The sequence below is a fragment of the Rhodococcus sp. RCBS9 genome (assembly GCF_029457415.1).
Classification (GTDB): Bacteria; Actinomycetota; Actinomycetes; order Mycobacteriales; family Mycobacteriaceae; genus Rhodococcus_F; species Rhodococcus_F qingshengii.
The window spans coordinates 1770143-1827813 of sequence record NZ_CP120422.1 but is presented as its reverse complement, the minus strand read 5'-3'; the positions used below and the strand labels follow the sequence as shown (position 1 = coordinate 1827813).

Below are 57671 nucleotides of genomic sequence, written 5' to 3'. Positions count from 1 at the left end.
CACCACGGCCTCGGTGTGTTTGCGCAGTGCATGAGCGATCTCGTCGGTCCGTTGGCTCGGGAGGAACCGGTGCCATCTGGTTGCCGGGTCGATGGTGGCGACGACAACAAAGGTCTCTCGGTGGGGGAAGTGTGTGCGGATGTATCGGGCGAGGGTGTTCCCCACGGAATTCTCGGTGTCCTCGATGACGATCAAACGCGAATTCGGGTGTCGGGCTTGCCATCGGCGTGTGAAGTCCGTCGTCGATTCGCGGGCCAGGCAGACTCGAATTGCGATGGGCTGTGACGACATCGCCGTTGCCGCGGCCATCGCGCGGGTGGAGAGCGACGTAATTTCGGACACGGGTACTAGGACGGCTGGTTTGTATCCGATAGACAGAGAATCGTTCTCACCCTGAACGGTTAACCGCGTACCGATATGTGTGTACGCACCGCGGATGCGTTCCATGCCGAGGACGAGCGCAGGGAGCGCGAGAGCGATCAGCCAGGCGCCCTCGGTGAACTTCATGGCGGTCGTCACCACTGCTGCGATCGAAGTCAACGCAGCCCCGAAACCGTTGAGCGCTAGGCGCCACTTCCAGCCCGGCGTCTGTTCGGCGAGCCAGTGGCGCACCATGCCGAACTGCGCGAGCGTGAATCCGATGAACACACCGATGGCGAACAGCGGCACCAAGGTGTTCATGTTTCCGCCGGATCCGATGAGCAGGAGTGCACCGACGCCTCCGAGCGACAAGACGCCGTACGTGAAGACGTCGCGCGTCGACTTCCGGCTGAAGCGGTGCGGGAGCACGTTGTCGTCGGCGAGGATCCGCATCAGGTTGGGAAGTCCGCCGTACGAGGTATTCGCGGCCAACGCCAACAGAATCACGGTGGAGAATTGGACGACGTAGTAGCCCACACCATTTCCGAGGGCAGCGGAAGTGAGTTGCGACAGGACCGTTGTTCCGGGGACTGGGGCCAGTGAGAACTTTTCGATCAACACCGCAAGGCCGATCAGCATGGTGCCCAACAGGATTCCCAGAGCTACTTCGGCACGCTGAGCGCTACGCACGCGAGGCTTCTTGAAACTGGGTACCGCATTGGCGATGGCTTCGACTCCGGTCAATGCGGCGCAACCACTCGAAAATGCCTTGAGCAGAAGGAGAATGCCGATCGTGTGTGCGTTGTCGGCGAGGAAGGGAGCCGTGGCGGCGGCAGGGTTTTCCCGAAGTAGTCCGGCACCGATCACCGTGAAGATGCTGACGACAAAAACCACGGTGGGCAACATGAATACCCGCGCGGAATCTGCGATGCCCCGCAGATTCAGTGCCGTGATGCCGCCGAGTATCGCCAGTGCGATCCAGACCGTGTAGGGAAGAAGCGCAGGGAAGGCGGAGGTCAGAGCCGCGACACCGGCTGCGATCGACACCGCGACGTTGAGGGTGTAGTCGACGATCAACGACGCGGCGGCGGTCAAACTTGCCCGCGGGCTCAGATGCTTCTTTGCGACGGCGTAGGCGCCACCGCCTTCGGGAAATGCGGCGATCACTTGGCGGTACGACGCCACCAGGACCACAAGCAGCACTGCGATGGCGATTGTCACCGGCACGGTGAACCCGATCCCCGCGCCGCCGGCGAGGGCCAACACCAACACGATGGCTTCTGGCCCGTACGACACCGAGGCCATCGCGTCGAGCGAAAGCCCTGCCAGTCCGGTTGCGACGGAGAGCTTCTGATTCTCTGGCCCACGGGCCGGGCGGGTCGTCGACGATATGACTCCACGGTGTCCGAGTATCACTGCATGTCTCACCGAGTCAGTATCGTCATTTCCCGTAGCTCTGAGACTGATCTTGACGATGCTTTGACGCGATGGCCCGCAAATCTGTACGGGTTCACAACGGGGGTTCGAGTCGCGGGAAGCCTTGTGACAGCTGATCAATCCAGCGAGCGCGTTTGGCGAGAATATCGCGGTTCCGAGACTCCGATTGGGCGGCGACGTGCGAAAGTAGGTCGCGAAGTCGGCCCAGAACGAGTGGCGAGTTCGATGCCGAGGCTATGACGTCGTCCAGTCCGGTTCTGACGAAGCTCGTGAAGTCGGGCAGTGGAATCACCACACGCAGATCACCATGCTCGTCGACGGCCCGGATCGAATCTGCGCGTACGGAGGTCACCAGAGAGAGGAGGTCCTCGATCTCGTCCAGAGCCTGCACGGCCGTCGCAGGATCGTTGATAGCGGGTGAGAGCGCTCTGAGCGCGATGTCAGCCAACAACCGAATCGCGAGTAGGGGGTCCTGGGTGAAGGTCCGCTCACTCCCACTGACCAAGGCGTCAAGGATCGTGTTGGCGGGCATGGGTCCGCCGTAGACGTCGGCGAGCGGCAATCCGTCTCGCAGCGTGCTACCCGGCGACACTCGGAGGACCACCATGGATCGGCAGTTCCGAGCGCTCTGCAGGAGATCTTCGACGAGGATCTGTTGCAGAACGGCCGGCGGTCGATGCCACTCGATTGTCGTGATCACCGGAAGTGTTGGTAGAGGAGGCAACTCCAGATCGGTGGTGGGGTACACGGCGGCGAAGACTGCTCGGCCACGACTCGAGATCGTGGTTAGTACAGGAGCCAACTGGATGGCCGAGAATGCGCGCAGCTGGAGCAGTCTGATCAGCGTCAGCGTGGCCAAGAGTGCCAGCACTGCGAGGCTGGGCACGATCACCGACACGTCCGTTTCGTTGCTGATGGCGAGCGCTGCCGTGATGTCGAAAACGGACTGGCCTATCGCGAAGGCAAACGTCCGCCACACGATGGGGTCGTCGCGGAACAACAACAAGCGAGGAGTGAAGGTGGTCGCGGCCCATTGGACGACGAGGAACAGCAGCGAGAAGATCACTGCCACTACACCTAATAGCCCCAGTCCGAGGGCAACGAGCATCTCGCTGACCTGACGGGAAGGAATCATCGGGCCGCTCCGGACGTACGGCATCCCCAGTCCGGCAGCCAGTCCCACGACGACGCACAGGATCTGGGTCAGGCCGGCACGTACACGGCGCCGGGGGACGAGGAAGGCATGCCCGATCGGGGTGGGAGCGAAACGTCCGGGCTGATCCACACTTCAAGCCTCCACGCTGCGACAATGGTGCGCCTTCACCCGAAACGGATGATGTCGACGTCGTCGTGATCCTGAAACGCTTGAAAGAGCCATGTGAGAGACAGAAGGCGAGACGTCATGACGGATCCGACAGACCAGAGCCGCGCCGTACTACCGATTCCGGATCGACAACATCTTGGTCTGGTGACGTACGACGCGAAGGATCCGGACACCGAGTTTCCGCCGATCACTCCGCTACTACCGCCGGCCGGCGCACCCAACGTTCTGGTGGTCCTGTTGGACGACGTGGGATATGGCGCGAGCAGTGCCTTCGGCGGACCAGCGGACACACCGACTGCTGAGCGATTGCAAAGTAATGGGCTCACGTACACGCGGTTTCACACGACGGCACTGTGTGCTCCGACCCGCGCCGCTCTTCTGAGCGGGCGCAACCATCATTCGGTCGGCATGGGATCGATCACCGAAACCGCTACCTCGGCTCCTGGTCTTTCCGGCCTGCGGCCGAATACCAAAGCCGCACTGCCGATGACGTTGAAACTCAACGGATACTCGACGGCGCAGTTCGGCAAGTGTCACGAGGTTCCGCCGTGGCAAACATCCCCGGTGGGACCGTTCACGTCGTGGCCGACGGGAGAAGGCGGATTCGAGCACTTCTACGGATTCATCGGCGGGGAGAACAACCAGTATTACCCGGCGCTGTACGAGGGCGTCGCGCCTGTCGAGCCGGACAAGACACCGGAGGAGGGTTACCACCTCACTGAGGACCTTGCCGATCACGCGATCGACTGGGTTCGGATGCAGAAGTCATTGGCTCCGGACAAGCCGTTCTTCGTCTACTTTGCACCCGGCGCCACACATGCACCGCACCATGTTCCGAAGGAGTGGGCCGACAAGTACGAGGGCCGGTTCGCAGGAGGTTGGGACGCTCAACGCGAATCGATTCTCGAGCAGCAGAAGCAGCGGGGGGTCGTTCCCGCGGATGCGGTCCTCACCCCGCGTCCCGAGGCCATCCCGGCGTGGGAGGACATGAGTGAGGAGATGAAGCCCGTCCTCGAACGCCAAATGGAAGTCTATGCAGGATTTCTCGAACACACCGATTTCCATGTCGGCCGGCTTGTCGATGCGATCGAAGAACTCGGAGCTCTCGACAACACTCTCGTGTACTACATCATCGGAGACAACGGAGCATCCGCAGAGGGGACGATCAACGGCGCTTTCAACGAGATGGCCAACTTCAACGGACTCGCCGCCATCGAAACACCCGAGTTCATGGCGGAAGTGAAAGACAAATTCGGTACCAAGGACGCATACAACCACTATTCCGTGGGGTGGGCGTGGGCAATGTGTACGCCGTATCAGTGGACGAAACAGGTTGCGTCGCATTGGGGTGGCACTCGCAACGGGACGATCGTGCACTGGCCTGCAGGGATTCGGACCAAGGGGGAGACGCGGTCGCAGTTCACCCACGTCATCGACGTTGCACCGACGATCCTCGAGGTCGCGAAACTACCGGAACCGACCTTTGTCAACGGCGTCCAGCAATCACCCATCGAGGGGACCAGCATGGTCTACACCTTCGACGACGCCGAAGTCGCCGAACGTCACGATCTGCAGTACTTCGAGATGGCCGGCAATCGCGGTATCTATTACAAGGGTTGGAGTGCGGTCACCAGGCACAGCACTCCATGGCTTTTCGCGGAGGCACTCCCCGCACTCGACGACGACGTGTGGGAGCTCTACGACGGGTCTCAGGATTGGACGCAGTCCAAAGACTTGTCGGCTGAGATGCCGGAGAAACTCGCTGCACTGCAACGCTTGTGGTTGATCGAAGCGGTCAAGTACAACGTGCTTCCGATCGACGACCGAAGATTCGAGAGGTTCAACCCTCACATCGCGGGGCGTCCGCAGTTGGTGTCCGGGAACCGACAGGTTCTGTTTCCCGGAATGAAACGGCTGAGCGAGCACAGCGTGCTGAGTATCAAGAACCGATCGTTCAGTGTCACAGCAGCAGTCGACGTCGCGGATGGCATTACTGCCAACGGTGTGGTGATCGCGCAGGGAGGCAGATTTGGTGGCTGGGCACTTTACGCGCGGGAAGGCCGCGCCAAATTCGTCTACAACCTATTGGGCATGACCGAGTTCGTCATCGGTTCCGACGTTGACATTCCGGCAGGATCACACCAGATCAGAGCTGAGTTCACCTACGACGGAGGTGGTCTCGCGAGAGGCGGTGGGGTCACGATCTATCACGACGGTCGCGAAGTGGGCTCAGGTCGCGTCGAGCAGACGCAACCGATGGTCTTCTCCGCGGACGAGACCACCGACATCGGGGATGACTACGGCATGCCTGTCAGTGTTGATTACAGTGGCGCAACCACATTCAACGCACGTATCGACGTCGTGCAGATCGATGTCGGTGACGACGACCATACCCACCTCATCGATCCGGAGGAGGTGGCGCGAGTGGCGGTGTCCAGACAGTGATTCCACAGGCAAGAGCAGCAGTCACAATCTCCTGAGGGAGGGTCGCAATGCCGACCGTCATCCGTACTGTTCACGATCTGGTCCGCCACGCGCGCGGGCCGACGCACCATCACCACCATCAATCCGTGCACGAGGCGCGGCGAATGCGTGCCCACCACATTCTGGTCACGCATTCGCTCGCCTGATTTCGGGGCTACAGGTCGCGCGCCAATGCTCGTCCGGCTGCGCGGCCCGAGAAGATGCAGCCGCCGAGGAAGGTCCCCTCGAGTGCGCTGTAACCGTGGACTCCGCCGCCGCCGAAGCCCGCGACTTCACCGGCTGCGTACAGGCCGTCGAAGACACTGCCGTCGGCCTTGATGACCTGCGAATCCAGGTTGGTTTCCAAGCCGCCGAGAGTCTTGCGTGTGAGCAGGTGCAACCGGACCGCGATCAGTGGGCCGTTCTTGGGGTCCAGGATCTTGTGCGGTGCAACGACGCGCACGATCTTGTCTGCCAACAGATTACGGGCACCGTGGATGGCGGTGACCTGGAAGTCCTTGCTGTACTTGTTGTCGACTTCGCGGTCGCGGGCGATCATCTCGCGTTCGATGTCCTCGTAGTCGAGGAGCGGTTCGTCGGTGAGGGCGTTCATGCCGTCGACCAGATCACGAAGGTTGTTGCGCACCACGAAGTCCGCGCCCTTCTGCTTGAACGCCTCGACCGGTCCCGGCGCGCCCTTCTTGATTCGTTCGAGGAGGAGCTTGAAGTCGCGGTTGGTGAAGTCAGGGTTCTGTTCCGATCCCGAGAGTGCGAACTCCTTCTCGATGATCTTCTGGTCGAGGATGAACCACGTGTACTCGTGGCCGCTGTCGAGGATGTACTTAAAAGTTCCCATCGTGTCGAAGCCTGGGAAGTTGGGGACCGGCAGACGCTTGCCGGTGGCGTCGAACCACATCGAGGACGGTCCGGGGATGATTCGGATTCCGTGGTTGGGCCAGATGGGATTCCAGTTCTGGATGCCTTCGGTGTAGTGCCACATGCGGTCGCGGTTCACGATGTTTCCGCCCGCGGATTCGGTGATTTCGAGCATGCGCCCGTCGACGTGCGCCGGTACTCCCGTCAGCATGTGCTTGGGTGCCTTGCCGAGTCGCTCGGGCCAGTTTTTCTTCACCAGTTCGTAGTTGCCGCCGATTCCACCGGATGTCACTACGACGGCCTGTGCGGCGAACTCGAATTCGCCGATGGGGGTGCGCGAGCTCTTCACGCCGCGCAGATCACTGGAAGGTTCGAGGACGGTTCCGCGTACACCAGTGACCGCACCATCGGTGACGACGAGTTGATCGACTTGGTGGCGGTGCTTGAACGTGACCAGTCCACGCTTCTGAGCGGCGATCACTTTGGTCAGAAAGACATCGACGACGCCAGGTCCGGTGCCCCAGGTGAGGTGGAAGCGCGGCACCGAATTTCCGTGTCCGAGAGCCATTCCGCGGCCGCGTTCGGCCCAGCCGACATTCGGCATCAGGCGAAGCCCCAGATCGTGCAGGTACTGACGCTTGTCGCCGGCCGCGAACTCGACGTACGCCTTGGCCCACTGACGCGGCCAGTGATCTTCGCGGTCGCGGTCGAATCCGGCTGTGCCCATCCAGTCCTGCATCGCCAACTCGAGGGAGTCCTTGATGCCGAGTCGGCGTTGTTCGGGGCTGTTCACGAGGAAGAGTCCGCCGAGAGACCAAAATGCCTGCGCGCCGAGGTTGGCAGCGTTCTCCTGTTCCACGACAAGGACTTTGCGGCCCGCGCGCGTCAGTTCGTAGGTGGCGACCAGTCCCGCCAGCCCTGCCCCGACAACGATGACGTCAGCTTGTTCGCTCACGACAACTCCTCTTCCGATTGGTTGTTCTGGATTATTTCGCTGTAGGACAGCAGAATTCGAGTGAAGATATCGCGGCGCAGTGCAAAGGCGGCGTTGGTGTCGGTATCGACGAGGCACTGCACGCTGGTGCCGTCGTGCACTGCAACCAATGCCCGTCCCAACGCCGTCGGGTCGCCGACGATTGTTCGCCCGACGTCGCTGAGTGCGGACTCCACGATGGGCAACAGGGTGCGAAGGATCGCGTCTTCACGGTCGGCAAGGGCTTTGCGAAGTGCCGGGTTGCGGAGCGCGTGGGCTGTGAATTCCGCGTTGATCCGGTACCACTGCGGGTCGACCGGAACCACCGCCACGATCCGGGCGACAGCGGCATGGATGTCGACGGTGTTACCGGCGGTGATCGACTCCGTCGCCAACCGCAGATCGGCGAGCATTGCTGCGGATCGCTGCTCCCACATCGCGAAGAACAATTCGTCGAGTGAATCGAAGTTGGAGTAGAACGCGCCTCGGGAGTATCCGGCGCGTTCGCAGATCTGCTCGACCGTGGCGTGCCCGAACCCGGCTTCGGAGAAGACATCTGCAGCCGCGTCGAGCAGGCGCTGCCGGGTCTGACCACGGCGTTTGGTGACACGCTTGGCCGGCGAGTTGTCCGTTCCAGTCGTCATCGGCGCCTCCGTCAGGGTGGGACCCCAAACGATACACCGATGTATCCGATGCGTAGGCGTATCTCGATCTGTTCTTCTTCGCAGGTATTTCTATGGGTATCTAGTAAATGTCCAAGAGAAGTGAATATTCAGGTGTGATCGCTACAGATGCAGATCACGCTTCCTGATCGCCGCAGTGGCGACGACGCTGATCGCCGAGGTGGCCACCAGATATCCACATGCCAGCCAGGGCGAACCGCCACTGGCGCCGATCAGTGCCGTCAGAATCAGAGGTGTGACGCCGGAGGCGTAGATACCCGAGAACTGGTAAACGACCGACAACCCGGTGTACCGGATTTCTGTGGGGTAGAGGCTCGCATACAGCGTTCCCTGGGCGCCGTAGAACAAGGCATGAATCACTCCGAAGACCACGACCATCGCGACTCCGAAGAGCAGGAGATTCTCGGTACCGAACAGTGCGAAGGCGGGGAAGATCGCGAGGCCGTACGCGGCGATGCCCACGATGTAGACCCGTTGCGGGCCGAACCGATCAGCGAGTGAACCGGAAAACGGCAGCAAGATCGCCATCACTACTGCGGCCACGGTGACCACAAGAAGTACCGGAACCTTTTCGAAATGCAGAGTCTTGGTTGCATACGTGATTGCAAAGACGCCCCAGGTGTTGAACGCGGCGCCCTCGCCCCAGCGAGACAGCATGCCCAGTACGGTGTTTCGCGCGACTCTTCCTTGAAAGACTTCCCTGAGCGGGGCGGATGAGCGCTGTTCGAGGTCGCGAACGGCCTGAAATGCCGGCGTCTCGTCGACCTTCAAACGGACCACCAACCCCACGATCACGAGTACCAAGCTCAGAACAAAGGCTATGCGCCAGCCGAAACGGAGAAACTGTTCGTCGTCGAAGACCGTTTGAAGTAGTGCGAACATTCCTGTGCCCAAAGCCAAGCCGAGAGCCAGTCCGATCTGCGGGATGCTGCCGAACAGCCCGCGCTTCTTCTCCGGACTGTGTTCGACCGCCAGAAGAACGGCTCCGGCCCACTCACCACCGAGAGCAAATCCCTGCAGGATACGAAGCAGCAGAAGCAGAATCGGTGCAACGACCCCGATTTGAGCTGCGGTCGGAAGGACACCCATGAGCGCCGTCGCGATACCCATGATGAACATCGTGAGGGCAAGCGTTTTCTTGCGCCCGATGCGATCGCCGATGTGACCGAACACCACTCCGCCGATGGGGCGAACGAGAAAGCCGACCGCGAAGGTCGCAAAAGAGAGCATGGTCCCGACGAACGAACTCTGGTTCGGGAAGAACAGTTGGTTGAAGACCAGACTCGCGGCCGTTGCGTAGAGGAAGAAGTCGTACCACTCGACCGTCGTGCCGAGCAGGCTCGCGGCGACGACGGTTCTCAATCTGGATCGCCGCTCGTCGTCGGTCTCGTTCGAGAACGGTGAATTGTGCTCGACTTCGGCAAACGTGGTCATCGGAGCCCCCGGGTCGCGGTGCAAATTCACGAAGGTATCGCCGGAGCCGAAAGTGGGCACCCCTAGCGATCAGGGTGATTTCAACCCTGTTCTTCGAGGTGGACTGTGGTTGTAATGACAGAAGAGTTCTGCCTGTTCGTCGACGAAAGGAATCACCGTGTCACTGCGCTTCCACTGGTTCTTGCCTACTTACGGTGATTCCCGGAATCTGATGGCGGGTGGGCACGGCAGCTCGATGTCCGGTGATCGTCCGGCGACGCTGAAATACCTCAATCAGATCGGCGCGGCCGCCGAGACGAACGGCTTCGAAGCTGTCCTCACGCCGACCGGCGCGTGGTGCGAAGACGCATGGCTGACGACGGCGATGATGCTCGAGACCACCGAGACGCTCAAGTTTCTGGTTGCTCTGCGACCGGGATTGCTCAGCCCGACGCTGGCCGCCCAGATGGCCGCAACCTTCCAATGGCAGTCGGGCGGTCGTCTGCTGCTCAACGTCGTGACCGGCGGGGAGGACCACGAGCAGCGCACGTTCGGTGACTTCCTCGACAAGAACCAACGGTACGCACGATGCGGCGAGTTCCTCGACGTGATCCGCCAGTTGTGGTCCGGTAACGGTCCGGTTGATTTCTCCGGCGAGTACGTCAACGTGGAAAAGGCTACGCTGCAGCGTATTCCGGATCCGGTACCGCCCATCTTCTTCGGCGGATCGTCGCCGGCGGCCGGAACCGTCGCATCGCGTTACGCGGATACGTATCTCACGTGGGGTGAGACGCCGTCCGCTGTTGCCGCCAAGATCGCCTGGATCCGCGACCTCGCGGAAGTCCAAGGTCGTCACCTCGACTACGGAATCCGTCTGCATGTCATCAGCCGGGACACCTCGGAACAGGCATGGACAGAAGCGGATCGGCTGCTCAGTGCGCTCGATCCGGCGACCGTCGAGCAGGCTCAGGCGAGTCTTGCGCGATCCGGCTCCGAAGGTCAGCGTCGAATGCTCGAATTGCACGGCGGCGGTTCGGCTTACAAGGAGGGCGTCGGAGCGAGGTCGCTGGAGATTGCGCCGAACCTGTGGACCGGCGTCGGATTGGTGCGAGGGGGTGCAGGCACCGCATTGGTAGGTTCGCACCAAGAAGTGGCTGATCGGATTGCCGAGTACGCGGCGATCGGCCTGGATCACTTTGTATTGTCGGGCTATCCCCATCTCGAAGAGGCGTATCAGTTCGGTGAGGGTGTGCGTCCGATCCTCGAAAAGCGTGGATTGGTAGCACCGCACGGTTCGGTCGGCGGACCGGTGCGGACGCCCTTCGTCTCCAGTGGGAACTGAGTCGAACAGCGAGCTCTTCGAGAAGGGGACGTTTGTCCCGATCTTTCGGGCACGGCCTCCCTCCGGGGCTATTCACGCAATTCGGTCAGTAGATCCGTTCTAGGCTGCGCACTGTTGCCGAACTCAAGGCGCAGTACGAAAGGATCCTCGATGAAGCTGGGCACGAGTGGAGTACGTCGCGTCGTGGGAACCGTGGCAGTCGCCGCTGCAACCGCGGCAGGCGTCGCGATGGTCAATCCTGCAACTGCGTCGGCCGAGGTGGTCCCGCCGGTCGTCTCGTACAAGGTGACCGGAAACGATCTGGCACTGACGATCACGAACAACAACACGGGCATTGCCCCGTTGTGCCAGGCGTTTGTCGTCAACGCCGCGGATTCTGCTGCCGTGCTTGATGATCCGCTCAAGCTGCTCGATCCGAACCTTGTGGTGTACCCCAAGATCACCGACCCGTCCTCACTGTTCGCCGTCGGTAAGGGGCAGACGGTCACCAACACCGTGACCGATGTTCCGGACGGAACCTACGCCGTGCTCGGTGCGTGCTCCGATCTTCTCGATCTGGAGACGTTGGGTAAGCCTGTTCCTGGCGTGCCGAGCCTCGTTGTCATCGGTGGACCGTTCAGCGGCATCAATACCGGAAGCCTGAGCGACCTGTTCGGCAGCGGCAGCCTCGAAGGACTTTTCGGGTAGCTCACCGTCTGTCTCCCCAATTTTCCGACTGAGCGGTCTATTCTTCAGGCATCTGGTGATCTGACCGACTTGCCTGGAGGTTCGGAAATGCGAAGTCGTGGATTCAAACGCGTTCTCGGAAGCATTGTCGCGGCGTCGGCCGCCGTCGTGGGACTGGTTGTCATGACTCCGGCGACGGCGTCGGCATCACCGGCGATTCTCCCGCCTCCGGTGTCGGTGAGCGCAGCGGACAATGCGATCACCTTCACCATCACCAATCCGAACCCGCGGTTCAGCTTCATCAACTGCACAGTGGCGATCCTCAACGCCAGGGATGTCCCCGACGTGATCCGCGATCCGGCAAAGCTGCTCCAGCCCGGCGTGTTGGTGTATCCGACCGTCAGCAACATCCTCGATCTGTTTGCCGTTTCGCCTGGGCAGACGATCACGCGGACCGTCGGGAATCTGCCGGCCGGGGTGTACGCCGTTGCGGGAGCGTGCGTTCGACTGCTCGATCCGACCAACCCCACTATCGCGATTCCGCAGGCCGTTGTGGTCGGCGGCTGGTTCGAGGGCGCCGGAACCGGAAGTCTCTCAGGATCTTTGGAGGACCTGGGATACAACACGGTCCAGGACTTGATCGACGCGTGGAATCGGATCAGCTCGGGAAGCAGCGGCGGCAGCTTCCAGTTCGACTACCAAGGTGGCTCGGATTTCGAGGTAGTAGGTCCCGCGTCGTAGTCGGTCCGGCTCACTTGCGCGCGCGGTGGCGTCGCACCGCGTCGCGATTTGCACACGTGGGGGAGCAGTACCGCTGATTGCCGTTGCGTGAGGTGTCCGCGTAGATGTTGGTGCACTCGTCCAGGGTGCACCGACCTAATCTGTGCATTCCGCGGCCGACGAGGTGCAGCGCCGTGCCTACCGAGAAGAGGGCTTTGAGGACCTCGGCGAGCGACTGTTGCGGATCGCGGTAGTGCAGATGCCACCCGTCGTTTGCGTGGTTGGTCATGCGCGGATACGCCGACGCTTGCTCGAGCATGACGTTCACCAACTCGGCGCGGGCTGCCTCCTCCGTGACGTCGACGATTTTCGACCACTCGATCAGAAGGTCGAGGGTCTCGTCGAGGTCCTTCTCGGCGATGGGGAAATCGAGAATGATGCCTGCATCGACGCAGCGTTCGACGAGTTCGGCCAAGGTCTCGGGATTTCGATTGGCCAGGTCGGCGGCCAGCGTCACCGCATATTCGCCGTAAGGGTTGAGATGCACAATGCCATTACATCATGCTCGTCGTATGAAGAAAACAGATTTCGCGCCGATAAGTTGCATCCACCGCTGGGAGATCGAATCTCGGCATCGGACCAGCGAGGGGACGGTCACCTACCTGCGCTGCCATTGTGGGTCGTGGCAGACCTTGCTCGCCGAATGGGTGTCGGGCGGTGCGGGCTCGGCCGTCGCTGCGCCGATCAAGGTCAGGTCCAGGTAATGGTCAGCTAATCGCTCCGTTTTGCCTCGGGTGACATGGAACGTGTTCTAGATTCAGGGTTGTATGCCTCGGTATCGCGGCGCAGACTCTGAAAGGGAAGACGATGCAGTTCAACCTCGCTGATGTATTCGAAACCGTCGCCAGCTCGGTGCCTGATCGCGTCGCCTTGACTTACGAGGGAGAGAACTTCTCCTACGCTGAGCTGGACGCGGAAGCCAACCGAACGGCCAACCTGCTCGCGCAAGCCGGCATCTCGCGCGGCGATCATGTAGCCCTGTTCCTGAAGAACAGCGTCGAACATGTCACGTCGATCCTCGGGTTGATCAAGATCCGTGCGGTCCCGATCAACGTGAACTACCGGTACACGCCCGCCGAGCTCGAGTACATCTTCACCAACTCCGACTCGGTCGCAGTGGTCGTGGAACTCCCCGAGCATCAGCGTGTCCTTGCTTCCCTTTTCGGTGCATGCCCGAAGGTGAAGACGGTGATCGTGATCGGCGAGGTCGAGGCCGAACTGGTCGCTGCCGCGAAAGCGCATGAAGTGTCGGTGGTTTCCTTCGACGACGCTCGCGAGATGTCACCGGTAGGGGAGTTCGATTCTCGTTCGGGCGACGACGTGTACCTGCTCTACACCGGCGGGACGACCGGATACCCGAAGGGTGTCATGTGGCGTCACGACGACTTCTTCCGTAAGCCGCTCTCCGGCGGAAATCCGTACGGCGAGGAAGCTCGACAGGACCTCGCCGAGATAGCCAGCGCTGCAAAGGAATTTCCGGAACTCTCGTTCCTCATTGCCGCCCCCCTCATGCACGGCGCAGCGTTGTATTCGCTGTTCACCTTCCTCACCCTCGGTGCCCGCGTGGTTCTACGACGAGAATTCGTTGCGGAGAAGGTCGTCGAAGCGATCGAGAAGGATTCGGTACAGGTGATCCTGATCGTCGGTGACGGCATGGGACTGCCGTTGGTCGACGAGATGGAACGACGCAAAGACGAGGTCGATTTCAGCAGTCTCTTCTCGATCACGTCAGGTGGTGCGATCTGGTCCACCAGCGTTCGAGACCGCATGCTGGCGGTGAAGCCGGACCTGCTGTTGCGGGACAACTTCGGAGCCTCGGAGTCCGGTAATGACGGCGCCTTCTCCATCGATGAGGCGGGAAATCTGCGAATGCCGCCCTCGCCGAACATGATCCTGGTCGACGAGCGGCTCGAAGAGATCCCCGCCGGCTCCGACGACGTGGGCTACATCGCGCGTATCGGAAACGTCCCGCTCGGGTACTACAAGGACGAAGAGAAGACCGCCCGCACGTTCCCGACCCGCGCTGACGGCACCCGTCTTTCGGTGCTCGGCGACATGGGCAAGGTCGAAGCGGACGGCACGATTGTCTTCCTGGGTCGTGGCTCGCAGTGCATCAACACCGGTGGCGAGAAGGTCTTCGCCGAAGAGGTCGAGGCCGCCCTTCACGCGCATCCGGCAATATCGGACGCACTCGTTGTCCCCGCGCCCGACCCGCGCATGGGGCAGCAGGTCGCAGCGGTGATCGCGACCTACCCCGGATCCGACGAGTTGACTCTCGAAGCGGTTCAGGAACATTGCCGCAAGACGTTGGCCGGCTACAAGGTGCCGCGCACGATCGTGCTGGTCGATGAAGTCAAGCGAACCCCGGCCGGTAAGGCGGACTACCGCTGGGCGACGACACTGGCATCGACCTAGCAACGCGGAATGGGTGACGACGATCTTTCACACGGATTTCACCACGACATAAGAGACATACCGGAAAGATGGTGCAGAGTAAGTCGTTCGCGCCTTGCGTCGTCACTCCACGAAAGGGCCTTGTCTCATGCTCATCATCGGAATACTCCTGTTCGGGATCGTCATCGGAGCGGGAGCCCAGCTGATTCTGGGGAAAACGACCGCACGAGTGGACTGGACCTTCGCGTTCATCGCGGGAATCGGTGGTTCGCTGGTCGGCGGATTGCTCGTGAGTTTGATTGCAGGCGACGGATTATCATTGCGCCCGAGCGGCATCCTCGGGTCCCTTGCCGGCGCTGTCATCATCACCGCGGGGTGGCAGTGGTACCGCGGGAGGAACGCAACTACAACTACGCGTCCGTCTGATCGCTGATTTCCACAGTTCCGTCATGGGACGGAGAGCGTCGACATATGACCGAACTACTCGATGAAGTCCTCACCGCACATGGCGGAGTCGAACGTTGGCAGTCTGTTTCAGCGATCACGGCACGGGGACGTTTGGGCGGTCTGCTGCCTCAGCGCTTCCCCGGCAACAAGCTGGCGAAGTTCACGGTCGAGGTTGAAGTCGCCGAGCAACGCACTGTCCTCCAAGACTTTCCGCGTGTCGGCGAGTGCGCTGTGTTCGACAAGGGCGTCGTGCGGATCGAAACTCGTGACGGCGAAGAACTCGGGAGTCGAACCGACCCACGTCCAGAGTTTTTCGGGTTGAGTGGAGTCCGGCGCAACCTCCACTGGGACGCGCTCGACACCGCTTACTTTGCCGGCTACGCCTTTTGGAACTATCTGAACGCACCGCTGCTGCTCGCCCGCGACGACATCACTGTCACCGAAGCCGAACCTTGGCAGGAATCCGGGCAGCAATGGCGACGACTACAAGCAACGTTCGCGCCGGCGATCGATACCCATTGCCGGCAGCAGACCTTCTATGTCGACAACGGTGGCCGCATCCGCCGTCACGACTTCGTCGCCGAACCGGTAGGCAGCTGGGCGAAAGCTGCTCTCTACTGCGACCAGCATCGCGAGTTCGACGGTCTCACCTTTCCCACTCGACGACGTGTGCTCCCGAGAGGCCCAGGCGGCCGCGTTCCCTCGCGGCCGACGCTCCTGGCGCTCGACTTCGACGACATCGAAATCAAGCGATGAACATCAGTTACTGGTTACCGGTTGTCGAGTGTGAACAAACGGAACACGGTCCGCATGCACAGAACGACGCCGACGAAGCCCAGTACCGCACTCGCGAGTGCATAGCCCGACAGCTGAGGTGTGAGTTGTGGTCCGCCAGGTACGAACAGAAGGATCGCCGCGACAATCAGCGCGGTCACCCCCGCCGCCATACCCAGGGCGTTGTTCGCCGACCGTCGTAGCCATCGCCTGTCGTCGGGGTGTGCGACCGAGCGAGTGCGAAGTGTGAAGCTTCCCGAGGCAATCGAGGTCGCGATCTGATCGAGCTGACCAGGCAGGCGCCGGACCACCGCGGTTGTGACCGCCGTCGTCGACAGGATTGCCTGTGCGGCTGCAGTCGGGCTGGCGACATGGGTCAACAGTCGGGGTACTTCGGCCCGAACAGCAGCGACGAGGTCGATCTGCGGATCCAGGAGCCGCAGGGCGCGCTCCAAGGACGCGAGCGAACGGAAAGCGGCGGCGACGTCTCCCGGCACTCCGATTCGGTGTTCGCGAAGCACAGTGAACATTCGCGCGAACGATGCCATGGAAACATTGGGTTGGACACTGAGCAGGGTGATCTCTCGGCCCACCTGGTGACGTAGTGCTCCGCGATCAACTTCGGGCGGCACGTCGAATGCCATCAGCATCGCGTCGACTGTCGCCACCGGATCGCCTGCGAGGGCAGCGTTGAGGAGCACGGCGAACAAGATCCGTGTCTCGCCGTCCAGAACCCCTACTGCGCCGAAGTCGAGGAGCCCGACCCGGCCGTCATCGAGGATCATGATGTTGCCGGGGTGCAGGTCCGCGTGAAACACGCCGTGGACAAAGATCCCGTCGAGCAACGACGCAAGAAGTTCGTTGGCGATGCTGCTGCGGGTGTCGCGGTCGAGGCCGGTGAGCGCCGACTCACCGTCGGAGAGCGGTGTGCCGTGAAGACGTTCCATCACGAGCACCCGTCCGCTACTGAGGTTGGGGTAGATGTGCGGAACGACGATATCCGGGCGGTTCGACATTGTGGAAGCAATCGCGCCGGTATTCGCTGCTTCGGTGCGGTAGTCGAGTTCCTCGAGCAGTGACGTGACGAGGCCCCCGGCGAGTCGGTGAACGCCGATATCGCGTGCCCAGGGAAAACGGGTCTCCGCGCGGGATGACACGCGAAGGAAGATATCGCAATCCACGCTCACTTGTGCGCTCGCCTCGGGCCGTTGAACCTTCACCACAACGTCGACGCCTTCAACGGTGCGCGCGGAATGTACCTGTGCGACAGAGGCGGCGGCGAACGGCTCCACATCGAACCATGCGAACACCGACTCTGGTGCGTCGCCGAGTTCCGATGCCAGTAGCTCCCCAATGCGGACTGGATCAGCCGGTCGTGCCGAACTTTGCAGAGACGAGAGAGTGCGAGCCAACTCGGGTGGTATGAGGTCGTCTCGCGTGCCGAGGATCTGTCCCAGCTTGACGAAAGTGACACCGCACCGGTTGATTACTTCCACCAGCGCGTCCCCGAACTGAGGCGCTGATGGCCCAGCACGGAGAGCGGGCCCGCCTCCCGCTCGCACGACGATGCCCATGATCTGGACGTATCGCTTGGTTCGTCGCCACGATTTGCGGCTGCGCTGCAATGCTTCTGGCGGTCCGGGGATGGACCCTGTTGGAAGGACAACTTCGAGGAAAACCAATGCGGCCAGGCATGCTGCGAACACCCAGAGCGCGACAACTCCGAAGAATATGAGCGCTGTTCCTACGCTCACCAGAAGTTGATCGTCCTGGCTGGCAATTCCTGCGAATGTCGCGGCGTAGCCCGAGAGTGGGACACCCACCGAGAGCGCTATCACCGCGATCACAAGTGTCCGTGGCCAACCGACCCTCGTCCCCAGCGTTCGTCGCATCACGCCCGCCAGTGCTGCTGCAAGAAATGGCGTCGTGACGATCCAGACCATCAAGTCCATTGCGATAGCGTACGGGTTTGCAATCTGCGATTCATCCAGGAAAACCCTGAGCCCACCCCGACTGACGGGTAACAAAGTCCGACAGTGCCCAAGCGTCGAACGTGCTCGGGCACTTTGGAGTTCATTCGCTCCGATGTCGACCCGTCCTGATCGAACGTCCAAAAAGAAGATAGTGCACCGCAGCAAAGAAACAATCACAGCGCACGGTGCGCTCAACCCTCGATCGCAGTGGATTATCGTCGAGGAGTTGCGCGATCGGCAGCCCTGAAATCGAACCAGTCGGGCGACCGTTGCGGTACACGATGCGGTTTCGCTGGTACCGTCGATGTCATGACTCTGCAGAAAGGCGCATGAGCGCCCACCTCCGGCGTAGGTTCCTGCGCCCTCGATATGTCTTCTTCGCCGCTGCTCACCTGTGGGTGGTCGACGAGCGTCAACCCGTTGCGGCACTGATTGATCCGCACACAGAATCGTTGGCGGGGTTGGTGGCGTGGACCGATCTTCCTCCGACCCCTCCGGGATTCGGCCCAGCACAGATCTCTGCCGACGAGTCCGGTTTGTGGATACAGAATCACCGCGACGGCCCTTTGGTTCACGTCGGTACCGACGGCATCGACCGGTCCGAATACACCGAAGGGCACCATCTGATCGGCGCGGGACGCGCCGGCGCCTGGTGTATGACGACTACACGCAGGCACAACGACATCTCACCCTCGCCGGATATTCCGCCACGGACGCTGAGGCGCAAACCGGCGCTGCTGGTGAGCAAGCCGGGTGGTGGGATGCGTCTGGTCGAAGTGGATGCCGCGGCGATCGTGTCGGCCGAGTTCGACGAATCCTCGCTCTATCTCGGTGTCGAGCACGATCCGTGGGAACGGGTGCCGCGCGTGGACGGCACGGGAGGAAAGCGGGCCGGGTTCGAGTTGCGTTACAGCTCATCGGTATTGCAGATACCTCTGCATGATCCGGCCCCGCTGCGCATCGACCGCAACACCTACCTGTGCGCGGAAAATCGGCAGGTCGGGTACGCCAGCGAGTATGCGGATGTGTCGTACAACGAAAACCATCGCCGCAAGCGCGCATTCGATGGCAACGTGCGCTGGTACTGGGGCAAAGACCCCATTGCGCGTGGCGCCACAACTGTACGGGCCTACCGTGGTGAGGTTCCGTCGCCGGTGACGACTTTGATGCTGCCCGGGATGGATGTCGCCCACGGGGTCGCAGGGGCCAGGAGGCTGTGGTTGGTCGCGAGGACCGCTACCCGTCCTGCCGGCGGTCGGTCGGTACTTTCCACCGGGGTCGATGGCGGCATCCATTCGCTGATCACCGGCGGCATCGACATCACCGATCGGTGCTGGCCTGTCGGGCCTGAGCCACTCGATCATCACGGGTACGTGCAGTACTGCCTGCGCGGTCTCGACCGAATGCGGTTCTCGGACAAAGTCGATCAGGTGAGCGCCACGTACGTCGGCCACTGGCCGAGCGGCCGGATCCATGTCCGATTCCGGCATCGTGACTACCCGGGACTGATGTTGACAGCTCGGCTGAATCTGTACGACGAGCTTGGTGTTCGTCTCGACAATCTCCTGTCCTACGCCTCGGCAGAGTTGAGGGAACAAGCCGACACCCGCGCCTACCCCGCGGCTTCCGAAGCGATCGCGGGAGTCCTGCATGTCTGAGCTGAGCGGCGCAGGCGATCGGGCCGGAAAGCTCACCGAAACCAGTGGGAGGCGCGTTGACCTAGGCCGCAGACGACCGATACCCGAATGCATAACGGAGGCAGTGATGACCGAATGGGTGCAGATGTTGGTGACCTTGGCCGACGGACCGCGGCAACCGGTCCACGGGGTCGTGGTCCCGTACCGCAATTCCGACGAACCGTTTCACTATTACTTCGGCAGCTACGGTGAAGAACCTGTGTTTCTTCCCGTTCGCCTCCCCGGCGTGCATCTGTATCGGTGGGGGCGCCGATCGAGGATCGAGTCACTCGACGGGCAGGTGATGTTCGTCAGCGACGGCACCACCGCTTGGGACTTCACCGCCGACCCAGACCAACCGCGCTGCACCGAACTCCATCACGTGCACTCGCCCGGCGCGGGCCGATACCTTGCGATCACCCCGCGCGTTGAGCATTGGGTCGGCAACGATCATTCACGCCCGACAGGGCCGGTGACAGACGTCGAGTTCCTCGGCCGTCGATGCTGGTCGGTGGATCTCGCCCCACGCGAGAGCCGGAATCTGCCGAAGCCGTCGCTGCGGCTTGTCGTCGACGCCGAAACCGGTGCGGTACTTGCCCAACACTCCGGCGACGGTATCGACGGCGCCGCATACACCGACCTCAGAGTGGGGGAGCACCTCGAACTCTCCCTGTTCACCTGGGACGGTCCGGTCACCACCGATGCAGAATCGAGGAGCCTCACCGGTCGCGGCGGGCCACCAGTAACGCCGGCGCAGGAGTCGATGAGCTGGTTTCATGAGGAGATCGCCGCCGAACCCATCAGGGTGCCCATGCTGACGGACCTGACCCCACGCTTCGTTCACTCGATCGAACCCGAAACCGGCGCATTCGCCGCAGAACTCGGTGATAAAGCGGGATGGATCGCCCGGAGGCCACGATCGAACCAGCCGTGGAAAACCAAGACTTACGGATATCAGATCGCCTGGTCTACAGAAGATTTCGACTGGGTCTGCCAGATTCACCACGGAACACTCGACACCGCCGGGATCGAGTCCCTACAGCAGCAACTACACCCCGGCCTATCGGTAGTGGGCACGCCTGAACTTGTATTCGGCGGTTCGAACGGCGACTGAGACTGAGGGCGATAGGCACTCTTCAAGGAGAACGGGCATCTGGCAGCGTCATCGAACATGGCCGGAAACTTGCTGCACTGCCCACCGCGGCGACGAACGCACCTCCGCCGGTCCCGGTGTTCGACAACGATTCGGTGTGGATCGGCCCTGATTCAGTGTGAATTGTGATGGTGCCGAACGGTATACCCTTGATCGCTGCCCGAACGATTGCCGATTCACCATTGGTGGTCAACTTGCAGCCAATCTGCGCGCACTGTTTGTCAGCGGTTGCCGCCAGTGACAGTTCGATTGCGGGTGCCGCATCTGAGCTTTGCGAAGTCTCGACTGCCGCCAAAAATGCCGGGGACAGCGACCCCAGCTTGCTCGAGCCGGTCGCCGGGTGGGCGTAAACTCAGCCACTTTTCGCCCACTGCGTGTGGCTCTACCACCGGTTTCCCTCTCGTTCCCCGATGTTGCCTGACTGGCGAGACAATGAGAGCCTATACGTACTTGGGGGAGTCGGATCCAGGAGTATCGTATGCAGATCCACGCTTTGCTTCCGGCCATGATCCCGCCGGACGATGGCCGTTTCGTCGAACTATCCGATGTCCACGTGCGCGCTTCTGCTGCAATGAGAGTCCTGCGGGATTCGATTCCATGGGATGGATACGCATTGACGGCATGGGATGCGGGTTCAGGAAGTCATAGGCACGTCACGTTGGCGAGCGAAGGCTACACGCGGGAGCTCGACGAACATATGAACGACGCGTTCGTCGACGGGAATCCGGGCTTTCATTTGTTGCATACCCAGGTTCCGCACGCCCTCCGTTGGCTGGACTTGCAGAGGGATTGGCACATCCCGTTCGCGCAGACGCAGTCCGCCGAGGGATTCTTGATTCCCGCTGGGTTCAAGGAGGGCGCGACCATGTGTCTGAGGTTGCCTGGTGGGCGATATACCGGTGCTCTGCACGTGAGTTGGGCGCGCCCCAAAGACGCCAGTAACGAGGCTCTTAGCGTGATCGAGAGGTTCCGTCCTGTACTCGCTGACGTCTGTGATCTCTTCCGGAGCGCTCATGGTGCCGTGCAACGGGCTGGGGTGGCAGCGCACGCCGTCATAGTCACCGATACAGGCGCAATTTCGGAGCTGCCAGGTCATACGGCGGGTCCGGTTCTTGGGGAGTCTGCGCGCAGGTGGTTGGCGTCAGCGATCCGGGATTGGGCTGGCCGACCGGCGCAGTATTTGTGGGCCGAGTCGGATGGTTCGTGCCATCGAATCGAGTTGTCGGCGGGTCCCGGAACGTCCCTCGTGGTCGTTGAACGTCGGATTCCGTGGCCGTTCGGGTTGAGCTGCCGGGAAGTGCAAATTCTTCATTGGGTCACCCGAGGCTGTTCCAATCCCCAGATCGCGAAGAAGCTGTTCATCAGTCCTAGAACCGTTTCGACCCACGTCGAGCATCTTCTCGTCAAACTCGGGAGCCAATCTCGTGTGCAGCTCGCCGCGCTTGCTGTGGAAGCAGGACTGTTGCTCGCGAGCGAGATGTGAGTACCCGGAGTGCGACCGTCGTCAGGGTGACCGCAACGACCAGCGAGTCGGGGGAGTCGGAACGGGCGTAAACCAAAGCCCTACGGTAGCGCCAAAGGCGCTGTGAGGGGAGATGTATCTCCGTTGATGATGCAGCAGCCGCGTCTTTAGTGGCGGATTCTCACCCGTTCAGTTCCGGTTATGAAATTCTCGATGCCCCAGTACATTTCGCCCGTTCGGTTTGTCGTGTCCGCATGTGATGTCCGACCGGAGGTATGCGGAAAATACGTCAACTGACCGATGGTCGAGGAATGTGATTGTTCATACGCTTTTCATCTGGCTATACGCCGCCCAGCCGGCCCTGTTGACGGCCTGCAGAGACGAAAAGAGTATCAATGAAACGCACTGGCTTATTCAGTCGTTCCCCAGCGAGGAACATCGCCTTCGGCGCACTATTCGCGCTGATCAATATGATCGCGCTCTGGCCACCTTTGTACATCGCAATGTCCCACCAGCACGGTCTGGTCATCGGCGTACCGATTTCGGTCTGGTACCTGATACTCGTGTCCGCAGCTGCGATCGCAGCAGTCACCGGTCTCTGGGTCACCGAGTGTCGTCAGGGAGCGGTGGACTGATGATCGTCACTTTTGGCGCCTTAGGCGTCTTCTTCGTCGTCATCGTTGTTGTCCTTCACATCTCCAAGAACCGGCAAAGCGTCGCGACGTTCAGCAACTACGCCGTCGGCGAGCGCTCGTTTTCGAGCTGGTTCGTGTCGATGGCGTACACGAATTCGTGGTGGCCCGGTTCGACTTTTACCGCGGTTTTCGGTCTGACCGTTGCTAGTGGCGTGATCGGGTTGTACTTTCTCGTCTACTCCGTCCTTGGTGTTCTCGCGATGTATTTCATCGCCCGGCCAGTATGGAAGTGGGGTAAGAAGTTCGACCTGCGGACCCAGGCGGATCTACTGGACCTGCGGTACAACAGCCGCGGCCTGAAGTTGATCGGAAGCGCCATCAGTGTCGTCGCCCTCGTGCCCTGGCTCGTTCTCGGGCTCATTGCAATGGGCGCGGTAGTTCAGTGGGCATCGCTGGGTAAACTCTCTGACGCCGACTCCATCCTGATCGGGATTGCAGTATTGGTCGTGCGTCAGTTCTGGACCGTCCAGATGGGTATGAGGGGTCTCATCCTCACCGATATGGTCCAGGGGATTGTTGCCTACATCGGATCGGCCATTTTGTGCCTGGGCCTGTTGTTCTTCTACTTCGGTGGCATCTCGAACATGAGCAAGCTTACCGACGCTCAACTGAGCCTGCCCGGCTTCGGATCCGATGAAGGCGGACTCTACTACTTCGGCATCGTTGCCGCCGGAATCATTGGAAGTCTTTGCTGGCCTATGATATTCACGCGAATCTACACTGCTGCCAGCGTGCGTGAAGTGAAAAAGGGCTCGCTGCAAACAATGGCGATCGGCTTCGTGTTCTGCGTTCTACTCATGTTTGTCGCGCTGTGCGCGGCGCCGATCCCTTTCGCCGCTGCCAATCCAGTATCGTCGTTCTTCGCGATCGCGCAGGACGCCGGTGGTACCTGGTTGTTGGCGATCGCGCTTGTCATAGTTTTCGCGGCGGGAATGGGCTTCGTCGACGGCGTCACCCAAGCGATCGGCACTCAAGTTGCGAACGACATCGTTGCTGTCGTTCACCCACTGCGGGACAAGCAGGAGCTCTACCTCGCCAAGGCTGCGATGGCAGTTACCGCAATAGTTGCCGCGATCATCGCGTACCGCATCTACGATTCACCCAACTTGGCCGGCGTCACGCAGTTGGCGTATCAAGCCATCATCCAACTTGCCGTACCGATCTTCGGCGGACTCATGTGGCGCAAAGGTAACAGGGACGGCGCAATCGCCGGGCTGCTCGTCGGTGCGGTAATCGCTCTGGCGCTGACGGTTCCGTACATGGACCAAGGCGGGGCAGTGCCGTGGCTTGAGGGGTTAGGTTCCGGACTGGTCGGCCTCGTAGCCAATCTTGTCGTCTTCGTCGCGGTCAGCCTCCTTCGAGCCAGTGACCGGGAAGAGTTGGAACGAGTTGATCAGCTCTTCGAGTCGGCCCGAGAGCCGTCCCGCAGCCCAGGCCAGACAACACCCATACCGAGTGCCGGCCAGATAGCGCCCGCACCTTTACCGTGACCCGATCTCGGGACTGCCCCACAAAGAAGAGGAATTGAGTTCATGAGCACGTTCGATCAAACCATCACCATCCCCCACCTCGGCGGCTCGGTCATAGGGGCCACGTTCGGGCGACCTTACAACCCCGAATTGCCGACCCTGGTCATGATCAACTCGTACACCACCTCTGCGGAGTTGTACCGCGACCAGTTCGCGGATACTGCGCTGACCGACAGGGCCAACCTACTGGCCCTCGAGCCGTACGGTCATGGCCGAACCCGTTCGACATACAAGCATTTCACCTACTGGGACAGCGCAGTTGCGAACCTGCAGGCTCTTGCGGCACTGGACATTCCGAACGCATTCGTCTTGGGGACTTCGCAAGGGGGGTGGATTGCCACCCGAATGGGCTTGCTGGCACCAGAGGTAGTCAAAGGCCTGATTCCGTTGGGTACCTCGCTGGACGTCGAGAGTCAACGCAGCCGCGACCTCGGGTGCTGGGACGGGCCGGGATTCTGCACCCCCTACATCGAGGCCTTCGGCGAGCCGGTCGACGACGACTGGGTTGTTCCCGATGATTTCGTCGATGCCACCTTCGACGCTGCGCTGGGAGGCTTGAGCCCGGAAGACCGAGTGAGGTGGCTCGAGATCTACCGCACGAACTACTCCGGCGACGCGGGCCGGCACCGACTGCGGCTCGCCACGATCAATCTCCGTGATCGCGACGGGTTGTTCGGGCGATTGGACGAAGTGACGCAGCCGGTTCTGTGGCTCCACGGCACGGCAGACCAGGTTTATTCAGTGGCCAACGCCGAGGACGAAATCAAACTGTTCACCCGTGCGGCCGAAGTGCGCCTCGAGACGATCCCGAACGGGCATCACTTCCTGAGTGCGTCCAAACCCGCTGAAGTCAATGCTGCTGTGATCGATTTCCTCGGTCGGTGGGCATGACCGACACACAGCTCGAGCAAAAGGCAGATTCTATGCAAGACCTATTGTCGGACAGGCGAATTCATGCAAATATGGTCGCAGTGAATGCGATGCTGCAAGCAGACCCCGTCTTGATCGATGTCACCCCGGCACTCGATGCGCTGCCCGGCATGACCCGCCACACCATCCTCACCTCGGGAGCCCCGTTGCCCTGGCCTGCATACGAAGGAGGCCAGCGCCGAGCGATACTGGGAGCAGCACTCTTCGAGGGGCTCGCGAACTCGGTGGAAGAGGCCGACGCTCTCCTGCATGCGGGAGACATCCTCGTCCGGCCGTGCCATGACTACGGGTGCGTAGGCTCGCTGACCGGGGTGACGACGGCGTCGATGCCTGTCCTCGTTGTCGAAGATTCGATGTCGGGTTCGCGCGGACACTGCGTTCTCTACGAGGGAAGTGCCCGCGAACGCCTCACCTACGGGGTATGGAACGAGGCTGTACACCAACAATTGACCTGGATCAAGGACGTGCTCGGACCAGCCCTCTCAGCGGCACTACGACACAACGGCGGTCTACACACCAGTCCCATCATTCGGCGTGCCCTCGGCATGGGCGATGACTTGCACAGCCGTAATACAGCGGCAACAGCGGTGTTCTTCGAGCAGATCTACGAGTCTGTTCTCGAGGCCAACGGCTTCACCGCAGCAACCCGCGACGTTCTGAACTTCCTCAGTCAGAACGATCTGTTCTTTCTCCATGTCGCGATGGCGACGGGTAAGAGCATCGCGACAACCGCCAGCAATACACCGCACAGCAGCATCGTCACCGCTATGGCGTTGAGCGGGAAGGAGTTCGCGATTCGTACAGCTGGCACCGGCCAGCGATGGTTTCGCGCGCCGATTCCCACGTTGCAGGCGAAATATTTCGACGGGATCACCGCTGAGGATACTGCGTACATGGGCGGGGAGAGCCTGATCACCGAGACGGTGGGACTCGGCGGCCTTTCGGCGGCGGCTGCTTTTTCGCTTCAGGATTACAGCGGCGGATCGGCTCAGAACATGGTCGAAACGACGGAGGCAATGTACGGCATTACTCACACTGAGCACCCCCAGTGGAAGATTCCGTATCTAGAGTTTCGTGGCGTTCCGTTCGGAATCGACGCGGCACGTGTGGTTTCCACCGCGATCACTCCACGTATCCACATGGGTGCCGCCCTGCGTGAGGGCGGACACGCGGGCGCCGGTCTGCTCATCGCCCCGATCGAACCCTTCCGCGAGGCCATCGCGGCGCTCACCGTGTCGGCGGCATGACGGAGAATCCCCCTTCGGCCGTCCACGTATCCGCAACTGGCGGCTACTTCAGCCGAAGAACCATCACGGACCTGGCTGCGGACCTTCGGGCACGTCGGGTCACGTCAGCGGACTTGATCGGGATTGCCATCGAGGAGGCCGAGAGCTCGCAATCGACAATCAACGCGTTCGTCACCATCGACGTGGCCGGAGCTCGTGCCGCCGCAGCCGCCGCCGATCGAGAATTGGCCGCAGGTGCTGACCGGGGTCCGCTGCACGGGGTGCCGATAGCGGTGAAGGACATGATCGATGTACGAGGTCTGCCGACGACCGCTAGTTCGCGCCATTTCGTGAATCGGATCGCCACTCGCGATGCAGATTGCGTCGAGCGGCTCAGACGAGCAGGTGCGATAGTGATCGGGAAGACGACGACGCATGAATTCGCGAACGGTCCGACGGGGGATCGTGCTGCTACTGGACCCACTCGTAACCCACATGCATTAGGGCACATGTCCGGAGGGTCTAGTAGCGGTTCGGCGGCCGCCGTCGCTGCCGGCATCGTTCCAGTCGCACTCGGCACCGATACCGGTGGTTCCGTGCGAATCCCCGCAGCATGCTGCGGCGTCGTCGGCATTCGCCCCACACAAGGGGCGATCAGCACGCACGGAGTACTTCCTCTGGCCAGTTCGATGGACACCGTGGGTGTTCTGGCTCGCTGTGCGGCTGATGCACACGTCGTACTGTCAGCGTTGATCGACGATTTCTCACCACCGGCCGAGTGCACTTCCGTCGCCGGTGTGCGCGTTCGCTGGATATCGCCGAGATCAATTCATGCCACTCAACCATCGATTGCCCGTTCTGCCCGCGATCTGGTCGCACCGTTCCTCACCGACGAAATAGATATCCACGGCGCGGAGGCACTTCGCTTCTCCTATCGTGTCATCCAAGGGCGTGAAGCTCACGCGGTCCACGCCGAAAGGCTCAGTCTCGCACCCGATCTCTACGACCCAGAGGTGCGTGAGCGTCTCGAGATGGGCGGCACGTACACCGATTCGCAGTTCTTGCAGGCGATCGCGATTCGTGAACAGTTCCGTGTAGGTGTTGCTCAGCTACTGAGTGCGGTCGATTTCATTGCGCTGCCTACGATTCCCTTTTCGACACCGCCGCTGTTCAGCCGTCGGGTGAGTGTCGAGGATCAGCCGGTCGACGTTCCAAGTGGTCTGCTCTCACTCACCGCGCCGTGGAGTCTCATCGGACTGCCCGCAGTGTCCATTCCAGCAGCCGACGTCGACGGTCTACCTGTCGGTGTACAGCTCGTCGGACGCCCACACACCGAGGCTGGTCTTCTCTCGTTCGCAGCGAAGCTCGAGGCGCGGAAGCTGTTCGAGAGTTGACCGGGCCAGATCACGCTGCTCGCGCACCGATCAGCTGACCTCGCTGATTCGTAGTCCCAGTCTGCCGCCGCATGCAGGTAACCGATGTCACGCAAGGTGATCGGGGTTCTTCACGGACAATGTGATGAACAATGCTGACGCAATCAGCACGACTCCGAAAACCGAAAACACCGCCATGGCACCCCCGGCTCCGAACATCGCACCGCCTGCTGCGGCACCTGCAGCGATTCCGGACTGGACACCGACCACCACGATCCCGCCTGCACTTTCCGCCTTGTCGGGCACGGTCCTGGTCGCCCACGTCGACCACGCCACCGAAACTCCGCCGAATGCCAAGCCCCACAACACCACCAAGGCTGCGCTTACGCTCTGAGTTGCAGGCACCAGTGCCAGACCTAGAGCAGCTATCCCGATCAGTAAGGGCATCAGCGCCAATGTCAGACGCAGGCTGAGTTGGAGGAGCCATCCGGCGACAAGTGTGCCTGCCAAGTTCGCCACTCCGAAGGCAAACAATAGAACAGTCAAGGTGGAGGCGCCGACATCGACCATGGTTTCGAGCGCCGGCCGAATGTAGGTGAACAGTGCATAGTGCCCGATATGGACGAGCAACATGCCGACGATGCCGATCCCGAAGCGTGGATGTACCAACACCGACCACAAAGTTCTCAACCGTGCCTCGTGCCGCGGTGCCATCGGGGGCAACGCGAACAGTTGGAAGGCAAGCGTCACGACCCCGAGGGCTGCGGTGACCCAAAAGGCACTGCGCCAACCGGACAGTTCACCGAGGTAACTACCGAGCGGCACGGCCACGATGGTTGCTACGGCGATACCGCTGAAAATGATTGATACAGCGCGAGGTACCGACGATTCCGGTACCAGACGCATCGCCGTGGCAGCCGCCATGCTCCAGAAACCACCTAACGCAATGCCGAGCAGGATCCGCATCGCCAACAGCACCACCATGTTCGGGGCCAGGGCCACGAGCGAGTTCGACGCGATCATCAGCACAGTGAAGCTGAGCAGAACAATCCGCCGGTCCATCCGTCGTGTCAGGCTTGCCGTCAGTAGTCCAGAGAGGATTGCTGCTCCAGCCGTGACGGTGACTGCTTGGCCCACCAGTGCTTCCGGCACACCCAAATCATCGGCAATCGGAGTCAACAGACTGGCCGGAAGATACTCGGCCGTAAGCAGTCCGAATACGCCCAGAGCCAGTGACATCACCGCCATCCACTTCGGTGTTACCGGCAGCGGTGGCGGGTCGACAACTGCGGCTGCTCGGACGGGTCGGGTATCGGGCGCGGTGCTGCATACATCACTGGACAACGGTTGTACTTCTCCTGGATCGCATGAAAGGCTTTGAGTCAACACTAGATACGACTTTCAGGATGATCTATGACTGAGGATCCGGCCGTTTTGATCAAGAGTCCGGCCGAGTCGGCTGCCGGGACGTTCGCCTCGTCCTCCGACCTCATCAGCGAACTGTTGACGAGTATGCGGTTGCGTGGAGTGCAGTACCGTCGCGTTCATGCCGGTCCGCGATTCGGCATCGGCTTCGATGCGAAACCGGGCCGTGCCTATTTCCACTTTCTCGCAGTCGGTCACGCGTTCCTGCGTGCCGAGAACGGCACCGTCCACGAACTGTCAGCGGGTAACGCTGTGTTCATCCCGCACGGTCGACCCCATCAGTGGCTGTCCGGGCCGGGCGTAGTGGTTCAGGGCATCGACAGCTACGACTCCGAACCCCTCGGTGATGCGGTGGGGGACGTGAATGTCGGCCTCGCCGCCGACCTGTCTCCCAGCGCCGTATTGTTCACCGGTTACATGGAATTCGATCTTGGCGGGATGCAAGGCCTGAGTCGTATCATGCCCGAGATCATGATCGCCGACGCCCAGGGGGAGCGATATCCCGGACTTTTACCGATCCTTGCTGCGATGAGGCGTGAGACCTGTTCGGCGCGTGTCGGTTTTGCTGGTGTTTCAGCGCGTCTCGCTGAAGTCGTGGCTGCGATGATCGTGCGAGGGTGGGTTGAATGTGGCTGCGACAATGCCTCTGGACTGGTGGCTGCGCTGCGCGATCCGCGACTGGCGGGAGCCATCTTGGCTGTCCACCGGGATCCCGGACATCATTGGACGGTAGCGGAGTTGGCATCGCAGTGCCATGTGTCCCGATCGGTGTTCGCGGAGCGCTTCCATGCGATGATCGGCGTACCGCCTCTGCGGTACGCGACGGAACTGAGAATGCTTCTTGCCAGCCAGTGGCTGGCCCAGGACACGATGTCGGTGGAAGCCATGGCTCGAAGTCTTGGTTACACCTCTCAAGCTGCGTTCAGCCGCGCTTTCAAACGCGTTACCGGGCAGCCTCCCAGCGCACGCAGAGCTACCTCGCCCATACAGTTCGTTGCGTGATGCCTCCGACAGCGATCGCCCCGAGAAGGTAAAAGGGGAAGGGGTTTCGAGTGCTTCTATGCCCAACCCACTACGAGTCTCGCGGATTGTTCAGGAATCGTGGGGTCCAAACCGGTGAGTTTTGCAAATCGATGAAGGCGATTGGACACGGTGTTGCGGTGACAGAACAGCTCGTTTGCCGATTCCCCGATACTGCCTGTTTTCATATAGCTGCGCACGCATTCTTCGAGACGGGCCCGCTCCGCGTCTCCGCAGGTCACCAAGGCGTCATCTACGTCGGTGAGTAGCCCGTTTCCTGATTCTTGTAGGCCTAGTTTGGCCAGTCTCGCCCACCCTCGGTCCCAGGTGAGAGCCGCGTGGTCTTCGCTGGTGATTGTTCGTGTGAGAGCTCGTGCGGTATTGGCCGCCGCGCGAAGGGCTGACAGACCGGTGTCGGCGTTGACAATTCCGACTCGAAGCTTGAGGAGGTTCCGGCCGACATCGGTGACTTGCGGTCCGTCGAGGTCGAATCTGCGTGTGAAGGCAATCAGGACGTCGCCGAGGTAGTGGGTGTACACCGTTCGTCCGGAGCGCTCGGTTTCGGAGATGAACACTCGTAGCGCCGGGATGTCGTCACCGGCAGCTCCGATGACCAGAAGGGGGGCGCGTTGTGGGATTCGGAGTTCGGCTGCAATGGCATCCAGTTGATCTGTGTCTGTGGATCGGGGATCTTGGAACAGGTTTGCGATGCGTCCTTGCAGCGCAGACGATTCCTCTCTCAGCATGCGTTCTCGTTCGGCCATGTAGGCCCCTTGTGTCTGTGCGGCGTACTCGTCGACGGTGCGGAGCACGATCCACGTGTGTCGGACCAACAGTTCGGCATCCGTCGCTGACGACGCGGAGGTGAGGGCCTCCCACAGCACGTTGTAGTCCAATCGGATCGCGGTCATCAATGAGGTGATGGGGATCCCTGCCCGTGCACGCGAGATGCCGACATCGTTCGCGACGGGGACGAAATCGGGCAGACCTCCCGCGCGCAGACCTTGGAGCATGGCGGAGAAGGCCATCCGGCCTGTGCGTTCGATCTCGGACGTCGGTAGCGGCGACGAGTCGTAGCCGGCGATCGAGGCGACACGTTTGACGAAGGTGTCGGTCAGTTCGGCGACGTCGAGGCTGTCGAGCAGCTCTTGCCATCTTCCTGAGTCGCGGGCGTCCGGCTCGTTGCCCGGTCGTGAGGGGGCGAAGTGGTTCACCAAGTCAGAATAGGGCATATGCACAAATTCGTGGCCGTAATCGGCGGGGAATGCCTAGGGACAGTGAGCGAATAACCTGAAATGCTTGCAACAGGCCGAAATCCCCTGGGGACAGAAGCAGACCGAATCCCTCATCCCTGATGGAGAGTTATGACGTACACACAATCGACGTCGATCGAATTCGGAGCCGTTCATGAGCTCGACAAGAAGAGCGCAAACAAGGTCGCACTCGGCGCTCTGGTCGGTTCCGTGCTCGAGTACTACGACTTCTTCCTGTTCAGTGCCGCGGCCGCTCTCGTGTTCAATGTTCAGTACTTCACCAGCGGCAACGCAACCTTGGCCGCACTTGCCTCGTTCGCCACTTTCGGAGTAGGGGTGGCGGCCCGACCGATCGGTGGCATTGTCTTCGGTGCAATGGGCGATCGGATCGGCCGCCGAAAGACGCTGATGATCACCATCGTCGGTATCGGCATCATTACCGCGTTGATCGGCATACTGCCCACCTACGCAGCGATCGGCATCGCGGCGCCGGTGCTGCTCGTGCTGCTGAGAATCGTGCAGGGCCTTTTCGTAGGAGGGGAATGGTCAGGTGCCTTGACCCTGGTGGTGGAGAACGCGCCACTGCATATGCGGGCGCGATACGCAGTGATTCCCCTCATCGGATCTCCGATCGGAACAATTCTGTCGTCTGGTGGGTTTTTTCTGGTCACCATTGCAATTTCGCAGCAGAACTTCGAATCCTGGGGTTGGCGCATTCCCTTCCTCCTCTCGTTACCGTTACTTCTTGTCGCGGTTTATATTCGGCGCAAACTCGAAGAATCCCCTGTCTTCCGTCAGCTCGAGGAAGCTGGGGAGTTGGCGACCAATCCCGTGAGCACAGCCTTCAAACACAGCTGGCGTCAGATTTTGATCGGAATGGCGGCTTCACTTCTCGGAATGGGCGGGTTCTACCTCGTCACGACATTCTGTGTGTGGTACGGAGTGAACGTACTCGGATACAGCCGATCGTTGATGCTGCTCGGAACTATCGTCGCGGCCGTAGTCGAGATCTTCGTGATCTTGTTGAGCGGGCGGTTGGGCGCGCGGTTCGGTTCGAGTCGGGTGATCTTGTGGGGCGGGATCGCCTCTGCCGTAGTCGCTTTGCCGGCCTTTCTGCTACTGACTTCGGGCGTTCCCGTGCTCATCGTTCTGTCGATGACGTTGGCAGTGGCGACGTTGTCGTTTCCCTACGCAGGTACAGGAGCTGTTCTGACCGGACTCTTTCCGGCGCGAACCCGATTCACAGGTGTTGCCGTCGCGAACAACACCGCCGCGATGATTGCGGGATTCGTTCCACTTCTGGTTACCAGCCTCGTAGCTGCAGCTCATGATCACTGGTGGCCAGCTGCGTTGGTTCTCGCGCTGATCTCGTTGATCACCGCATCGGCAGGAGCGATCGCGCCGAAATTCAGCGTGGACCTCCCCGGCTTCAAGCACTGAGAAACGTAGCGCGGCTGGTGTTCGAAACATCGCACTTCGTACCGCTGGATCAGACGCGGCTCGATTACTGGACAAGGACATTTCTCTTATGCAACTCGATCTCATTGTGCGGGCGCGCGAAATCATCACTATGGATCCTGATCGGCCGATCGCTTCGGTTGTCGGGGTAATCGGTGACCGTATTGTCGGGTTCGACGACGAGGTCGCCGGTATCGAGGCGATACGAACCCTGGACTTCGCAGACGCCTGTGTGACGCCCGGTCTGATCGACGCTCATTGTCACACCGTCTGGTGGGGACTTGGATTGGCGTCGATAGACCTCAGCCGCGCCGCCAGTCTCGAGGATCTCTACAGGCTGATCGAGGCCGAAGTAGAGCGTATCGGTGATGACGCCGATGCCTGGGTCCACGGCACAGGTTTCAACCAGGGGCACTATGGCGGCGAATTCCCTGCTATCGATCGGCTCGACGCCGTGACGGGAGACCGGCCACTGTACTTACGGCACACCTCTGGTCACGCTGCGATTGCGAACACCGCTACGTTGCGTCTCATCGGTGCGCTTGACGACGGGTTCGAAGTTCCCGTCGGAGGTGTCGTCGTGCGGGATGACGAGGGCCGCCCTACCGGTGTAGTCGAAGAGTCGGCGCAAGGGTTGGTGCAGGCGTTGCTCTTGCCCTACTCCACCGAGCGGCTCGCCGAGGCAATCGACGAGGCAACCAAACGCTTTGCTGCACAGGGGATAACAAGCTTCACAGAAGCTGGTGTCGGTGGCGGTTGGATCGGCCACAGCTCCATCGAAATCGCGGCCTATCAATTGGCCGCAGATCGCGATCATCTGCACGCTCGTGCACAGTTGATGCCGGCAATCGACGCTCTTCATCCCCTTGCTGCGAACGCTTCGGACTTCTGCGGCGAGGGGACAGGAGTGGGCTTGGACCTCGGGATTCGTTACGGCTTCGGCGATTCCCACGTTCAGTTGGGGCACGTCAAGGTCTTTCTCGACGGTTCTTTGCTCGGGGCGACCGCCGCTGTGACAGAGGACTTCTGTGGCCATGAACATAATCGGGGATACCTCCTCGACACGCCGGAACTGTATCGAGAGCGTGCACTCGCGGCATATCGATCGGGGTGGCCGCTTGCGCTGCATGCGATTGGAGACGCAGCAATAGACCTGGCCCTGGATCTGATCGAGGAGGCGCAGAAGAGTTACGGCCGCCACACAGCTCCGTGCCGTATCGAACATTTCGGCATCGCTCGACCGGATCAAGTGCGGCGTGCCGGCGATCTTGCCATTGCTGTGACCCCCCAGGCAGGTTTCATAGGGCCGCTCGGCGATCAGATTGTCGATCTTGTCGGGACCGACCGTGAACCGTGGCTTTACCGTGGGCGATCGGTCATCGATGCGGGAGCAATACTCGCAGGCTCATCAGACCTTCCTGTCGCCGACAACAATCTTCGTAGAGGTATGCAGTCGGCCGTCGATCGTCGTACCGACACCGGATTCGTCCTGGGCTCGAACGAGGCGATCACACCGGAGGAAGCCCTTCGAACGCACACGGAATGGGCTGCGCGCGCGACCGGTCAGATCGACGACAAAGGCACCCTCGAACGGGGAAAACTTGCGGACTTTGCCGTGTTCTCGTCGTCGCCGCTCACGGCGCCGAACATATCGGAGATCGACGTCGTCGCAACAATACTCGGAGGAAACCTCACCCATGATGCCCGACCGACTCGCTGAAGAATTACTCGTAATCTTGTGAAGGAGAATGCCGTGAACGTGATGCGAGAGCCGGCTGACGAACTCGCCGTCGATCTCGGCTACGTGAAAGCCGGACAAATGCACTTCGACCGGACGTTGCGCGAACTCGGTGACGACGAACTGCGTGGACCCTCGTTGCTTCCAGGATGGACTCGCGCGCACGTGGTCGCGCACGTCGGTTTCAACGCCCGCGCCCTCGGCCGCCTGGTGGATTGGGCGACGACAGGCATCGAGAAACCGATGTACGAGTCTGCCCATGCGCGGAGCCGGGAAATCGACAGTGCAGCACCACTGTCGAAAGTCGAACTCCGTGAACTCGGCGACAGGGAGGCGAGAGCGCTCGAAATCGCCTGGAGCGCAGTCCCCGACAATCGTTGGTCTACCGAGGTAAACAACGCTCAAGGTGTGCGGATACCGGTCGTCGATACAGTGTGGATGCGATCTCGCGAATTGTGGTTACACGCAATCGATCTCAACTATTCGGCGAGTGCAGCGGACATACCGCCGGCGGTGCAGCGACGAATAATTCACAATGTCCTGGATACATGGGCCACCCGAGACGACTATCGCGTGCACATGACAGTTGCGGACACCGGTGAAGAGTTCGAACCGGCTTCGAGTCACATCACCACCGCCGATTCGACCACGGCACGCACGGCTGTGTCCGGGTCGCTTCCGAATCTGCTGATGTGGGTGACCGGCCGCAGAAACATCGCAGTGTCCGCGGTCGACACGTCGGGCCGCGAGATCGGCACAGCCCCGACAGCTCCGCGCTGGCTCTGACGCTCACTATCGACAACACGAAAATGAGGAACGAATTGTCAGTCTCGTCAGTAACAGGCGGCCCACTGGTGTCGCAACACAGAGAACTCGTAACCGCAATTCCAGGACCGCAATCGCAGGTGCTCATGCGTCGAAAAGAGGCGGCCGTTGCGGCCGGTGTAGGGCACGTTGTACCCATATCGATCGTCGCAGCCGGAGGCGGCATCTTGATCGATGCCGACGGCAATTCTCTGATCGATCTCGGTTCGGGCATCGCCGTCACCGGCGTCGGCAATTCAGCTCCAGCCGTTGTCGAAGCCATAACTCGCCAAGCGAAACTGTTCACTCACACCTGCTTCACCGTCACCCCATACGACGGCTACGTCGCGGTCGCTGAGAAACTCAACTCGATCACCCCCGGTGACCACGAGAAGCGCACAGCACTGTTCAACACCGGTTCCGAAGCCGTCGAGAACGCGATCAAGATCGCACGCTCCTTCACCAACAAACATGCGGTTGTGGTCTTCGATCACGCGTTCCACGGCAGAACCAACCTCACCTTGGGCATGACTGCGAAGAACACCCCTTACAAAAACGGCTTCGGTCCGTTCACACCCGAGATCTACCGTGTTCCAACCTCGTACCCATATCGCGATGGGCTGAGCGGAGTGGAGGCGGCAGAAATTGCGCTCCTGCAGATCGAAAGACAGGTCGGCGCTTCCAATCTCGCAGCAATCGTCATCGAGCCCATCCAGGGCGAGGGTGGATTCATCGAACCCGCGACCGGTTTTCTGCCTGCTCTATCCGAATGGGCAACTGCCAACGGCGTCGTATTCATCCTCGACGAAGTCCAAACCGGGTTCGCCCGTACCGGTGATCTCTTCGCTGCGAACCACGAGCGAGTCGTACCTGATCTCATCGCAACAGGAAAAGCTATCGCGGGTGGATTGCCACTGGCCGCGGTCACTGGCCGCGCAGAGATCATGGATTCACCACAATTCGGCGCTCTCGGGGGCACCTACGCCGGAAACCCGATTTCCTGCGCCGCGGCGCTCGCCACAATCGAAACGTACGAAAAGAACAACCTGGTTGTTCGTGCACGTGAAATCGCGGCGATCATCGATGAGGTCTTCACCGAACTGGGCGCCTCGGACGACCGTATTGGTGACATCCGTGGCCGCGGCGCGATGAAGGCCATCGAAGTAGTACACCCCGACAGCACAGATCCGAACCCGGCTCTGACCGCTTCCGTCGCAAAATTCGCCGCGGATCATGGCGTAGTGGTTCTTACTTGCGGCACCTACGGAAACGTCATCCGAGTTCTCCCTCCGCTCGCAATTTCGGACGAACTGCTGCGCGAAGGTCTACGCGTCGTGGTCGACGGATTCCGTGCGCACGCCCCGGTCTCAGCCACAAAGGAAAGCCAGTCATGACATTGAAGCCACATGAACAGGACCTACTCAACCGTGTCGAAACCGGTATCGGCGTCGGCGGAACATGGGCGCCATCGAGTTCGGGCGCGACCTTCGCCGTCGAAGACCCTGCAACCGGGCATGTGATCAAGACGATTGCCGACGCAACGGTCGACGACGCCATTCGCGCCCTCGATTCAGCCGTTGCAGCACAACAAGAGTGGGCCGAAACACCTAGCCGCCTACGTTCGGACATCCTCCGCAGAGCATTCGACTTGCTGATGGATCGCAAAGAAGAGTTTGCTCTGCTCATCGCCCTGGAAATGGGGAAGCCGATCGCCGAAGCGCGCGGTGAGGTCGTTTACGGTGGAGAGTTCCTTCGGTGGTACTCCGAGGAAGCCGTACGCGTCAGCGGAGACTATCGCCGAAACCCCGAAGGGTCAGGCAACATCACAGTGTCGCACCTCCCTGTGGGGCCCTGCTACTTCATCACACCATGGAACTTCCCACTCGCGATGGCAACCCGCAAGATTGCTCCGGCACTCGCCGCCGGTTGCACCACCATCATCAAGCCGGCGGAACTCACTCCGCTGACCACGATCTACCTGGTGCAGCTGCTGGAAGAGGCAGGACTTCCGCCGGGTGTGGTGAACGTAGTGCCCACGTCGAATCCCAGCGCTCAGTCCAGTGCCCTGCTATCGGATCCACGCCTTCGCAAGCTGAGCTTCACAGGCTCGACGGCGGTTGGCGTCAAACTGCTCGAAGCTGCTGCGCAGAACGTATTGCGTACTTCGATGGAGCTCGGCGGCAACGCACCCTTCGTGGTTTTCGAGGACGCAGATATCGACCGAGCGGTCGACGGCGTGATGCTCGCGAAATTCCGCAACATCGGTCAGGCATGTACCGCCGCAAACCGCATATTGGTACACGATTCCGTGGCCGACGAATTCGTTCGTCGAGTAAGTGAAAGGGTTGCTGCGTTGAAAATTGGTCGTGGGGCCGACGAAGGTTACGACATCGGTGCACTGGTCGACAAGAAAGCCATCGCGAAGACAGAAGGTCTCGTCGCTGACGCGGTGGACACCGGCGCGGAGATTGTCACCGGCGGTCAGGCCGTCGTCGGCCCGGGCAACTTCTTTCAACCGACCGTGATCGACAAGATCGGGCCTGAAGCTCGGATGGTGAACGAGGAGATATTCGGACCAGTGCTGGCAATAACTCGCTTTTCGTCCGAGGACGAGGCCGTGCACATTGCCAACAGCACCGAGTACGGCTTGGTCAGCTATGTCTACACAGAGAACGTCGGCCGAAGCCAGCGAATGATAGAAAAACTTCAAACCGGGATGATGGGCCTCAACACCGGTCTCGTCTCGAATGCAGCAGCGCCTTTTGGCGGCATCAAGCATTCGGGGATCGGAAGAGAAGGCGGCTTCGAAGGAATTCGCGAGTTTTTGTCCACGAAGTACACATTGACACCCCGATGACACTTGAATCGACCGCGCGAAAAGCGTCAGTAGGCGTCAGGACTCGTACCGCACGTGGTCGTCGTTGAGTTGCAGTCAGGCACTGTCTTTTGCTCGTAATCTACTACTAGAGAGTAATTTTCGTGACTGAGAACGCACGGCCCGCTACGTCGAACTTTCGGGTAATCGCCGAATACCGGCTGGACGAGGAAACCGCGAACGAGGTGCTCGGCCATCTGGCCCAACTCGCTGAGGCAAGCCGGAACGAGCCCGCCAATCTCGGCTACGAGTACTTCCGCAACGTCGAGAATCCGCTACACGTAACCATCCTCGAGATGTACATCGACGAAGCCGGCTTCGAAGCGCACCGAACTTCGCCGCACTTTGCATCTATCGGCACGGACAAGATCCTTCCACTTCTCACCGATCGCATTGTGCGCACGTACTCAGACGAGAGTGGTCGCTGATGGCCTAAGGCCACCGAGCCGCGTCCCAGCATTCTTAGAGTGATCGGCCTGGCTGGTGGCATGATGGAGGACCGAATTTTCTCGCCAAGAGATCCCGACGAGTAGACGTGTCCTCCGACGACGCTCACGCGATGTTCGGCAAGAGCATTGCTGCAGCCGACTGGCACTCGAACCGGCGGAAGGCGTCGGGTTCAACGGAGCCGAAATCAGACGAGTCACGTACGTTCCGAACGAAAAGTTCGCCGCTGGCGCAAGCTTCGTCGGCAGTTTGCCGACACGCGTTCCACCACCAACCAGATGCAGGGTGGCCTCCGATACGGTTCGACGGCAATGCTTCTCAGGTTCGCTGCCGTGCCCGTGGTGTTCGGAACCGGCAGCCTGTTTGCAGGATCGCCCAGGATCGTCACTGGGTGTAGATGACGGGCGCTGGGTACAACGCGCAACAGTGCTCGCCCGCCACGTGGGACGGACCTACGGGCTCGCCGAGATGGCCGATGACGGTGGGTGGTCCTCTTTCGTCGGACGCGGTGACTATCCGATCTCAAGCTGGATATCGTCTGCAGCCTTGCAAGGCCTTGGCGATGCTGTACGTCGATGTCTTTCGGCGTCACGGCTTCGGGTTCACGAAGTGGTGTTTTCTGTGGCAGTCCGTGCATCCGTGTCGGTCCGTCGGGAGGTGCAGGATCGGCGGATGTTCCATGCAAATCCGAGGTCGGCATTCGTGTTGCGTGCCGGCAGTTCAAGAGTGGGTGCCCGGTCGCCGTATCCAGCAGTGCTACCTCGGGATTGCATTTGAACTACGTTGCACAACTGCTGAAATGGAGGATGGAACCGATGCGAGCAGTCGTTGTGTGTATTGGTGATTTGGTGCGTCGAGCACGGCCTCTGTCTCGCCGGCTTCTACGATTTCACCCCGGTAGAGAACCACTGTTCGATCGGTCATCTGCCTCACGACTGCTAAGTCGTGAGTGATGAAGAGCATGCTCATCCCGTTTTCCGCTCTGATAGAGCGAAGCAGCTCGAGAATTTGGGCCTGCACGGACACGTCCAGGGCGGCAACAGGTTCGTCGCAGATGAGCAGCCTGGGTCGAACGGCAATTGCCCGGGCAATCACGGCGCGCTGACGTTCGCCACCCGAGAGCGCAGCCGGACGGAGAGCGGCGTAGCTGCCTGGTAGTCCCACCTTGCCGAGTAACTCCGAGACTTCCGAGGCTACGGAATCGCTATCGCGTTTGTCCGCTCCGGTTCGTACGGCTATAGCTTCTCGCAAGGCTGCACCGATGGTTCGGGATGGATTGAGCGCTGCGTACGGATCCTGAAACACTACTTGGATCTCCCGGGCCAACTCGACTCTGGTTTTTCGCGCAGTGGATCCAGTGGGCGCGAGCTCTCTGCCGAATGCCGATATCCGGCCGGAGGTGACGTGCTCCAGACCTAGGAGAGCACGAGCGATAGTTGTCTTCCCTGAGCCGGATTCACCTACCAGTCCCACTGATTCGCCGGCGCGGATCGAGAAAGTCACGCCGCGGAGGGCGTGCGAGTCCTTGGGCATGCCGAACATCGCTTTGGCGCGATATACCTTGTGTACGTTCGCAACCTCGACTATCGGTGGGCCGATGGTGTCGAAAGATCGTGACTCGGATTGTTGAGGTAGAGGTGGTTCGAACTCGGAACCGCGGGGAAACTCGTCGTGAATCCGATCGATCCGGATGCAAGCCGAAGCGTGTTCGATCGTGATGGGAGTAAGAGCTGGTCGGGCTGAAAAGCATTCGCCGACAGACCATTCGCATCGGTCAGCGAATGCGCAGATCGCCTCGACGGCTGCGGCTCTGGGCACACTGCCGGGAATCGACGTCAACCGTTCGACTCGACGATCGACAGGGGGACTGGCCGACATCAGCCCACGTGTGTAGGGATGCGTCGGGGTGCGGGCAAGATCGGCGACCGTAGCCTCCTCCACCACGCGTCCGGCGTACATGACCTGGATCCGATCGCAGACGTCCATCGCCACGTGCAGATCATGAGTGATCAAGATGAGCGCCATGTTTCGTGACTTCTGTAGACCGGCGAGAAGTCGGAGGACTTCGTCCTGGGTGGTCACGTCCAGTGCAGTTGTCGGTTCGTCGGCGATCAGCAACTCCGGATCGCCGGCAAGCGCGGCCGCCATGGCAACTCGTTGCCGCATCCCCCCGGAGAGCTGAAAGGGGTACTTTTGTGCGACGGCGGGATCCAAGCCAACCTCCGCGAGACGCGCAGCAACTTCGGCCCGAACTTGTTGGCGTCCGCCTTTTCTGACATTTGGCGGGAGTGTCTCCCGCACGTGCTCGCCTACCGTGTGGATGGGGTTGAGCATGCTGAACGGGTCCTGCATCAAAAGACTGATTCGGGAGCCCCGTAACGATCGCAGTTCACGTTCGCGTGTGCCGATCAACGGGATTCCGTCGAAATCTGCTGCTCCTTGTGCATAGATTCCCGGCGGTAGCAAACCGACAAGCGAACGAACTGCCATCGATTTTCCACTGCCAGACTCGCCGACTATCCCGAGAGTCTCGCCTCGGGGGACCGTGATGTTGACATCGCTGACGAGCACCTGCGACCTGTTCGCGTACACCGATAGCCCGGAAACTTTCAGGAGGGGGCCATTCGCATCGGCCGTTTCCGATTGTACTGTCACATCTTCCACAGTCATCTACTTCCGTTCTCCTGAGTCTGACAGCCGTTTGAAGAACCAGTCGCCGAAGATAGTTGCGGCGCTGCCGGTCAGGATGAGACAGGCTGCGGGGGCGACTGCGACCCAGGGGTTCTCGGAGATCATCGATTGCCCCTGGGAGAGCATCGATCCCCAATCTGCAGCCCCGGGGGCGATACCGATACCGAGAAATGACAACGACGAGAAGGCGACCAACGCTCCGACGAAATCCAGCAGGAAGACGGCGAGCACGGTGGGCGCGATGTTGGGCAGCACATGGCGGATCATGATCCGTGAGTCGGTCAATCCGAGGGTCTTCGCAGAGTCGATGTACGGCAGACGAACCTGGACGCGCGTCACACTGCCGACTATTCTGATGGCGCTCGGTACTGACAGGAAAACCAGAATCGCCACAGTCAGCCAGTAGCTCCCGCCGAGAATCCCCAGGAGCACGATGGCGACGAGGAGCGCGGGCAGGGCATACACGAGGTCTGCGAATCGGTTGAGGACGTTGTCGAGTGCACCGCCGTTATATCCGGCGACCAGCCCCGCGGATGCGCCGGCTATCACTGTTCCCATCGCTACGCACAGCGGTCCGAGCACGGAGCGGCCGGTACCGTCGATCAAACGGGAGAGGACATCGCGTCCCATATCGTCGGTGCCCAACCAGTGTGTGCGATCGGAACCGGTCACACCGCGGAGAAGATCCTGAGTGTAAGGGTCGTAAGGGCTTATGAGCCGACCGGCGACAGCCGCGAATACCATCACACCGAGGATCACCAGTGCAATCACAACGGTGATGGGAATTCGCGATCCCTGCCTGCTCTTTTCGCGATCGGTGAGTGCAGTCATGTCATCCCTTTCCTGCGTACCGCATGCGCGGGTCGACGAGGAGAGCTACCACGTCCACCGCCAGGTTGACGACAATCACGAAGGCGCCGAGACACACGGCCAACCCTTGTACGACGGGTAGGTCCTTTTCGGTGACCGACTGCACCATCAGCGAACCGACTCCCGGTACGGAGAACACGGTCTCGACGAGTACGGCGCCGGACAGCGCAGCGATCAGTATCAGACCGGCCGCAGTCACCACCGGCATTGCGGAGTTCCGTAACGCATATCGGAAGAAGACCCGTGAGGGGTCGAGACCACGAGCTTTCGCGAATGTCATGTAGTCCTGCCGGAGCACGTTGAGCGCTCCGGCGCGTGTCTGCCGGATCAGCAGTGCGATGAGCGCGATGCCGAGTGCTGTTGCTGGCAGGGTGAGGTGCACCAAGCGATCGAAGAATCCATTGCCCACGCCGTAAACGGGGAACAGTCCGAGCTCGAGTCCGAATACGAAAATCAGCAACATTCCGACTGCGAAACCTGGTGCACTCATACCTATTACGGAAGCCATCGAGATACCTCTGTCCACCCATTTATCGCGCTGATACGCCGCTGACATTCCGCAGGGGACCCCGATCCCGACCACCAAAACAAGTGTGTACACCGCCAGTTGGATCGAGACCGGTAGGTGATCGGTGATGATGCCGGTCACCGGCGCACCTGATCTGGTCGACGTCCCGAAATCGAGCTGCAGTGCATCGACCAACCAGTGCCAATACTGAACAAGGAAAGGATCGTTGAGGTGATGTCGTGCCTCCAGGGCCGCGATCAGTTCGGGTGTGCTCGGACGAGAGCCGACAAGGACGGCAATTGCAGAGCCTGGCGTCACCGACAGCAGACTGAACACCAGAAAACTGATTACCAGAAGCAGCGCGGCCGACACCACGAGTCGCTTGCCGATGAACGCCGCTACTGCCATCTCAATCGAACCTCGTTGTGTGGGAGAGATAGTCGTTCACGACGTTGCCTTCACTGCGGTAACCCACGAACCGTTGACGAAGTCGTAGAAGGACATGTCGCGATCGAAGGCGAACCCGTCGGCAATTGCGTAGACCAGATTCGGATTGAACAGCGGGACGTACGGAAGTTGTTCGTGGATGCCGGTCAAGATGGTCTGGGCGGCAGTCCATCGGTCCAGGGGTGAGGTCGATCCGTTCAGGACGGGCAGCGCCTGTTCGACGGAATCGGTAGACCAATTCGAGGCGTTGAATTTCGGTGCGACAGCGTTCTCCTTTCCGACGACGGAGCCGATCAATTTGGGGTCGGGCGTCGATGCGGTAATCGACAGGAATCCGATTCCGGGAACCTTGTGGGCGTACAGGTCGGAAATCCATTGGGTCTGGGTGATGGGCTTTGGAACAACGGTCACACCGAGTGGCGCCAGGTTTTGTTGCAGGTTGAGTACCGTCAGTTCCGTCCAGTTCACGTTGTCGGTGTAGGGGACCTCCACCGTGAATCCCTGGGGGTGCGACGAGGCGGCAAGTTCTTGCGCCGCAAGGTTACTGTCGAACTCGATTCCGCCGATTCCGTCCAGGAAGGATTGCGCGTTCCCAGGGGAACCGGCGACACCGGTCAACATTTCCGGAGTTGCCAAACCCTTCAATATCGCGGAGTCGTTGCCGAATGCCGCCTCTGCGATTCCTTTTCGATCGATCGAGTGCGCGACGGCCTTCCGCACGTGGACATCGTCGAACGGACTCGTACTGGTATCGAACGTCAAATACGTGAGCTTGGTCAGAGGGACCTCGATCGTGTCGATTCCACCGATCTGCTTCCACTGTGACTGCTTCTTGATGTCGGCCACATTCGCAGCTTGGATGTCGCCGGATCGCATTGCCAACTGAGCGGTGTTGCCGTCCGGAATCACGTCGAACTTCAGCGTTTCCGGTGCAGGTTGCTCCGACCAGTAGTCATTGTTACGGACAAGTTGCACACCGGAACTTGAATATTCTTGGACCCGGTACGGGCCAGTGCCCACCGGAACCGCTTGCGCAGTACCCAATTCGGCAGCATGTTCTTCAGCGAACCTTGCCTGTTGGATCAGTCCGAATAGCGCGATGCTCTGCCTGGCAACCGGATCGGGATGCGACAACTTCACAGTCACCCGCATCGGTCCGGTTTGTTCGATGCTTTCGAGACTTTCCAGCTCGCCGGCAGTTTGCGCCCCGGCTGCGGAATCAGAGACGTGCCGAAGGCTCCAGATCACGTCCTCCGGGGTCAGTAGAGTTCCGTCGGAGAATCGCACGTCGGACCGGATGACGTAGTCGATGGTCGTCGGGTCAGGAACCGATACGGCTTCGGCGAGATGAGGTCGCAACTCTCCTTCACCGGAAAGCCGTTCCAGCGGTTCGGTGAACAGGGTCTGAACCTGCATGGAAGGACCGAAATCCTTAGTGATATCTAAGGAGATCGGAGCCGCTGCAAGAGCGAAGGTGAAGGCGGGTATCGGATCGTCGGTGATCGTTCGAGTCTGTGTGGCGCCCGGTGCGGAGCCACACGCGGAAACCACGAGGACGAGTGCTGTTGCCGATACCGCGTACGTGGCGGTTCGCGTGTAAGCGCGCATCGCGCGATGTAGAACTGGCTTCTTCAAGCGTCAACTCCCTGTTCACGAAAACCCAACCGGATATGACGGGTAACGCTACGGAGATGTAGGTCACATATCGTTAGACGATTGTCGAATCCAGCGCGGATATTTTTCGACGATCGGAAGAGTGCTTTGGAAAGTCCCGAGATACAGAGTCAGAGCAAAGATTGCACGCCAACGCGTTCAGACGGAAGCCGGGATTTCAGTATCGGTGTTCTGGGGGTGATGCGACCTGAAGTCGGGATCGGTTGTTGGAGGGCTTCTTTAGGGCCTCGGCCACGACTGGGCGTTCACCAGTGCGACCCGTCGCCAATGTCGACAGCCTCAAAGCATCAGCGCGCGGATGACCTCGGGTTACCTGATCGGCGACTTGGCGACAAGACTGGGCGGGCTTTACGCCCGGTCTGGCGGGCCTGTCGGTGCCCACAGGCGGTTGTTGTTCTCTTTTGGGAACTGCTGCGTGTACTCCGATGACTGGTGACCGCAGGTTCACCGCGTGGGGAGTGGCTCGAGTTTAGGGTGCTCGGCGTGCAGTGCTCGTCCATACCTTCGAACGGGCGGTCGCTCTCGCCGCCGAGCGGGAACAGGCCTAGTCCTCCATTAACCGCCGAAGTCCTCGCATCCAAATCGAGTGGATCCAGGTTGCGGCTCGCAGATATGGTCCACTGGTGACGCATCCGAATGGTCGAAACGACAGCCCGATCCTGGTGATTGGTGCCGGTGTCGTCGGCGCGTCGATCGCGTATCACCTGGCGCGCGTTGGTCTCCGAGTCACCGTGCTCGAGCGGGGCTCGGTGGCGGGAGGGGTGACCGGCAACTCGTTTGCCTGGGTCGGCCTCTCGAAGAGTGCAGCAGAAACCTACTCCGATCCGTTCCGACATGGCGCCGCACTCGAGCTCGACCGACTGGAGCGCGAACTCGTCGAGCCATTCGGTCTGCGCCGCAGAGGCGCGATCACGTGGGAGACGACGGAAGCGGAGACTCGAAAGTTCGTCGACGCGCATCGAGCACTCGGCCATCCCGTCGACCTCATCGGTAAAGAGGAAATCCTTGCTCGTGAGCCGGGATTACGGACGGCCCCGTTAGTGGCAGCCTGCGCGCCTGATGACGGTGGCGTTGATCCGGTTGCGTTCGCTCGATCGCTCCTGCGAGGTGCCGAAGAGTACGGTGCCACAGTGTATTCCGATGTCAGTGCGCTCGGGGTGCTCACGGAGGGCATGAGAGTGTGCGGAGTAATGACTGCCGACGGTCCCGTCTACGGGTCGGCCACCGTGCTCGCTGCGGGTACCGCGATTCCTGGACTCGCGGCGTCGGCGGGAGTCGACGTCGAGGTCGACGCCTCCCCGTGTTGCCTCATCAGATTCTCGACGCCCCACCCATTGGTGAACGGAATACTCTCCTCTCCGGATTTCGAGATCCGGCAATTGGACGACACGACACTGATTGCGGCTGAAGATGTTCCGGTCGGGTTCTCCGGAGATGCTCGTGAGCTTGCGGGGCCGACGCTGCACGCGATCCGCAGTCAGCTCGAGGACGGTGACCAAGTGGAACTGATCGAGGCGGTAGTCGCTGACCGTCCCATCCCGCGTGGTGGCCGCCCGCTGCTGGGCTTCGCCGAAGGCGTGTCGGGGCTCTATCTGGCCGCGACGCATCCGGCGATCATTCTGGCCGGAGCAATTGGAGCCCATGCGGCCGGGGACTTCGCCCGAGCGTCAACCCTGGACGGTTAGACGACGACGCCGGAGCCCGGTTCGACAAGGTCGAGCCGATATTGCGGTTCCTAGTTCTCTCTAGGACACGCGCTAGAGAGCGGGATATTCGTCTACTCGGCTTGTACCGTCGATGGGCATGGACCCCGTGCGCAATCCGTATGCCCCCGGTGCCGGTCAACGCCCGCCGGAACTCGCCGGGCGCGACAAGCAGATCGACGCCTTCGACGTCGTTCTCGAGCGAATTGCGCGTGGCCGCCCGGAACGAAGTGTTGTCCTCACCGGCTTGCGTGGCGTCGGCAAGACCGTCCTGCTCAATCAGTTGCGTTCGGCCGCGATCTCCCGAAGCTGGGGGACAGGCAAGATCGAGGCGCGCCCCGATCAGGATTTACGACGCCCACTCTCGTCGGCGCTGCACATGGCAGTCCGAGAGATCGCAGTCTCCCATCGCGATCCGGAGCGGGTCGAGCAGTTCCTCGGAGTCCTCAAATCGTTTGCCCTACGCGCCACTGCGGACAAGGGAATGCGGGAGCGCTGGCAACCAGGCATCGACGCACCCGCGATCAAAGGCCGGGCAGACAGCGGCGACATCGAGATCGACCTGGTCGAGTTGCTGCTCGACGCGTCGTCGCTGGCCAGGGATGTCGGCGTCGGGATCGCAATCTTCATCGACGAGATGCAGGACCTCGGTGCCGCGGATGTCTCGGCGATCTGCGGGGCCTGCCACGAGTTGAGTCAGGACGCGGCACCGTTGATCGTCGTCGGGGCGGGGCTTCCGCATCTGCCTGCTGTGCTGTCGGCGTCGAAAAGCTACTCGGAGCGCCTGTTCAGCTACCACCGGATCGACCGCCTCGAGCGTGAAGCTGCAGATCAGGCACTGATTGCGCCTGCCGAGCGTGAGGAGGTCGAGTTCACCGAATCCGCGCTCGACGCTCTGTACGAAGCGGCTGACGGGTACCCGTACTTCGTTCAGGCCTACGGGAAAGCCACGTGGGATGTGGCGGCGTCGAGTCCGATCACGGCAGAAGACGTGCGCGTCGGCGCACCGACGGCTGAGGAAGAACTCGCTGTCGGTTTCTTCGGATCGCGGTACGAGCGAGCAACACCTGCGGAGCGTGAGTACATGCGCGCCATGGCCGATCTCGCCGGTGACGACGGGCCCGTCGCAACCGCGAAGATCGCCGTCGAGTTGGGGCGCAAGCCGGCTTCCCTTTCGCCGGCACGCGATGGACTGATCAAGAAGGGACTGATCTATTCGGCAGAACGTGGATCCATCGGATTCACGGTCCCGCACTTCGGCCGATACCTGCGCGGACAAGCGGAGTGAACGCGCTCGAAACCGCGTGGGATCGGGTGGCGGCGCTCAGTCCCAATCCGCCGGCCTGGGTGGTTCAACTGGCCGCGTTGATCGCCGTGATCATCGTTCTCGAACCGCACCTGTGGCGGATCGCCCGCAACGTCGTCACCATCGCACACGAGGGCGCTCATCTGATCGTCGCAGTCCTGGTCGGTCGACGGTTGAAAGGTCTTCGCCTGCATTCGGATACGTCGGGTGTTGCTATTTCGTCGGGCAAACCGACCGGCTTCGGCGTCATTCTGATGACGTTCGCGGGTTACGTCGGTCCGTCGATTCTCGGACTCGGCGCGGCCGGGTTGTTGGGCGCGCAGCGCGCGGTCTCGGTGCTGTGGATCGGCGTATTCGTCATCGCGGTGATGATGGTCCTGATCCGAAACCTCTACGGAGTCTTCTCACTTGCCGTGGTGGGAGCCGTGTTGTTCGGACTCGTCTGGTGGGGGACCCAGGAGCAGCAAGTGGCCGCAGCGTACTTCCTGACGCTCTTTCTCCTCTTTGCCGGACCACGCCCGGTCGTGGAACTTCAACGGCAGCGAATGCGACGAGGCGGGGCACCGGACTCGGACGCCGACCAATTGGCCAGGCTCTCACCGATACCCGCGATCGTCTGGGTCGGGTTGTTCCTGCTCGTGAACGTCGCGGTGCTCGTGCTCGGCGGATGGTGGATTCTGCGCCCGGTGGGTGGCTGACCGGATTGAGCCTTTGTCCCGTCAGGACAACGGACCAACGATTGTTGATGCTCTGCGGACGTAGTCATCGCATGAAGGCGCTCATATCGTGGAAGTCGACGAGTGGTCGTGTGGGGACTTCACGCGGCCACACCCGCAGCGACGAAGACCGTCGACGATGACAAGGATTCGTTTTGGACGACAAGAACTTCCGCGGAAGAACCGCGATCATGTCCGGGGGAAGCCGTGGCATCGGACTTGCCATCGCCCGTGCGATAGCGCGCCGCGGCGGAAACATCGTGTTGCTCGCCAAGACCGATACGCCGGATCCCAGGCTGCCCGGAACTATCCACACGGCTGTGGACGAGTTGAACGATCTCGAGGGTCATGCCGTTCCGGTCGTCGGCGACGTGAGGAACGACGACGACATCGCGCGGGCCGTGGCTGCAGCGGTGGAGCACTTCGGTGGCATCGACATCGTGGTCAACAACGCGAGCGTCCTCGACATCTCGAAAACCGAAGATCTCGCGATGAAGCGATTCGATCTGATGCAGCAGGTCAACGTCCGTGGCACCTTCGCGCTCACCCGCGCGTGCCTTCCGTACCTTCGGGTTTCGGCTAACGCGCACGTATTGACGCTGTCGCCACCGCTCAACTCTTCGCCGCACTGGTTGGGTGCTCATCCGGGCTACATGCTGGCCAAATACGGAATGACATTGGCGGCCTTGGGCATCGCCGCAGAGTATTCAGGTGCACCGATTTCGAGTAATTGCCTGTGGCCGGAGACCATGATCGCCACGGCCGCTGTCGGAAACCTGCTCGGGGGAGACGACAGTTTCGAGCACTCGCGTTCACCCGAGATCATGGCCGATGCGGCTGTCGAGATTCTCGGGCGTCCCGCCGGCACGGATACCGGTCGTACAGTGCTCGACGTCGAGATCTTGCGCGAGGCGGGGATCTCGGATTTCTCGCAGTACGGCGGTCAGTCACCGTTGGCGACCGACATCTTCGTCGACGCTCCAATTCCGTGATCTCGGGCGATCTACAGGTATCTAGCCAAATCGCTAGATACCTGTAGATCTTCCTCACGCCACTTCGTGCTCGCCGCCCGGGGCAACCTTCTGAAGTCCGCGATATGCGTCGCTGGCACTTTGGCGACCGCCGATGACGGCCTCGACCTCCGCGGCAATCGGCATGTCGACACCGTATTCACGGGCCAGATCCATGACGGTAGGGGCAGTCTTCACGCCCTCGGCAACCTGGCCGAGCTTGGCGACCGCCTCCTCGACGGTCAATCCCTGCGCCAGAGCTTCGCCGACGCGACGGTTCCGAGAAGTCGGAGCCATGCAGGTGGCAATCAGATCGCCGACGCCCGTGAGGCCGGCAAAGGTGCGTGGGTTGGCGCCCATCGCCTCACCGAGTCGGGTCATCTCGGCGAGACCGCGTGCGAGCACCATCGCACGAGTGTTGTCACCGACTCCCAGACCGTCGGCCATGCCCGAGGCGATGGCAACGATGTTCTTGAGGATGCCGCCGAGTTCGCAGCCGAGCACGTCGGTGTTGCGGTAGACGCGGAAGACCGACGACGCGAACAGGGGTTGCAGCGCGGCGGCGACGCGATCGTCCTGGGTGGCCACGACCGATGCCGCGGCCATGCCGTCGACGATCTCCTTGGCGATGTTGGGGCCCGCGAGCAGTCCGACGGGATGGCCGGGCAGGCACTCGGCGATCACTTCGGTGGGGCGCTGCCGGGTGCCGGGCTCGAGACCCTTGGACAGTGACAACACCGGGACCCACGCCCGAACCTCGTTGGCGATCTCGGCGAGGGTGGAGCGAACGGCGTGCGAAGGCACCCCGCATACGAGTACGTCCGCTTCGCGGGCGGCTTCGACCAGATCCGAGGTTGCCTTGAGCCCCTTGGGAAGTTTGCGCTCACCAAGGTATTTGGAGTTGGTCCGTTGCGAATTGATCTCGTCGGCTGCTTCGGAATTGCGTGCCCACAACAGGGTCGGGGTGTTGCGGGCAGCGAGGCCGGCCACCGTGGTTCCCCACGATCCGGCACCGAGGACGACGACGCGTACCGGGCGGGCCATCAGAGTGCGCTGTTCTGGGTAGCGAGTGCTGTCATGGCGCCAAGCGTTCCACTTGCGGAGCAGTTGCGGGCCAATTCCGCCGAGTCTGTGGCTCGACTTACAGATGAGGCGGCGGTTCGGGGCTTTCGCGCATTGTTTCGACCGCTTCTGCGGATTCCGCGACGATCGAGCGCATGGCGGCTTCCGCGGCGTCGGCGTCTCCGGCCTGAATGGCCGATGCGACCACTCCGTGCAGGTGAATCGCTTCGGGGTCGGCCTCGTGGGGCATCAACGAGTGGCGGGTGCGGCCTTCGAGTATCTCGACGACGATCTGCGACATCGCCCGCAGCATCGGGTTACCGGAGGCGGCGAGCAGGGTGCGGTGGAAGTCGGAGTCATGGCCGAGATAGGCGCCGGTATCGGCAGCGCGAGAGGTAGCTGACATGCCGATGACGGCTGCAGTGAGAGCGCCGCACTGCTCAGGTGTGGCGCGAGTTGCGGCGAGTCGCGCAGCCAGAGGTTCGATGCCGGAACGGAGTTCGCTGAGGATAGACAGCTGCTCGAACCGATCAGGACCGGCCAGTTGCCAGCGGATGACATTGGGGTCGAGCGAGTTCCAGTGTTCGGAGCCCAGGATGGTGATTCCGACGCGTCGACGAACCGAGGCAAGTCCGAGGGATTCGAGAACGCGGACAACTTCGCGGATGACGGTTCGCGACACGTCGTAGCGCGTTGCCACCTCGTCGGCGGAGATCGTGGTACCCGGAGCGAGCACACCACCGACTATGTCTTGGCCGAGCTGTTCCAGCATCGAGTCGTGTAACTGCTGAAACGGGACAGAAGGCATACGTAGATCGTCCCATGCGTATGGAGTAAGCCCGGTGGAAGCCGAATAAATACTACAAATTAGTGTCTGCTCTTGAAATTGTAGGTTAATTAAGGAACAGTGACCTCAATCACTCATCGGACTGGGAGTCCCTATGAACACCACAGCATTGCTGGCGGCCGAGGTCGTCCCCGCTGGTAGCGACGCACGATTGATCATCGCTGCAGTCGCCGGCGTCGCGGTTATCATCGCGCTGATCACCTGGCTCGACCTGCACCCCTTCCTCGCACTGTCCATCGGTGCGGTTGGTGTCGGTCTGGCGGCCGGCCTCGGATCGGCCGAGTCGGTCGCGGCGTTCGCCACCGGCTTCGGGTCGACCATGGGAAGCGTCGGAATCCTGATCGGTTTCGGCGCGATGTTCGGCAAACTCCTCGCCGATTCCGGCGGTGCCGACCGAGTGGTCGACACGCTGGTCGGCCGCTCCAGCACCAAGGCGCTTCCGTGGACCATGGCTCTGGTCGGCGCAGTGATCGGTCTGCCGATGTTCTTCGAAATCGGTCTCGTCCTGTTGATGCCGGTCATCATCCTCGTCGCGCGGCGTTCCGGCTTGTCCCTGATGCGCATCGCGATCCCCACCCTCGCCGGCCTCTCGGCCATGCACGGGTTGGTTCCCCCGCACCCCGGGCCGCTGGTTGCAGTCTCGGCTTTGAACGCAAACCTCGGCCTCACCCTCGCACTCGGTGTCCTCGTCGCGATCCCCACTGTTGTTCTCGCCGGACCGGTCTTCAGTAAGTACGCCGCACGGTGGGTCGACGTGAAGGTCCCGGATCTTTTTGTCACAGGCGAAGATCGAGGCGAGGAAGAGAAGAAGCAGCGTCCCTCGTTCGCGGCTACTCTCGCAGCGATCCTCCTCCCGGTTGTTCTCATGCTGGGCAAAGCATTTGCAGACGTGATCGCACCCGATTCCGAGGCACTCCCCAAGTCCGTCCTCGACTTCCTCGGAACACCCGTTGTGGCTTTGGGTCTCGCGGTTCTGGTCGGTATGGTGCTGCTGGGTCGCGGCGGCGGAATGGACCGCAAGGCCATCTCGAAGTCACTCGAGAGTTCCCTACCTCCCATCGCAGGCATCTTGTTGATCGTCGGCGCCGGTGGCGGTTTCAAACAGGTCCTGATCGACACCGGTATCGCCGGAGTGATCGCCGACGCGATCAAGGGCAGCAGCCTTCCCGTGCTGTTCCTGGCCTGGCTGGTGGCGGTATTGATCCGCGTCGCAACGGGTTCGGCGACGGTGGCAACGGTGACGGCGTCGGGCATCCTTGCTCCGGTTGCGGCCGATCTCTCGTCCGCACATGTCTCGCTGATGGTCTTGGCGATCGGCGCAGGCTCGCTCTTCCTCTCGCACGTCAACGACGCCGGATTCTGGTTGGTGAAGGAGTATCTGGGCGTCAGCGTGGTACAGAACCTCAAGACCTGGACCGTGATGGAATGCATCATCTCGGTATCGGGCCTGGCCGGAGTGCTCGTGTTGAGCGCATTCATCTAGGTAGGCGAGCACATGAACAGCGAAGCGGCACAGCAGAAGCAGTACCCCGTGCTCGTCCTGATGGGTGTCTCGGGTTCGGGAAAGTCGACGGTCGGCGGCATGCTCGCCGGAGCGATGGGCTGGGACCTTCAAGAAGGCGACGATCTGCACCCGCAGGCGAACATCGACAAGATGGCGACCGGGCATCCGCTGAACGACGAAGACCGCTGGCCCTGGCTCGACAAGATCGCCGTCTGGATCAAGAGCCATACCGACGCCGGTCAGCCGGGCATCGTTACGTGTTCGGCACTCAAGCGCAGCTACCGCGACGTGCTTCGCGGTGAGCACGTCGTGTTCGTGCACCTCGCCGGTTCGCGGGATCAGATCGGCCAGCGATTGACCGCTCGCCTCGATCACTACATGCCCGCCTCGCTGCTCGACTCCCAGATCTCGACACTCGAGGCCGTCGACCCGGACGAACAGGCCATCGTCGTCGACGTGGGCGGGAGTCCCGCCAAGATCGCGGAGGAGATCCTGCGACGGGTGGAGACATTCGAATACTGAGCAAGCCCGGCGTGTAGGCACCCGCGGTTCGGGTTACGGTGCTTGGGTGACTGCTGCTGCGCAGACGGACTGAACCGTGACCGACTTCGACTTCCACAGCGTCTGGACGCTTCCTGCCTCTGCTGACCGCGTCTACGAGGTTCTCGCGGATGCCGAACGGTATTCGCAGTGGTGGCCTCAGATACGCCGAGTCGGGACGATCGACGAGCATTCAGGCTCCATGTCCATCCGCAGCGCTGTCCCTCTGACGCTGCTGGTCTTCGGGCGACGCGAGGTGGAAGACTCAGTTGACCGCTTTCTGAAAGTGCGTCTCACCGGCGCAATGACCGGGTGGAGTAGCTGGGCGGTGCGCCCCGCTGGATCTGGTTGCACAGCCGAATTTCGGCAACAGGTAGCGGTGTCCGGAGCGCTTGGTCTGGCCGCGAAGGTCGCGAAGCCGCTGTTCGAGTGGAATCATGAAGCGATGATGCGTGGAGGGCACCGCGGACTGTGCGCATATCTCTCCCGGCCGTGATCGCGACCAGAACTTGCACACGCTCGAGCAATTGATCCATACCCGTCGTGTCATTTTGACGCAGCGTCAGTTATCGTTCACATCAGCAGCCGACAAGTATGTGTAACTCAAATGCACAAAACGGCTTGACCTGGGAGGACGCTATGCGGACGCGAGATTCGACGGTATGGCATTGGAACGTGAGTCCGCGAGCGCGGGTCATCTTCTGCCTGACCAGGACGTTCGTGAAGCCGATGTTCACCCTCTGGCCGACCACCGAACGTGGTATCCGCCAACTCGAGCGACTCGACGCGATGGCGGACAAACTGCCGAAGCCGAAGAACCTCGATATCGAGCCTTTCACGCTGGGTGGTGTGCCCAGCGAGAAGGTGCAGCATCCACGCAAAGCGCAGGGCGAGTTGGCCGGCGCCACGATCCTCTACTTCCATGGAGGGGGATTCGTCTTCTGCGGTCTGGCAACGCACCGGGCACTGTGCGGTTTGCTCTCTGCGAAGGCCGGAGTACCGGTGATCTCCGTGCGCTACCGCCAGCTGCCGGAAGGTTCCATCGGCACCTCGGTCAAGGACGCAATGGCCGCGTACACCGCGTTGCTCGAGACAGCCGAAGACCCGAACAAGATTGTGGTTGCCGGTGACTCGGCGGGCGGATACCTGGCCATGAAGGTCGCCGAAATTGCCGCACTGCGCGGAATCACGCGGCCCGCTGCCGTGGTGGGATATTCCCCTCTTCTCAACGTGAACCTCGAGGACCATGATCCCGATTTCATGAAACGTGATGCCTACCTACCGATGTCACAGGTGGAAAAGCTCAAGGACCGGTGGCTCGAGGGTCCGGACGAGATTCCCGGTGCGCAGTCGCCGATCAACGCCGACGCCAGTCTGATTCCGCCGTCGTTCCTGGTGTCCGCCGAATACGAACTGATGCGTCCCGACGTCGAGATCATGACCGAAAACTTGATCAAGGCAGGACAAGCCGTCGAAACGCACATCTGGAGTGGGCAGATCCATGCTTTCCCGGTGATCGGGAAAGCTCTTCGGGAGGGGAAGGCGATCGTCGATCTCACGATCAAGTTCCTCGAGCGAACGATGGCCTCGCAGAACCAGATCAGCGCCTGACGCTTTTCAGCCGATCGATGTGAGTGTTGCGTAGTCGTCGTTGTCGAGAACGCCGTCGACGACTGCGCGAACTTCCGAGGCGTGCAACGTGATCGAACCGCCGTGATTGTCGAGGAAGGCTGTGTCTGCGGCATCTCGGCCGGTCGAGATGCGCACAAGATTGCTGCGCGGCGCCAATTGCGTTGCATCGACCACGCGCCAGACGTGGTCGATATTGGCTTCGACTACGGCGTGAAAATCCATCGGATCGCAGCCCGGCGCGTAGACGGCCACCAGTCGAGCGGGAATCCCCACGGCGCGCAGCAGTGAGATGGTCAGGTGCGAGTAGTCGCGGCACACTCCGGCGCCGGCGAGCAAGGTGTCGACCGCACTGTCGGTGCCGCGACTGGTGCCGGGAACATAACTCAAATGTGTACTCACCCAGCGAGTGACTTCGAGGAGGAGTTCGGCCGGGGGAGTGGCGAGATCGAATTGCCCGGCGACAAAACCGAAGAACTTGTCGGCCTCGGCATACCGGCTGGGGCGCAGATATTTCGACACGTCGTAGTCGCTGACCGACGCCGGTTCTGCGCGGCCGATGACGGTTGCGTCGTAGCTGACGATCAGTTTGCCTGGGGCACAGTCGAGTAGGTGAATCCGGGTACCGTGTTCGGCGGTGATCTCGCGGGGTTCGAGCGGATTGCCGTCATGGACGAACGACATCGTTTCCAGCAGTTCGACACCCGGCGCGCGCGTCACCGCGATCTTGAACTCCAGGTTGGTCGCCTCGTCGATCTCGATGTCGAGCAGGGCGGCGACGGTACGTTTCATCGGGCCATCTTTACACCGAATACGGACACCCACCACCTGGGAGGATTGTGACGTGCGATCAGGCTTCGGGGTAGTCGACGTCGACGCCGCTGCTGAGGTCGCTGCACTCCACCAACTCGACCCCGTGTTCGCGTAGGTAGGTGTTGGCGCCGCCGTCCCCGGTGAGTGACTTTGCAAGCGTCGGCCAGTGGTCGCGTCCGATCAGGACGGGATGGCCGGGACGGCCGTGAAAGACAGCTCTTCGCAGTATGTTTCGTGATGGGGAGCTGTGACCCACGATCCGCGTCACGGTGTCGGCGTTGAGGTCCGGGACGTCGACCAGAGAGATCGCTGCCGCATCTGCGTCGTCGATTCGCATGGCGGCCTCGAGTCCGCAGCGCAGTGACGCGCTCATTCCGTGTTGCCAATCCGATATCACCACAATGACATCGGTGGTGGGCAGTAGTTCGAGGGCGTCCTCTGCCTGCGCGCCGAGGACCACGATGACCGGTGAGAGGCCTGCGGACTGCAGTGTCGTCACCCCGTGGTGGAGCCAAGACTGACCCTCGGTGTTTGTGACGAGCGCTTTGGGTTTGCCCATGCGGGATCCGGCCCCGGCCGCCAGCAGGATCCCGCACGTAGACATGACTATGCTCCGGTGACCCGCGGACGCAGCCACTCGATCAGATCGTTCAGAACTTCTTCCTGCTCAGGCTCGTTGAAGATCTCGTGGTACAGGCCGTCGTACACCTTCAAGGTGACATCCGAAGAGCCGGCCAGATCTGCGACGAGCTTGCTGCCGGCCGGGTCCGTCAAACGGTCGTCCGAGCCGTGTTGAAGCAGTACGGGAATGGTGAGCGAGGGCAGGCGCGCCGGGAAGCCTTCCGCGGCGGTGATCATGCCGCGCGCGATACCGGCGGGAACCTTGCCGTGGTGAACCAGCGGGTCGGCGTTGTACTTGTCGACGACCTTCTGATCACGCGATACGGCAGCAGCTTCCAGGTTCTCGACGGGCACGTCCGGGAGGTATTTGCCGACGATCTTGCCCAACTGCATCACGATCTTCGGAGTGCCGGTTGCGATGATCACCGCAGGTCCGGACAGGGCGAGGGCTTTGAGATCGGCCTGATGGTCGAGGGCGTAGGAAAGGGCGATCGCGCCGCCCATGCTGTGCCCGAGCAGGAACTTGTCCTTGCCGGGATGTGCCGCCGTCACGATCGAGAACAACGTGTGGACGTCGTCGGTGAAGTCGGAGAATTCCTTGAGGTGAACGCGCTTGCCGCCAGAGCGTCCGTGCCCGCGATGGTCGGGTGCATACACGATGAGCCCGAGTTCCCCGAGCCGCGCAGCCACGTGGTCGTAGCGCCTCGCGTGTTCGCCGAGTCCGTGGCACAGGACGAGAACCCCGGTGGGTTCGCGGTCCG

50 protein-coding genes (2 of these 50 running past the window's edge) are annotated in these 57671 nt (G+C 61.2%); 32 read left to right on the top strand and 18 right to left on the bottom strand.

Annotation, left to right across the window (positions count from 1 at the left end; all coding sequences use genetic code 11):
* Together P0M12_RS08700 and P0M12_RS08695 are read right to left on the bottom strand one after the other, a co-directional pair.
* Positions 1-1776, bottom strand: the 5' portion of a protein-coding gene (locus tag P0M12_RS08700) for an APC family permease (protein WP_058226642.1). 57 nt of this gene lie to the left of the window's left edge; the window shows 1776 of its 1833 coding nt (coding positions 1-1776); the start codon lies at positions 1774-1776; the stop codon falls past the left edge of the window.
* 94 nt (positions 1777-1870) lie between these two features.
* Entirely contained in the window at positions 1871-3082 is a 1212-nt protein-coding gene (locus P0M12_RS08695) for a DUF2254 family protein (RefSeq protein WP_277377593.1), read from the bottom strand.
* Between the two features lie 117 nt (positions 3083-3199).
* Here P0M12_RS08695 and P0M12_RS08690 point away from each other — a divergent pair, with 117 nt between their 5' ends.
* Together P0M12_RS08690 and P0M12_RS08685 are read left to right on the top strand one after the other, a co-directional pair.
* On the top strand, positions 3200-5566 hold the full coding sequence (locus tag P0M12_RS08690; RefSeq protein WP_058226640.1) for an arylsulfatase: 2367 nt from the start codon (positions 3200-3202) through the stop codon (positions 5564-5566).
* A gap of 47 nt (positions 5567-5613) precedes the next feature.
* Positions 5614-5751 (top strand): hypothetical protein, encoded by a 138-nt coding sequence (locus P0M12_RS08685; protein WP_153211511.1) that lies wholly within the window; start codon positions 5614-5616, stop codon positions 5749-5751.
* A gap of 8 nt (positions 5752-5759) precedes the next feature.
* Here P0M12_RS08685 and P0M12_RS08680 read toward each other — a convergent pair whose 3' ends face one another.
* The 3 genes from P0M12_RS08680 to P0M12_RS08670 form a co-directional block, all read right to left on the bottom strand.
* Entirely contained in the window at positions 5760-7415 is a 1656-nt protein-coding gene (locus P0M12_RS08680; RefSeq protein WP_003940084.1) for an FAD-binding dehydrogenase, read from the bottom strand.
* Complete coding sequence (locus P0M12_RS08675) at positions 7412-8077, bottom strand: TetR/AcrR family transcriptional regulator (protein ID WP_003939987.1); 666 nt, start codon at positions 8075-8077, stop codon at positions 7412-7414. The genes P0M12_RS08680 and P0M12_RS08675 overlap by 4 nt, the downstream gene beginning before the upstream one ends.
* Before the next feature lie 141 nt (positions 8078-8218).
* Complete coding sequence (locus P0M12_RS08670) at positions 8219-9550, bottom strand: MFS transporter (protein ID WP_030536520.1); 1332 nt, start codon at positions 9548-9550, stop codon at positions 8219-8221.
* Between the two features lie 157 nt (positions 9551-9707).
* Here P0M12_RS08670 and P0M12_RS08665 point away from each other — a divergent pair, with 157 nt between their 5' ends.
* From P0M12_RS08665 to P0M12_RS08655, 3 genes are all read left to right on the top strand, one after another.
* Positions 9708-10871, top strand: coding sequence for an LLM class flavin-dependent oxidoreductase (locus tag P0M12_RS08665; RefSeq protein ID WP_277377592.1), 1164 nt, complete (start codon positions 9708-9710; stop codon positions 10869-10871).
* 150 nt (positions 10872-11021) lie between these two features.
* Positions 11022-11558, top strand: a complete 537-nt coding sequence (locus tag P0M12_RS08660; protein WP_007729952.1) for a hypothetical protein — start codon at positions 11022-11024, stop codon at positions 11556-11558.
* An 87-nt stretch (positions 11559-11645) separates the two neighbouring features.
* Entirely contained in the window at positions 11646-12278 is a 633-nt protein-coding gene (locus tag P0M12_RS08655) for a hypothetical protein (protein WP_277377591.1), read from the top strand.
* Positions 12279-12288: 10 nt separating this feature from the next.
* Here P0M12_RS08655 and P0M12_RS08650 read toward each other — a convergent pair whose 3' ends face one another.
* Positions 12289-12804, bottom strand: a complete 516-nt coding sequence (locus tag P0M12_RS08650) for a CGNR zinc finger domain-containing protein (RefSeq protein WP_003940315.1) — start codon at positions 12802-12804, stop codon at positions 12289-12291.
* A gap of 25 nt (positions 12805-12829) precedes the next feature.
* On the opposite strand from P0M12_RS08650, the gene P0M12_RS08645 reads away from it, so the two are divergent.
* The 4 genes from P0M12_RS08645 to P0M12_RS08630 all read left to right on the top strand — a co-directional run bounded on the left by P0M12_RS08645 (position 12830) and on the right by P0M12_RS08630 (position 15914).
* Entirely contained in the window at positions 12830-13021 is a 192-nt protein-coding gene (locus tag P0M12_RS08645) for a hypothetical protein (protein ID WP_039973125.1), read from the top strand.
* 103 nt (positions 13022-13124) lie between these two features.
* Positions 13125-14732: an AMP-binding protein gene (locus tag P0M12_RS08640; protein WP_054825371.1), complete on the top strand. Its 1608-nt coding sequence runs from the start codon at positions 13125-13127 to the stop codon at positions 14730-14732.
* Positions 14733-14859: 127 nt separating this feature from the next.
* A complete protein-coding gene (locus P0M12_RS08635; RefSeq protein WP_003939785.1) occupies positions 14860-15144 on the top strand; it encodes a hypothetical protein in 285 nt (94 codons plus the stop codon).
* Positions 15145-15182: 38 nt separating this feature from the next.
* Positions 15183-15914, top strand: coding sequence for a hypothetical protein (locus P0M12_RS08630; protein ID WP_054827029.1), 732 nt, complete (start codon positions 15183-15185; stop codon positions 15912-15914).
* A gap of 14 nt (positions 15915-15928) precedes the next feature.
* Here the strand turns inward: P0M12_RS08630 and P0M12_RS08625 are convergent, their stop codons facing one another.
* Entirely contained in the window at positions 15929-17884 is a 1956-nt protein-coding gene (locus P0M12_RS08625; protein ID WP_228401383.1) for an AarF/UbiB family protein, read from the bottom strand.
* A 350-nt stretch (positions 17885-18234) separates the two neighbouring features.
* On the opposite strand from P0M12_RS08625, the gene P0M12_RS08620 reads away from it, so the two are divergent.
* From P0M12_RS08620 to P0M12_RS08585, 8 genes are all read left to right on the top strand, one after another.
* Positions 18235-19563, top strand: a complete 1329-nt coding sequence (locus tag P0M12_RS08620; protein WP_134929656.1) for a hypothetical protein — start codon at positions 18235-18237, stop codon at positions 19561-19563.
* 106 nt (positions 19564-19669) lie between these two features.
* Complete coding sequence (locus P0M12_RS08615; RefSeq protein ID WP_054827031.1) at positions 19670-20695, top strand: hypothetical protein; 1026 nt, start codon at positions 19670-19672, stop codon at positions 20693-20695.
* 517 nt (positions 20696-21212) lie between these two features.
* Positions 21213-22217 (top strand): LuxR C-terminal-related transcriptional regulator, encoded by a 1005-nt coding sequence (locus P0M12_RS08610; protein ID WP_065351475.1) that lies wholly within the window; start codon positions 21213-21215, stop codon positions 22215-22217.
* 449 nt (positions 22218-22666) lie between these two features.
* The gene (locus P0M12_RS08605; protein WP_158170423.1) at positions 22667-22831 is read left to right on the top strand and encodes a hypothetical protein; all 165 of its coding nucleotides are present in this window, start codon (positions 22667-22669) and stop codon (positions 22829-22831) included.
* The gene (locus tag P0M12_RS08600; RefSeq protein WP_047271997.1) at positions 22831-24381 is read left to right on the top strand and encodes a sodium:solute symporter family protein; all 1551 of its coding nucleotides are present in this window, start codon (positions 22831-22833) and stop codon (positions 24379-24381) included. The genes P0M12_RS08605 and P0M12_RS08600 overlap by 1 nt, the downstream gene beginning before the upstream one ends.
* A gap of 42 nt (positions 24382-24423) precedes the next feature.
* Positions 24424-25311, top strand: coding sequence for an alpha/beta hydrolase (locus P0M12_RS08595; RefSeq protein WP_047271999.1), 888 nt, complete (start codon positions 24424-24426; stop codon positions 25309-25311).
* A 71-nt stretch (positions 25312-25382) separates the two neighbouring features.
* On the top strand, positions 25383-26597 hold the full coding sequence (locus P0M12_RS08590; RefSeq protein WP_158170424.1) for a DUF1116 domain-containing protein: 1215 nt from the start codon (positions 25383-25385) through the stop codon (positions 26595-26597).
* Positions 26594-27970, top strand: a complete 1377-nt coding sequence (locus P0M12_RS08585) for an amidase (protein ID WP_054827037.1) — start codon at positions 26594-26596, stop codon at positions 27968-27970. Before P0M12_RS08590 ends, P0M12_RS08585 begins: the two co-directional genes overlap by 4 nt.
* Positions 27971-28057: 87 nt before the next feature.
* Here P0M12_RS08585 and P0M12_RS08580 read toward each other — a convergent pair whose 3' ends face one another.
* A complete protein-coding gene (locus P0M12_RS08580) occupies positions 28058-29293 on the bottom strand; it encodes an MFS transporter (RefSeq protein ID WP_199267504.1) in 1236 nt (411 codons plus the stop codon).
* A gap of 69 nt (positions 29294-29362) precedes the next feature.
* Between P0M12_RS08580 and P0M12_RS08575 the strand changes: the two genes are divergently transcribed.
* On the top strand, positions 29363-30376 hold the full coding sequence (locus tag P0M12_RS08575; protein WP_065351473.1) for an AraC family transcriptional regulator: 1014 nt from the start codon (positions 29363-29365) through the stop codon (positions 30374-30376).
* 56 nt (positions 30377-30432) lie between these two features.
* On the opposite strand, the gene P0M12_RS08570 is transcribed toward P0M12_RS08575, so the two are convergent.
* A complete protein-coding gene (locus P0M12_RS08570; protein WP_228401380.1) occupies positions 30433-31608 on the bottom strand; it encodes a helix-turn-helix domain-containing protein in 1176 nt (391 codons plus the stop codon).
* A gap of 150 nt (positions 31609-31758) precedes the next feature.
* Here P0M12_RS08570 and P0M12_RS08565 point away from each other — a divergent pair, with 150 nt between their 5' ends.
* The 6 genes from P0M12_RS08565 to P0M12_RS08540 all read left to right on the top strand — a co-directional run bounded on the left by P0M12_RS08565 (position 31759) and on the right by P0M12_RS08540 (position 38950).
* The gene (locus tag P0M12_RS08565) at positions 31759-33087 is read left to right on the top strand and encodes an MFS transporter (protein ID WP_054827038.1); all 1329 of its coding nucleotides are present in this window, start codon (positions 31759-31761) and stop codon (positions 33085-33087) included.
* A gap of 88 nt (positions 33088-33175) precedes the next feature.
* Positions 33176-34825 (top strand): amidohydrolase, encoded by a 1650-nt coding sequence (locus P0M12_RS08560; protein ID WP_054827039.1) that lies wholly within the window; start codon positions 33176-33178, stop codon positions 34823-34825.
* A 42-nt stretch (positions 34826-34867) separates the two neighbouring features.
* Positions 34868-35629, top strand: a complete 762-nt coding sequence (locus tag P0M12_RS08555) for a maleylpyruvate isomerase family mycothiol-dependent enzyme (RefSeq protein WP_065352774.1) — start codon at positions 34868-34870, stop codon at positions 35627-35629.
* 23 nt (positions 35630-35652) lie between these two features.
* A complete protein-coding gene (gene gabT / locus P0M12_RS08550) occupies positions 35653-37041 on the top strand; it encodes a 4-aminobutyrate--2-oxoglutarate transaminase (RefSeq protein WP_277377590.1) in 1389 nt (462 codons plus the stop codon).
* The gene (locus P0M12_RS08545) at positions 37038-38504 is read left to right on the top strand and encodes an NAD-dependent succinate-semialdehyde dehydrogenase (protein WP_054827041.1); all 1467 of its coding nucleotides are present in this window, start codon (positions 37038-37040) and stop codon (positions 38502-38504) included. Before gabT ends, P0M12_RS08545 begins: the two co-directional genes overlap by 4 nt.
* Before the next feature lie 122 nt (positions 38505-38626).
* Positions 38627-38950, top strand: coding sequence for a putative quinol monooxygenase (locus P0M12_RS08540; protein ID WP_054827042.1), 324 nt, complete (start codon positions 38627-38629; stop codon positions 38948-38950).
* A 775-nt stretch (positions 38951-39725) separates the two neighbouring features.
* Here the strand turns inward: P0M12_RS08540 and P0M12_RS08535 are convergent.
* Genes P0M12_RS08535 through P0M12_RS08520 form a run of 4 tightly spaced genes read right to left on the bottom strand, consistent with a single transcriptional unit; the run spans position 39726 to position 45120 of the window.
* The gene (locus P0M12_RS08535; protein ID WP_151098313.1) at positions 39726-41639 is read right to left on the bottom strand and encodes an ABC transporter ATP-binding protein; all 1914 of its coding nucleotides are present in this window, start codon (positions 41637-41639) and stop codon (positions 39726-39728) included.
* Positions 41640-42491, bottom strand: coding sequence for an ABC transporter permease (locus P0M12_RS08530; protein ID WP_047272016.1), 852 nt, complete (start codon positions 42489-42491; stop codon positions 41640-41642).
* Between the two features lies 1 nt (position 42492).
* Complete coding sequence (locus tag P0M12_RS08525) at positions 42493-43446, bottom strand: ABC transporter permease (protein WP_047272018.1); 954 nt, start codon at positions 43444-43446, stop codon at positions 42493-42495.
* A 36-nt stretch (positions 43447-43482) separates the two neighbouring features.
* A complete protein-coding gene (locus P0M12_RS08520) occupies positions 43483-45120 on the bottom strand; it encodes an ABC transporter substrate-binding protein (RefSeq protein WP_134929666.1) in 1638 nt (545 codons plus the stop codon).
* Between the two features lie 662 nt (positions 45121-45782).
* Between P0M12_RS08520 and P0M12_RS08515 the strand changes: the two genes are divergently transcribed.
* The 4 genes from P0M12_RS08515 to P0M12_RS08500 all read left to right on the top strand — a co-directional run bounded on the left by P0M12_RS08515 (position 45783) and on the right by P0M12_RS08500 (position 49876).
* Positions 45783-46844, top strand: coding sequence for an FAD-binding oxidoreductase (locus P0M12_RS08515; RefSeq protein ID WP_277377589.1), 1062 nt, complete (start codon positions 45783-45785; stop codon positions 46842-46844).
* A 118-nt stretch (positions 46845-46962) separates the two neighbouring features.
* Positions 46963-48150 (top strand): ATP-binding protein, encoded by a 1188-nt coding sequence (locus tag P0M12_RS08510; RefSeq protein WP_042924931.1) that lies wholly within the window; start codon positions 46963-46965, stop codon positions 48148-48150.
* Positions 48147-48866 (top strand): M50 family metallopeptidase, encoded by a 720-nt coding sequence (locus P0M12_RS08505; protein WP_003940327.1) that lies wholly within the window; start codon positions 48147-48149, stop codon positions 48864-48866. The genes P0M12_RS08510 and P0M12_RS08505 overlap by 4 nt, the downstream gene beginning before the upstream one ends.
* Before the next feature lie 173 nt (positions 48867-49039).
* A complete protein-coding gene (locus tag P0M12_RS08500; protein ID WP_277377588.1) occupies positions 49040-49876 on the top strand; it encodes an NAD(P)-dependent oxidoreductase in 837 nt (278 codons plus the stop codon).
* A gap of 54 nt (positions 49877-49930) precedes the next feature.
* On the opposite strand, the gene P0M12_RS08495 is transcribed toward P0M12_RS08500, so the two are convergent.
* Positions 49931-50938 carry an NAD(P)H-dependent glycerol-3-phosphate dehydrogenase gene (locus tag P0M12_RS08495; protein WP_003940093.1) on the bottom strand — a complete coding sequence of 336 codons (1008 nt, stop codon included), beginning with the start codon at positions 50936-50938 and terminating at the stop codon, positions 49931-49933.
* A 97-nt stretch (positions 50939-51035) separates the two neighbouring features.
* Positions 51036-51764, bottom strand: a complete 729-nt coding sequence (locus P0M12_RS08490; protein WP_030536531.1) for an FCD domain-containing protein — start codon at positions 51762-51764, stop codon at positions 51036-51038.
* 133 nt (positions 51765-51897) lie between these two features.
* Between P0M12_RS08490 and P0M12_RS08485 the strand changes: the two genes are divergently transcribed.
* From P0M12_RS08485 to P0M12_RS08470, 4 genes are all read left to right on the top strand, one after another.
* Positions 51898-53286 (top strand): gluconate:H+ symporter, encoded by a 1389-nt coding sequence (locus P0M12_RS08485; RefSeq protein ID WP_003939838.1) that lies wholly within the window; start codon positions 51898-51900, stop codon positions 53284-53286.
* 12 nt (positions 53287-53298) lie between these two features.
* On the top strand, positions 53299-53829 hold the full coding sequence (locus P0M12_RS08480; protein WP_003940404.1) for a gluconokinase: 531 nt from the start codon (positions 53299-53301) through the stop codon (positions 53827-53829).
* Between the two features lie 76 nt (positions 53830-53905).
* Positions 53906-54343, top strand: coding sequence for an SRPBCC family protein (locus P0M12_RS08475; RefSeq protein ID WP_007729979.1), 438 nt, complete (start codon positions 53906-53908; stop codon positions 54341-54343).
* Between the two features lie 143 nt (positions 54344-54486).
* Positions 54487-55458 carry an alpha/beta hydrolase gene (locus P0M12_RS08470; RefSeq protein ID WP_030536535.1) on the top strand — a complete coding sequence of 324 codons (972 nt, stop codon included), beginning with the start codon at positions 54487-54489 and terminating at the stop codon, positions 55456-55458.
* Positions 55459-55464: 6 nt separating this feature from the next.
* Here P0M12_RS08470 and P0M12_RS08465 read toward each other — a convergent pair whose 3' ends face one another.
* The 3 genes in view from P0M12_RS08465 to P0M12_RS08455 are tightly spaced (at most 58 nt apart) and all read right to left on the bottom strand, a layout consistent with a single transcriptional unit that may run on beyond the window.
* Positions 55465-56268, bottom strand: a complete 804-nt coding sequence (locus P0M12_RS08465) for a transglutaminase-like domain-containing protein (protein ID WP_030536536.1) — start codon at positions 56266-56268, stop codon at positions 55465-55467.
* Positions 56269-56326: 58 nt separating this feature from the next.
* A complete protein-coding gene (locus P0M12_RS08460) occupies positions 56327-56893 on the bottom strand; it encodes a nucleotidyltransferase family protein (protein ID WP_037128704.1) in 567 nt (188 codons plus the stop codon).
* Between the two features lie 2 nt (positions 56894-56895).
* Positions 56896-57671: the 3' portion of an alpha/beta hydrolase gene (locus P0M12_RS08455; RefSeq protein ID WP_019745522.1), read on the bottom strand. Its footprint extends 67 nt past the window's final position; only the last 776 of its 843 coding nucleotides appear in the window; the start codon falls outside the window, past its right edge; it ends in the stop codon at positions 56896-56898.

Excerpts from the sequence above, each read along its gene's own strand:
- P0M12_RS08530 (WP_047272016.1), bottom strand. The coding sequence starts at position 42,491 with ATGACTGCACTCACCGATCGCGAAAAGAGCAGGCAGGGATCGCGAATT.
- P0M12_RS08690 (WP_058226640.1), top strand. The coding sequence starts at position 3,200 with ATGACGGATCCGACAGACCAGAGCCGCGCCGTACTACCGATTCCGGAT.
- P0M12_RS08660 (WP_007729952.1), top strand. The coding sequence starts at position 11,022 with ATGAAGCTGGGCACGAGTGGAGTACGTCGCGTCGTGGGAACCGTGGCA.
- P0M12_RS08590 (WP_158170424.1), top strand. The coding sequence starts at position 25,383 with ATGGTCGCAGTGAATGCGATGCTGCAAGCAGACCCCGTCTTGATCGAT.
- P0M12_RS08495 (WP_003940093.1), bottom strand. The coding sequence starts at position 50,938 with ATGGCCCGCCCGGTACGCGTCGTCGTCCTCGGTGCCGGATCGTGGGGA.
- P0M12_RS08645 (WP_039973125.1), top strand. The coding sequence starts at position 12,830 with ATGAAGAAAACAGATTTCGCGCCGATAAGTTGCATCCACCGCTGGGAG.
- P0M12_RS08525 (WP_047272018.1), bottom strand. The coding sequence starts at position 43,446 with ATGGCAGTAGCGGCGTTCATCGGCAAGCGACTCGTGGTGTCGGCCGCG.
- P0M12_RS08685 (WP_153211511.1), top strand. The coding sequence starts at position 5,614 with ATGCCGACCGTCATCCGTACTGTTCACGATCTGGTCCGCCACGCGCGC.
- P0M12_RS08545 (WP_054827041.1), top strand. The coding sequence starts at position 37,038 with ATGACATTGAAGCCACATGAACAGGACCTACTCAACCGTGTCGAAACC.
- P0M12_RS08675 (WP_003939987.1), bottom strand. The coding sequence starts at position 8,077 with ATGACGACTGGAACGGACAACTCGCCGGCCAAGCGTGTCACCAAACGC.
- P0M12_RS08595 (WP_047271999.1), top strand. The coding sequence starts at position 24,424 with ATGAGCACGTTCGATCAAACCATCACCATCCCCCACCTCGGCGGCTCG.
- P0M12_RS08490 (WP_030536531.1), bottom strand. The coding sequence starts at position 51,764 with ATGCCTTCTGTCCCGTTTCAGCAGTTACACGACTCGATGCTGGAACAG.
- gabT (WP_277377590.1), top strand. The coding sequence starts at position 35,653 with ATGAGGAACGAATTGTCAGTCTCGTCAGTAACAGGCGGCCCACTGGTG.
- P0M12_RS08640 (WP_054825371.1), top strand. The coding sequence starts at position 13,125 with ATGCAGTTCAACCTCGCTGATGTATTCGAAACCGTCGCCAGCTCGGTG.
- P0M12_RS08565 (WP_054827038.1), top strand. The coding sequence starts at position 31,759 with ATGACGTACACACAATCGACGTCGATCGAATTCGGAGCCGTTCATGAG.
- P0M12_RS08485 (WP_003939838.1), top strand. The coding sequence starts at position 51,898 with ATGAACACCACAGCATTGCTGGCGGCCGAGGTCGTCCCCGCTGGTAGC.
- P0M12_RS08610 (WP_065351475.1), top strand. The coding sequence starts at position 21,213 with ATGCAGATCCACGCTTTGCTTCCGGCCATGATCCCGCCGGACGATGGC.
- P0M12_RS08625 (WP_228401383.1), bottom strand. The coding sequence starts at position 17,884 with ATGGACTTGATGGTCTGGATCGTCACGACGCCATTTCTTGCAGCAGCA.
- P0M12_RS08510 (WP_042924931.1), top strand. The coding sequence starts at position 46,963 with ATGGACCCCGTGCGCAATCCGTATGCCCCCGGTGCCGGTCAACGCCCG.
- P0M12_RS08655 (WP_277377591.1), top strand. The coding sequence starts at position 11,646 with ATGCGAAGTCGTGGATTCAAACGCGTTCTCGGAAGCATTGTCGCGGCG.
- P0M12_RS08535 (WP_151098313.1), bottom strand. The coding sequence starts at position 41,639 with ATGACTGTGGAAGATGTGACAGTACAATCGGAAACGGCCGATGCGAAT.
- P0M12_RS08620 (WP_134929656.1), top strand. The coding sequence starts at position 18,235 with ATGAGCGCCCACCTCCGGCGTAGGTTCCTGCGCCCTCGATATGTCTTC.
- P0M12_RS08465 (WP_030536536.1), bottom strand. The coding sequence starts at position 56,268 with ATGAAACGTACCGTCGCCGCCCTGCTCGACATCGAGATCGACGAGGCG.
- P0M12_RS08575 (WP_065351473.1), top strand. The coding sequence starts at position 29,363 with ATGACTGAGGATCCGGCCGTTTTGATCAAGAGTCCGGCCGAGTCGGCT.
- P0M12_RS08605 (WP_158170423.1), top strand. The coding sequence starts at position 22,667 with ATGATCGCGCTCTGGCCACCTTTGTACATCGCAATGTCCCACCAGCAC.
- P0M12_RS08670 (WP_030536520.1), bottom strand. The coding sequence starts at position 9,550 with ATGACCACGTTTGCCGAAGTCGAGCACAATTCACCGTTCTCGAACGAG.
- P0M12_RS08480 (WP_003940404.1), top strand. The coding sequence starts at position 53,299 with ATGAACAGCGAAGCGGCACAGCAGAAGCAGTACCCCGTGCTCGTCCTG.
- P0M12_RS08470 (WP_030536535.1), top strand. The coding sequence starts at position 54,487 with ATGCGGACGCGAGATTCGACGGTATGGCATTGGAACGTGAGTCCGCGA.
- P0M12_RS08635 (WP_003939785.1), top strand. The coding sequence starts at position 14,860 with ATGCTCATCATCGGAATACTCCTGTTCGGGATCGTCATCGGAGCGGGA.
- P0M12_RS08555 (WP_065352774.1), top strand. The coding sequence starts at position 34,868 with ATGCGAGAGCCGGCTGACGAACTCGCCGTCGATCTCGGCTACGTGAAA.
- P0M12_RS08600 (WP_047271997.1), top strand. The coding sequence starts at position 22,831 with ATGATCGTCACTTTTGGCGCCTTAGGCGTCTTCTTCGTCGTCATCGTT.
- P0M12_RS08630 (WP_054827029.1), top strand. The coding sequence starts at position 15,183 with ATGACCGAACTACTCGATGAAGTCCTCACCGCACATGGCGGAGTCGAA.
- P0M12_RS08460 (WP_037128704.1), bottom strand. The coding sequence starts at position 56,893 with ATGTCTACGTGCGGGATCCTGCTGGCGGCCGGGGCCGGATCCCGCATG.
- P0M12_RS08560 (WP_054827039.1), top strand. The coding sequence starts at position 33,176 with ATGCAACTCGATCTCATTGTGCGGGCGCGCGAAATCATCACTATGGAT.
- P0M12_RS08585 (WP_054827037.1), top strand. The coding sequence starts at position 26,594 with ATGACGGAGAATCCCCCTTCGGCCGTCCACGTATCCGCAACTGGCGGC.
- P0M12_RS08615 (WP_054827031.1), top strand. The coding sequence starts at position 19,670 with ATGACCGAATGGGTGCAGATGTTGGTGACCTTGGCCGACGGACCGCGG.